The sequence below is a fragment of the Pseudomonas sp. MWU12-2319 genome, from assembly GCF_023242525.1.
Taxonomy (GTDB): Bacteria; Pseudomonadota; Gammaproteobacteria; order Pseudomonadales; family Pseudomonadaceae; genus Aquipseudomonas; species Aquipseudomonas gingeri_D.
The window spans coordinates 56611-113008 of record NZ_JALJES010000020.1 but is presented as its reverse complement, the minus strand read 5'-3'; the positions used below and the strand labels follow the sequence as shown (position 1 = coordinate 113008).

Here is a 56398-nt window from a genome sequence, read left to right as displayed (position 1 = left end):
CCTCCTCATGATCCTTGACGCTCAAGCCACGACCGTCGACCACCAACTGCGCGCCCGACGCCACGCCATCGGCAATATAGCCACTGACCTTGTCGCGGTGCTGACCGGTGACCAATGGCCCCATATCCAGACCACACGAAGTACCCGCACCGATCTTCAGCGCCTTGATCTGTGGCACCAGCTTGGCCACCAGCGCGTCCGCCACCTGGTCGCCCACGCAAACAGCCACGGAGATCGCCATGCAACGCTCACCGCAGGAACCATAGGCCGCGCCCATCAAGGCACTGACCGCGTTGTCCAGATCGGCATCCGGCATCAATACCGCATGATTCTTCGCTCCGCCCAGCGCCTGGACACGTTTGCCGCGCTTGGTGCCTTCGGCATAGATGTACTCGGCAATCGGAGTCGAGCCGACAAAGCTCAAGGCCTTGACCTCAGGCGCCTCGATCAACGCGTCCACCGCGGTCTTGTCACCATGCACCACGTTCAGCACACCCTTGGGCAAACCGGCCTCCAGCAACAGCTGGGCGATCAGCAAGGTCGAGCTCGGATCACGCTCGGACGGCTTGAGGATAAAGCAGTTACCGCAAACGATCGCCAGCGGATACATCCACAGGGGCACCATCGCCGGGAAGTTGAATGGCGTGATCCCCGCCACCACGCCCAGCGGCTGGAAATCGGACCAGGCGTCGATGTTCGGACCGACGTTACGGCTGTATTCACCCTTCAGTACTTCCGGCGCGGCGCAGGCGTACTCGACGTTCTCGATACCACGCTTCAATTCACCGGCGGCATCTTCCAGGGTCTTGCCGTGTTCTTCGCTGATCAGTTGGGCGATACGCGCCTCATTCTGTTCCAGCAGTTGCTTGAAGCGGAACATCACCTGGGCACGCTTGGCCGGTGGTGTATTGCGCCAGGCCGGAAAAGCCGCCTTGGCCGAATCGATGGCCTGCTGAATGGTCTCGCGATCCGCCAACGGCACCTGATGGATAACCTGGCCGGTGGACGGGTTGTATACGGCGGCCGTGCGACCGGAATCGCTGACCAGTTGGCCGTCGATCAAATGTTGAATTGCGCTCATTGCGGGGCTCCAGAACATGGACGTACAGAAGCGAGTCGCCTCGCTCCTGCCAGGAAATAGTGTTGGTCTTCTATATAGAAGGATCAGTCCAGCTTGTTCAGCACTTCGCCGACCGCATCGAACAGACGATCCAGGTCCTGCGGCTTGCTGTTGAACGTTGGGCCGAACTGCAGGGTGTCGCCACCGAAGCGCACGTAGAAACCGGCCTTCCACAAGGCCATGCCGGCTTCGAACGGACGCACGATGGCGTCGCCGTCACGGCCAGCGATCTGGATCGCCCCGGCCAGACCGTAGTTACGAATGTCGATCACGTTCTTGCTGCCTTTCAAACCGTGCAAGGCATTTTCAAAGTGCGGCGCGACTTCGGCCACGCTCTGTACCAGGTTTTCCTTTTGCAGCAGGTCGAGTGCCGCCAGGCCCGCGGCGCACGCCACCGGGTGTGCCGAGTAGGTGTAGCCGTGGGGGAATTCCACGGCGTACTCGGGGGTCGGCTGATTCATGAAGGTCTGGTAGATCTCGCTGCTGGCAATCACCGCCCCCATAGGAATGGCGCCGTTGGTGACTTGCTTGGCGATGCACATCAGGTCCGGGGTGACGCCAAAGCTGTCCGCGCCGAACATCGCGCCGGTACGCCCGAAGCCGGTGATCACTTCGTCGAACACCAGCAGGATATTGTGCTGGTCGCAGATTTCCCGCAGGCGCTTGAGGTAGCCCTGTGGCGGTACCAGCACACCGGCGGAACCGGCCATGGGCTCGACGAACACCGCCGCGATATTGGACGCATCATGCAGTTCGATCAGCTTGAGCAGCTCATCGGCCAGGGCGATACCGCCCTGCTCCGGCATGCCACGGGAGAAGGCATTGCTCGCCAGCAGGGTGTGGGGCAGATGGTCGACATCCATCATCGCCTGGCCAAACAGTTTACGGTTGCCGTTGACACCGCCCAGGCTGGTACCGGCGATGTTCACCCCGTGATAACCACGGGCCCGACCGATCATCTTGGTCTTGGTCGCCTGGCCTTTCAGACGCCAGTAGGCCCGCACCATCTTCACCGCGGTATCGGCGCACTCGGAGCCGGAGTCGGTGAAGAACACATGGTTCAGGTTGCCCGGCGTCAGCGCGGTGATTTTCTCCGCCAGCTGGAACGACAGCGGGTGACCGTATTGAAAGCCCGGCGAGTAGTCGAGGGTCCCCAGTTGCTTGGCCACCGCTTCCTGGATTTCCTTGCGGGTGTGCCCGGCGCCGCAGGTCCACAGGCCGGACAGCGAGTCGTAGACCCGGCGGCCCTTGTCATCGATCAGCCAGCTGCCTTCGGCGGCAACGATCAGGCGCGGATCGCGCTGGAAGTTGCGATTGGCCGTGTAGGGCATCCAGTGGGCATCGAGTTTGAGCTGGCTGGCCAGGGAGCCGGGGGCGTGTTCAGGCATGTTCATGGGCGAAACCTCACAGGGCAATAAGCGGCGCAGGAGTTGAAAGCGTTCTTGCAGCTAAATTGCCATGGCGATAAAGTCGGTGAAATGCAACTTTTCTAATGTTCAGTCAGCAGGCTACTAAACAATATGACCCAGCCATGAGCAGCCGCCGCCCCGATCCCCTGGCGCAAGTCAGCGACTTTGATATCCGCTTGCTGCGTATCTTTCGCAGCGTGGTGGAGTGCGGCGGTTTTTCCGCCGCGGAAAGCGTGCTCGGTATCGGCCGCTCGGCCATCAGCCAGCAGATGAGCGATCTGGAGCAACGTCTCGGGCTACGCCTGTGCCAACGTGGACGGGCCGGTTTCTCACTGACCGAGGAAGGTCGCGAGGTCTATCACTCGGCGTTGCAGCTATTGGGCGCACTGGAAAGTTTTCGCACCGAAGTCAACGGCCTGCACCAGCACCTGCGTGGAGAGCTGACCATCGGCCTGACCGACAACCTGGTCACCCTGCCCCATATGCGCATCACCCATGCACTGGCCCAATTGAAGGAACGCGGGCCGGATGTGCAGATCCAGATTCGCATGATCGCCCCCAACGAAGTGGAACAAGGCGTGCTCGACGGCCGCCTGCATGTCGGGGTGGTGCCCCAAGCCAGCGCCTTGTCGGGCCTGGAGTATCAACCGCTGTACAGCGAACGTTCGCTGCTCTACTGCGCGGTGGGGCATCCGCTGTTCTATGTGGACGACAAGCAACTGGACGATGAACGGCTCAATGCCCAGGACGCCATCGCTCCGACCTTCCGTCTGCCGGCCGAGATCCAGGCGCATTACCAGGCGCTCAATTGCACCGCGAGTGCTTCGGACCGCGAAGGCATGGCGTTCCTGATCCTGACCGGGCGCTATATCGGCTACCTGCCTGATCACTATGCCAATCTCTGGGTCCAGCAAGGTCGGTTGCGCGCCCTCAAGGCCGGCAGCCGTTTCTATGACCTGAGCCTGGCTTCGGTGACACGTAAAGGGCGGCGCCCACACCTGGTGCTGGAAAGTTTCCTGGAAAGCCTGGCGGCAACCCGCTGAGATATCCACAGCCTTGCGCAATCTTGAACTGGCTTGCGGGCCTCTTCGCCAACAAGCCGGCGCCAGCAAAATATCGTGCCCAAGCCACTGCCGCGAATAGTTGCCCCGAAAGCGACAGAATCGGCCCGGATCCAGGCTTTATATGATGACAGGACTTGTCTCAACCCCCTGGGTACGCTATCTGTGCACGGGTTGCACCCACAGACCCGTTCGGAACTGCCTATGACCGTTGAAGCCCCTGCCCACGCCGGAAAGCCCGCCAGCCGAATTCGCCAGAAAAACCAGGAAGCGATAATCAAGGCCGCCGAAGACGAGTTCGCCCGCCATGGCTTCAAAGGCACCAGCATGAACACCATCGCCCAGAACGCCGGACTGCCCAAGGCCAACCTGCATTATTACTTCACCCACAAGCTGGGCCTGTATATCGCGGTATTGAGCAATATCCTCGAACAGTGGGACGACACCTTCAACCACCTCAGTGTCGATGACGATCCGGCGCTGGCGCTGGCCCGCTACATCCGCGCCAAGATGGAGTTTTCCCGGCGCCAGCCACAGGCCTCGCGGATCTTCGCCATGGAGATCATCAGCGGCGGCGAATGCCTGACCGAGCACTTCAACCAGGACTACCGCGCCTGGTTCCAGGGCCGAGCGAATGTGTTCCAGGCCTGGATCGATGCGGGCAAGATGGACCCGGTCGATCCGGTGCACCTGATCTTCCTGCTCTGGGGCAGCACCCAGCATTACGCCGACTTCGCCACCCAGATCTGTCGCGTCACCGGCCGCCCGCGGCTGACCAAGCAGGATATGGAAGACGCCGGCAACAATCTGATCCGCATTATCCTCAAGGGCTGCGGCCTGACGCCGCCGCTCTGATCCTCTTGAACTGAAGCCGAATCCCGTATGCCTTTTACCCTTGCCGGCCTTTGCGAATACCGCGAGGAAATTCGCAAAAGCCGCTTTATCACCCTCGCCGCCCCGATCACCAGCGTCGCCGAAGCCCAGGCCTTTATCGAGCAACACAGCGACCTGGATGCCACCCACAACTGCTGGGCCTGGAAGCTCGCCGACCAGTACCGCAGCAGTGACGACGGCGAACCCGGCGGTACCGCGGGCCGGCCGATCCTGGCGGCCATCGAGGCCCAGGACTGCGACCAGGTCGCGGTACTGGTCATTCGCTGGTACGGCGGCATCCAACTGGGCACCGGCGGCCTGGCCCGTGCCTATGGCGGCGGCGCCAACAAGTGCCTGCAAAATGCCGAACGACTGCCGCTGATCAGCCGGGTCGCGCTGAGCTGCGCCTGCGGCTTCAGCGAACTGGCGCTGGTCAAGCTACGGGTGGCCGAACTCGGCGGCCTGATCCTGGAAGAGCAGTTCACCGCCAATGGCGTGGAACTCCAGTTGGCGGTGGGCGCAGCGCAGATCGATACCCTGCAACGGCAATTGGCCGATCTCAGCCGCGGCCGCATTCTCCTGCAGCGAGAGGCGTAACCGGCCTCTGTTCACCGCCCCGCCGGTTGCCCACAGTCACTGTGCACCCGACTGTGGATAACCTGAGCACATCCCGCTGTAACCCTTCTGCAACGTGGCTTTGCGGCCGCTGATCAGTTTTTGTCCAATCACCCGCCAACGGCACAAAATCGTCCAGTAAACAGCGAGTTACCCGGGTTTATCGCGTTTTGAAAATAGCCCAATGGCCTTTATACCCATGCTGCAAGCTTGCGCACAGATACTGTGGAGCAACCTGTGGATAAGCCGTGCAAGGGTGGCCGGGTAGCCGATCCAGCCACGCCTGCGCGAAATTGATCGTTTTTTGATCAACCCGCACGGACCAATATGGCTTCATCGGACGCTCCGCGCACCGGCAACAACTGCGCGATCCCCCAGGCCAGCTCAAGGAACAGGAACACGGCAATGATCATGCTCGCTCCCTGGCTCAGGGCGTAGGCCTGCCAGGTCGCGAACAGCATCCGGCCCGCCGCGTCATAGCGGCCGAATGTCTGTTGCGGATCGCGGATACGCAATACCGCCCAGACGCAGACGATCGAGCCCAACAAGTTCGCCATCAGCAGGTGCACAGGCGCAAACGGCGGAAAGCTTCCCGGCAGGTTCAGCGCGGCGGCCAGCGCCAGCAGGGCAGCATGCAAGGCGAGAAAACTCCAGGGGGTGACAAAGGCCGCCGTCACGATCAAGTCATACCAACCGCTGGCCCGGACCAGTCGACGGTACTGCGCTGTGCTCCACATAAGGCATCTCCATAGCGATTCAAGGAACACAGAGGCTAAAGCCTGGAGTATGCTCCAAGGTCAAGCCTTTCCAGAGAACAGACAGCATGCGTATCGGTGAACTGGCCCGGGCCTGTACCGTCAGTTGCGACACCCTGCGTTTCTACGAGCAGCGCGGCTTGATCGTGGCCCAACGTAGCGCCAACGGTTATCGCGACTATCCTCCCGAGATGGTGCAACTGGTGCAGTACATCAAGACCGCCCAGCGCCTGGGTTTCAGCCTGGGGGAAATCGGCAGCAGCGTCGCCGGCGTGTGGCATGCGCCGGATGCCGACAGCGCCGTCACGCAACTGCTGCAAGACAAGCTCACGCTGATCGAAGCACGCATCGCCGACCTGGGTGAGTTGCGTTTGGAACTGCAGCATCGCCTGCAGCAAAGTTGTCCTCTGAGAACCGGACTTTCATCTGACAAGGAGTTTGCTCATGAGCAGTAAGAATGCATTGATCATCGGTGCTTCCCGAGGCCTTGGACTCGGGCTGGCCAAACAACTGCTGGCCGACGGCTGGGACGTGACCGCCACCGTGCGCGATGTCCACAAGGCCGATGCCCTGAAGGCCGTCGGACCGGTCCGTATCGAAGCCCTGGACATGGACGATCACGCGGCGGTGGCCGCGCTGGCGCAACGTCTGGAAGGCCAGGTCTTCGACCTGCTGTTCGTCAATGCCGGCGTCAAGGGGCCTGACGATCAACGACCGGGCAATGCCTCGCTGAGCGAGATCGGCCAGTTGTTCATGACCAATGCCGTCGCCCCCGTGGCCCTGGCCCAGCGCTTCGTCGGGCAGATCCGCCCGGGCAATGGCGTAGTCGCCTTCATGAGTTCGGGCCTGGGCAGCGTGACCACCCCCGACGCACCGAACCTGGCCTTCTACAAGGCGAGCAAGGCCGCACTGAATTCCATGGCCAGCACCTTCCTCAGCGAAATCGAAGCGCCGACCTTCACCGTCCTGTCGATGCACCCGGGCTGGGTGAAAACCGACATGGGCGGCGAAGACGCGGATATCGACGTGGCCACCAGCGTTCGCGGCCTGATCGATCAGGTCAATGCCTATTCCGGCCGGGGCGGGCATCACTTCATCAACTACAAGGGCGAGACCATTCCCTGGTAAGCAACAACCCTGCAGGAGCGCCGACGGGCTGCTCCTGCTGCGGATTTAGCCAGTGTTTCGACAGACATCTGTAGAATGTCCACCCACTGCACCTGATGAGAAAAAAGACCATGTACGACTGGCTCAATGCCCTGCCCAAGGCGGAACTGCACCTGCACCTGGAAGGCTCGCTGGAGCCGGAGCTGCTGTTTGCCCTGGCCGAACGCAACAAGATCGCCCTGCCGTGGAACGATGTGGACACCTTGCGCAAGGCCTATGCCTTCAACAACCTGCAGGAATTCCTCGACCTCTACTACCAGGGCGCCGACGTGCTGCGCACCTCCCAGGACTTCTACGACCTGACCTGGGCCTACCTGTTGCGCTGCAAGGCGCAGAACGTGATCCACACCGAACCCTTCTTCGATCCGCAGACCCACACCGACCGGGGCATCCCCTTCGAAGTGGTGCTCAACGGGATTGCCGCGGCCCTCAAGGACGGCGAACAGCAACTGGGCATCAGCAGCGGCCTGATCCTCAGCTTCCTGCGTCATCTCAGTGAAGACGAAGCGCAGAAGACCCTGGACCAGGCGCTACCGTTTCGCGATGCGTTTGTCGCGGTCGGCCTCGACAGTTCGGAAATAGGCCACCCGCCGAGCAAGTTCCAGCGGGTCTTCGATCGTGCCCGTGGCGAAGGTTTCCTGACCGTCGCCCATGCCGGCGAGGAAGGTCCGCCGGAGTACATCTGGGAAGCCCTCGACCTGCTGAAGATCCAGCGTATCGACCATGGTGTCCGTGCCATCGAGGACGAGCGGCTGATGCAGCGGATCATCGATGAGCAGATCCCGCTGACCGTCTGCCCGTTGTCGAACACCAAGCTCTGCGTGTTCGACCACATGTCGCAGCACAACATCCTCGACATGCTCGAACGCGGCGTGAAGGTCACGGTGAACTCAGATGACCCGGCCTACTTCGGCGGTTATGTGACCGAGAACTTCCACGCCCTGTACACCGACCTGGGCATGACCAAGGAACAGGCCCAACGCCTGGCGCAGAACAGCCTGGATGCGCGGTTGGTCAAGCCTTGATAAACCCGGTCTGAGCAACAGCACCGGACTGTAGGAGCCGGCTTGCTGGCGATGAGGCCCGCAAGACTTGCATCGATTAGTCGGCCGCCATCGCCAGCAAGCCGGCTCCTACAGGGGTTGTGTTGAGCGCAATTGCGAGTCAACGCGAGACGGTGTCTATACCTGCGCCGCCTCGCTCAACTCCTCCAGCGCCTTGCCCTTGGTTTCCATGCCGAAGCGCCAGACCAGCGCCGCCGCAATCGCGAAGCACAGCGCCCCCAGGGCAAACACCCCACCCTGCCCCGTCACCGGGAACACCAACCCGGTCACCAGCGGCCCGAGCAACGAGCCAATCCGTCCCACCGCCGAAGCAAAACCGGAACCCGTGGCCCGCGCCGACGTCGGGTACAACTCCGGCGTGTAGGTGTACAACACCGCCCACATGCCGAACAGGAAGAACTGCATCAACAACCCCGAGCCCACCAGCAAGCCGACATTGCCGCCGAACACCGCGCTCTGCCCGTAGAAAAACGCCATGACCCCGCCACCGAGCAAGGTCACGATACACACCGGCTTGCGCCCCCAGCGCTCCACCAGCCAGGCCGCCATCAGGAACCCCGGAATCCCGCCCAGGGAAATCAGCACCGTGTAATACACCGACTGCGTTACCGCGAACCCCGACTGCTGCAGCAAGGCGCTGAGCCAGGAGGTCAGGCCGTAGAAACCGAGCAAGGCAAAGAACCAGACGCTCCAGATCATCATCGTGCGCTGGCGGTACAGCGGCGACCACAACTGTTGAAAGGCCGAAAAGAAGCTCGGCGCGCGGTCCACGCCACGGGGCAGACGCAGCGGAATCGGCAGCGAGGTGCGCTTGAGCGAGGCCTGCACCCGCGCCTCGATATCCCCCAGCACCTTGTCCGCCGCCCCATGATGCCCGGCCTGTTCCAGCCAACGTGGCGACTCGGGGATAAAAAAGCGGATCGCCAGGACAAACACCGCCGGTATTGCCAGCACCAGGAAGATGTCCCGCCAGCCCACCAGCGGCAGGAGGAAATACGACAGCACCCCCGCCGCGACAAAACCAAGGGGCCAGAAGCCGTCCATCAGCGCGATATAACGCCCGCGGCGCTTGGCCGGAATCAGTTCCGAAAGCATCGACTGGGCAATCGGAAACTCCATGCCCATGCCGAACCCCAGCAGGATGCGAAACAGCGTCAGTGTCTCGACTGTCTGCGCGGTGGAACACAGGTAGCTGGCCACGCCCCAGAGCACGATGCTCCACTGGAAGACCGGTTTACGCCCGAAACGATCGGCGAGCATCCCCGACAACGAAGCCCCGACCACCATGCCGAAGAAACTCGAACTGGCCAGCAGACCGGCCTGGGCGCTACTGAGGGCGAATTCGGCTTTGATCGAGCCGAGCAGGAAAGTCATCATCGCCAGGTCCATGGAGTCGAAGAAAAACGCCAGGGCGATGATGATGAAAATCAGCCGGTGATAACCGCTGATGGGCAAGCGTTCCAGTCGTTCCGCCGCGCTGTAGCCTTGAACTTCCATGGGATATCCCTCGATTCGAATCTTCGATCGAGTGTGCGGTATCGTCAGGAGGGCTTGTTTCTGGATACGACCTGTTTGCAGTCTTGAGCGACGCCCGCCGCATCCGTGCGGCAGGCTACCGGGGCTCAGCCGGCCAATTCGAGCTCGATTTCACTGGCCAGCTTGTCGATCTGCCGCTGCCCGAGCGCGGACACCTGCAAGGCCCGGGAGTCTTCCCGCAAGGCCAGCCAACCGGATTGCAGGAACAGTTGCAGCAGCCCGGCGCCCAGCGCGCCACCCAGATGCGGGCGACGTTGCAGGTCGTGGCAGACACAGGCGATCTCACGCTGCCCATGGGCCAACGCCTGGATGTACAGGCCGCGCTCGGCCAGGCGCGCCGCGCCCTTGCTGGTGACCCGCAGCCGCAGTTCCTGCTGTTCGACCCAGCCCGCCCCCAGCAGGCGCTGGTACAGCTCGCAAGCCAACTCACCGCCCAGGTGATCGTGGCACACCCGGGCATGCCGCAAGGCGTCGGCATCGGGGGCCATGGCCTTGACCGCATGGGCCATCGCCAGCGGTGCACTGGCCAATGAAGCACTGGCCAGGGCCTGCACCGCCGTGCCGACTTCCGGGGCGGCGAGGCGGAAGAAGCGCTTGCGCCCGCGCTCCTCGATACGGACCAGGCCGCCTGAACTCAGGCGCGCCAGATGAGCGCTGGCCGAGGACAGCGACAGGCCCGTGCACAGGGCCAACTCATCGGCAGCCCGGGCGCTGCCATCCAACAACGCCCACATCATTGCACTGCGCTTGGGGTCTGCAAGCAACGTGGCAATCTGACTGACGCAAGGTGCATATTCCATGTCTTCACTCCCTGTTGAAACATTGATCGAACGCACACGGGGCATACTGAGGAGTAATCCCGCCCAAGCCAAGACGCGAAAATGCCAAAAAAGGGGCGATTTTTTCGTCGTTCGGCAATCAACGGTGGCGAATGAAACAAAATTCTTCATTCGCCGAAAGGATATTGGATCCAATGTCTTCAGCCTAAACCACAATGTGCGCGGAGCCGACCTTTATTCCTGAACGGGTTGTAACAGAACCTCTTCGGGATCCGCGTGTCTCATGACCGGGAAACCGGCGCCAGTCGCCCCAGCTGCGCGCACCGCCGGCTCAACATCTCGCGCAGCAGATTCACCGGCTTACTCAATTGAGCGCGATGGGCGCACAACAAATTCAGCGGAGCACGCTCACAGCGCAACTCCGGCAACAGCACCTGCAAGCGTCCCGCGAGGACATCGGCCGACACATCCAGCCAGGATTTGTAGGCGATACCGACCCCGGCCACAGCCCAGCGCCGCACCACATCGGCATCGTCGCTGAAGCGATCGCCACTGACGGTCAGGCCGACGTCGCGCTTGCCGTCGTGAAAACTCCAATGGTCATGCACCCGACTGCTCAACATGTAGAGCAGGCAGTTGTGCTGCGCCAGTTGCGCCAGGGTGCGGGGTTCGCCGTGCCGCGCCAGATAGCTGGGTGCCGCGCACAGCACCCGGCGGTTGTCCGGCGCCACGGGCAGCGCCACCAGGCTGGAGTCCTCCGGCTCGCCATAACGCAAGGCAATGTCCACCGGCTGGCGGAACAGATCGGCGATACGGTCGCCCAGCAGCAGGCGCACGGTCAGTTGCGGGTGCTCGCGCTGGAACTCGTCCAGCCAGGGCAGCAGCAGGTTGCGCCCGAAGTCCGAGGGCGCCGACAACTGCAAGACGCCGCTGACCTGGTCCTGGCCGCGAGCCAGCAGACGGCGGCCCTCATCGAGTTGGCTCAACGCGCCCCGGGCATATTCAAGGAAGCCCTCGCCTTCGGCGGTCAACCTCAGACTGCGGGTCGAGCGCGCCAGCAGGCGCGCGCCCAGTTGCTGCTCGATCCGCTTCAAGGCCGCGCTGGCCACCGCCGCCGACATATCCATGACCCGCGCCGCCGCTGACAGGCTGCCCAGGTCGGCAGCACGGACAAACAACTGCAAGTCATCGAAACGCAACATACGTGACCTCGGCATTATCAAAAAAATATTGAAAGAGACTGCTGTTTTAGCCGGTTTTATCTTCAAGTGAAATAGCCAATCATGACCCCATCGAAATCACTGCCCTCTGGAGTTTTCCCATGAAAGCCATTGCCTTCTACGCGTCCCTGCCCGTCAACGACCCGTTGTCCTTGCAAGACATCGAACTGCCCGCCCCGGTCGCCGGTCCCCGTGACCTGCTGGTGGAGGTCAAGGCGATCTCCGTCAATCCGGTGGACACCAAGGTCCGTCAATTCATGCCGCCTGAAAACGGCGAAGCCAAGGTGCTCGGTTGGGATGTGGCCGGTGTGGTCAAGGCGGTGGGCAACGACGTCAGCCTGTTCAAGGTCGGCGACCCGGTCTTCTATGCCGGCTCCCTGACCCGTCCCGGCGGCAACAGCGAGCTGCACGTAGTGGATGAGCGCATCGTCGGGCACAAACCGAAAAGCCTGGGTTTTGCCGAAGCCGCCGCCTTGCCGCTGACCGCCATCACCGCCTGGGAGCTGCTGTTCGAGCGTCTGCAAATCGCCGAGAACAAAACCGATCAGGGCCAGAGCCTGCTGATCGTCGGCGCGGCCGGGGGTGTCGGTTCGATCCTGACCCAGCTCGCCAGCCAGTTGACCGGCCTGAAAGTCATCGGCACCGCTTCACGAGCCGAAACCAAGGATTGGGTCACGGCGTTGGGTGCCGACCTGGTAATCGATCACAGCCGGCCGCTGAGCGAAGAACTCAAGGCCCATGGCCAGGCGCACGTGACCCACGTCGCCAGCCTGACCCAGACCGACAGCCACCTCGACCAGCTGGTCGAAGCCCTCAAGCCCCAGGGCAAGCTGGCGCTGATCGACGACCCGAAAAGCCTCGATATCAGCAAGCTCAAGCGCAAGAGCCTGTCGTTGCACTGGGAGTTCATGTACACCCGTTCGATGTTCGAGACCGACGACATGATCGAACAGCACAACCTGCTCAACCGCGTCGCCGAACTGATCGATGCCGGTGTGTTGAAAACCACGGTGGGCGAGCACTTCGGCCAGATCAATGCCGCCAACCTGCGCCGTGCCCATGGGTTTCTGGAAAGCGGCAAGGCCAAGGGCAAGATCGTGCTGGAAGGATTCTGAGCAACCACCAGTCAGATGATTGAGCCTGGTCATCTAAAAGCAGGAAATCAGCGCTACACTCGTACCCTCACTGCTGTTTTGGTTTTATCGCAGTCATTTTCAAGCAACAGAGAATGAGCCGTTACCAACAGGAGGAAGTGCGCAATGAATATACTGCTTAAAGAACTGACCAGGCCCCACGGCAATCAATGGCAGGTCCGCCTGGACCAGCACGTGGTGACCTTCCGTAGCGAAGCTGAAGCCCGTGCCTTTGTCACCACCCTGCAAATCAGGCTGCAGGCCCCCCACGTTTTCCCCGAACACCGGCAACGCGCCGTCGGCTAATCCCGCGTCGGGAACCTAGCCCTGGATGACTCGCGCGTTATGTACGCGGCGAGTCGACATCGCCAGCGTGACCACCAGTACACCGCACAAGCTGATGACCAGGGCCATCGGCACGGCGCTGCCATCGTGCAACACGCCGACCAATGAGGCGGCGGCGGCCGCCACGCCGAACTGCAGGCAACCCAGGGTTGCCGATGCGCTGCCGGCGCGCGCGCCCTGGCCGTTCATGGCACAGGCCGAAGCATTGGGCAAAATACAGCCCAGGCTGGAAATACAGATGAACAGCGGCACCAGCAACGGCCACAGCTGTTGCGGGTGCAGGCTGCTGATCGCCAGCAGCGTCAGGCCGGCCACCAGGTAGACCCACACCGCGCGGACCAGCAGAAAGGCCGGGCCACGCTTGGCCAGCAGGCGCGCATTGACCTGCGCGGTCAGGATGAAGCCCGCGGCGTTGGTGCCGAACAACCAGCCGTAGTGCTCGGCCGGTACGCCATAAAGCTTGATGAACACGAACGGCGAGCCGGCGATATAGGCAAACATCCCGGCAATCGCGATGCCGCCGGTCAGGGCGTGACCGAGGAACAGGCGGTCGCCCAGCAAGCGGCCGTATTGGCGCAGCGCCCCCGACAACGGCGGACGTGGCTGATTGGCCGGCAGGCTCTCGGGCAGGCCGAGAATCACGGCGATGGCCGCCAGGGCACTGAAGATCGTCAGGGCGACAAAAATCGAATGCCAGCCATAGAGGTTGACCAGCACGCCGCCGAGCATCGGCGCCAGGATCGGTGCCAGTCCCACCACCAGCATCAGCTGTGAGAAGACCTTGGCCGAACCCACCGCGTCGCATTTGTCGCTGACCACCGCCCGGGAAATCACCATCCCGGCGCAGCCGCCCAGGGCCTGGACGAAACGCGCGGCAATCAACCAGTCCAGGCTCGGGGCAAAGGAACAGGCCAGGGACGCGACGGTGAACAGCGCCACCCCCACCAGCAATGGCACCCGCCGACCGAAACGATCGGCTACTGGCCCGTAGGCCAACTGGCCGATGGAAAGGCCGAGGAAATACACCGCCAGGGTCAGCTGGATATGTTTTTCATCGGTCCCGAAAGCAGTGGCCATGGCCGGAAAGCCCGGCAGGTAGAAGTCGATGGCCAGGGGCGCGAAGGCGCTCAGGGCGCCAAGAATCAGGATGGTTCGCAGGTTCATCAGGTGTCCAGGGAAGATCGGCGCGGGTCGCTAGTCTAGCGGCGCGAGGAGGCCTAGAACAATCTGATAGGTCGCTAACTATTAAAAAAAACGAATCCGCGTCAACCGGCCAGCTTCGCCTCATAACCTTCTTCGCTGATGGCGCTGAGCACTTCCTCCGCCGACAGCCGGCTGCTGACACCGACTTCCTTCGTCGCCAGGTCGACCCGCACCTCGGCCGCCGGATCGCGGGCCTGGACCGCCTGGGTAATGGCCCGTACACAGTGACCGCAGGACATACCCTGGACATTGAAGACTTGCATGACACAGCTCCTTTCATGGGGAATATGGGCAGTCTCAAGCTTGCCACCGTGGCAAGGTCAAGTTCCTGATGACACTGCCGGGCTGGCATTTAACGCAAGCCTGCGCCAAGCTTCGGCATCGACGATCAAACCGTAGGAGATTCAGCCATGCGCTGGTCAGCATTCAGCCTGTTCGGCCTTCTCAGCATTTTCGGTGCGAGCCCTTTCGCCACTGCGGCCGGAGAGAACTATGCCGTCCTGATCATTTCGCGCGAGCGCCTGGAAGTCTCCACTTCCTGCGAGATCGGCATCTATCTGCAGGATCAACTGTCCGGCCGTCTCTTCCAGGAACAGTCCAGTTCCTTCAACCTGCCACCGGGCAATGTCTCGATCCGCTTGAAATTCCTGCCCGGACAGACCCCAGGCTGCGAAGCCGGCATGCTGACCACCCCCGAGCAGGTGATCAAGCTCAACGGCGGCGATGTGCGCAAGTTCTCCATCGTCGGCGGCCCGGAAGGCCTGCGCCTGAAACAGGCACCGCTGGGTTATCAATAAGGGCTTGACCTTGCCAAGGGGGCAAGGTTGATCCTTGGGGCAACTTCTCCAGGAGTATTGCCCATGCTCGCCTCCACCTTCTTCGACCTGCCGATCGCCGGCATGACCTGCGCCAGTTGCGCCGGCCGTGTCGAACGCGCCCTGAGCAAGGTCGCCGGCGCCAGTGCCGTCAGCGTCAACCTCGCCACCGAACAGGCCCGCGTCCAGGCCCCCGCCGATAGCCTGCCGGCGCTGCTGCGCGCCGTCGAGCAGGCCGGTTACAGCGTGCCCACCCACAGCCTGGAACTGGAGATCGGCGGTATGACCTGCGCTTCCTGCGCCGGCCGGGTCGAGCGGGCCTTGAGCAAGGTGTCCGGCGTGCAGAACGTGAGTGTCAACCTGGCCAGCGAACGGGCCCATCTGGATCTGCTGGGCCAAGTCGACTCCAGCGTGCTGATCGCTGCGGTCACCGGCGCCGGCTACCGCGCCAGCCTGCGGCAAAGCGAGGCCGCCGTCGCCCAGGACCAGCAACGGCGCCTGCACCGTGAACGCCTGTCCCTGCTGCTGGCGATCGCCCTGGCCCTGCCGCTGGTGGTGCCGATGCTGGCCCAACCGCTGGGTTACCACTGGATGCTTCCGGCCTGGCTGCAATGGGCCCTGGCCACGCCGGTACAGTTCATCTTCGGCGCGCGCTTCTATGTCGCCGCCTGGAAAGCCGTCAAGGCCGGGGCCGGCAATATGGACCTGCTGGTCGCCCTCGGCACCAGCGCCGGTTATGGCCTGAGCCTGTATCAGTGGGCCAACGCCGCGCCCGGCAGCATGCCCCATCTGTACTTCGAAGCCTCGGCGGTGGTGATCGCCCTGGTGCTGCTCGGCAAATACCTGGAAAGCCGCGCCAAGCGCCAGACCGCCAGCGCCATCCGCGCCCTGGAAGCCTTGCGTCCGGAGCGGGCGATCCAGGTGATCGACGGCCGCGAGCAGGACGTGGCCATCAGTGCCCTGCGTCTCGATGACCTGGTACTGGTCAAACCCGGCGAACGCTTTCCGGTGGACGGCGAAGTGGTCGAGGGCCGCAGCCACGCCGATGAAGCCCTGATCAGCGGCGAAAGCCTGCCGGTGCCCAAGCAGCCCGGCGACCCGGTCACTGGCGGGGCCATCAACGGCGAAGGGCGGTTGCTGGTGAAAACCCGGGCGCTGGGTGCCGAGACCGTACTGGCGCGGATCATCCGCCTGGTGGAAGACGCCCAGGCCGGCAAGGCGCCGATCCAGAAACTGGTGGACAAGGTCAGCCAGGTGTTTGTCCCGACCGTTCTGTTGCTGGCCCTGGCGACGCTGATCGGCTGGTGGCTGCACGGCGCGCCGCTGGAGACCGCGCTGATCAATGCGGTGGCGGTGCTGGTGATTGCCTGCCCCTGCGCCCTGGGCCTGGCGACGCCGACGGCGATCATGGCCGGCACCGGCGTGGCCGCGCGCCATGGCATCCTGATCAAGGACGCCGAGGCCCTGGAGCGCGCCCATGAAGTCAGCGCCGTGGTCTTCGACAAAACCGGCACCCTGACTTCCGGCGCACCGCGCATCGCCCACCTGATCACCACGGCCGGTGACGACGACAACGCGTTGCAACTGGCCGGCGCCCTCCAGCGCGGCAGCGAGCATCCCCTGGCCAAGGCGGTGCTGGACGCTTGCGCGGAACGCGGCCTGGTCCTGGCGGATGTCAGTGACAGCCGCGCGCTGAGTGGGCGCGGCATTGCCGGTCGCCTCGACGAACGCACCCTGGCCCTGGGCAATCAGCGTCTGCTGGATGAAAGCGGCCTGAACGCAGGCGCATTGGCCGAGTCCGCGAGCGCCTGGGAAGCCGAAGGTCGGACCTTGTCCTGGTTGATCGAACAAAGCCCGCAACCACGGGTGCTTGGCCTGTTCGCCTTCGGTGACACCCTCAAGCACGGCGCCCTGCAAGCCATCGCACAGCTCAAGGCCCGGCAGATCAGCTGCCACCTGCTGACCGGCGACAACCGTGGCAGCGCCAGGGTGGTCGCCGAGGCCCTGGGTATCGACGATGTTCACGCCCAGGTGCTGCCGGCGGACAAAGCCGCCATCGTCGCCGAGTTGAAACGCAACGGTGTGGTGGCAATGGTCGGCGACGGCATCAACGACGCCCCGGCACTGGCCGCCGCCGATATCGGCATTGCCATGGGTGGCGGCACCGATGTCGCCATGCACGCGGCGGGCATCACCCTGATGCGCGGCGATCCGCGGCTGGTGCCAGCGGCTCTGGAAATCAGCCGCAAGACCTATGGGAAGATCCGCCAGAATCTGTTCTGGGCCTTCGTCTATAACCTGATCGGCATTCCCCTGGCCGCCTTCGGCCTGCTCAATCCGGTACTGGCCGGTGCGGCCATGGCCTTGTCCAGCGTCAGCGTGGTAAGCAATGCCTTGCTGCTCAAGACCTGGAAACCCAAAGACCTCGACTGAAGGAGTTGTCATGAATATCGGCCAAGCAGCCCGCCAGAGCGGCCTGAGCGCGAAGATGATCCGTTATTACGAGTCCATCGGCCTGCTCAAGGCCGCCAACCGCACGGACAGCGGCTACCGTGTGTACAGTGCGCAGGACTTGCACACCCTGGCCTTTATCAAACGTTCCCGGGACCTGGGTTTCTCCCTGGAGGAAGTCGGCAAGCTGCTGACCCTATGGCAGGACCGCCAGCGCGCCAGTGCCGACGTCAAGGCCCTGGCCCGCCAGCATATCGAGGAATTGAGCCGCAAGATCGAGGAACTGGCCAGCCTGCGCGACACCTTGCAGGACCTGGTGGAGCACTGCCACGGCGACCAGCGGCCCGATTGCCCGATCCTCAAGGACCTGGCATCGGGCGGTTGCTGCCATTAAAAAATCCGGCCGAGGCCGGATTCTTCATTCAAGCGATCACTGCTGCATCCACGGTGGAGGCGGCTCTTCAGCCTTGCTCGGCGGTTTGTCATCCGCCGCGCGGATTGCCTGCCGGCGCTCCTCCTCGAAACGTGCCGCTTCGATCTCGCGCATCACGCTGCCGACATCCGCCAGTTCTTCCGGATCGTCGAACTCACCCGTCAGAATGCTGCCCGGATGCAAGGTGCCGGCTTCGAACAACGCCCACATTTCCTTGGCATAACGGGTGTCCCGCAGCTCCGGAGCGAAACGCCCGAAGTACGAGGCCATGTTGCCGACGTCCCGCTCCAGCATGCTGAAGGCGTGGTTGTTGCCCGCCGCATCCACCGCCTGGGGCAGGTCGATAATCACCGGGCCCTGTGGCGTCAACAGCACGTTGAACTCCGACAGGTCACCGTGCACCAGACCGGTACACAACATCAGCACAATCTGGGACATCAGGAACGCGTGATACTCGCGCGCCTGATCCGGCTCCAGCACCACATCGTTGAGGCGCGGTGCGGCATCGCCGTACTCGTCCGCCACCAACTCCATCAGCAGCACGCCTTCCAGGAAGTCGAACGGCTTGGGCACCCGTACGCCAGCGCTGGCCAGACGGAACAACGCCGCCACTTCCGCGTTCTGCCAAGCGTCCTCGGTCTCCTTGCGACCGAACTTGGAGCCCTTGGCCATGGCGCGGGCCTGCCGGCTGTTACGCACCTTGCGGCCTTCCTGATACTCGGCCGCCTGACGAAAACTTCGTTTATTCGCCTCCTTGTAGACTTTGGCGCAACGTAGCTCGTTGCCACAGCGCACCACATAAACCGCTGCCTCTTTACCACTCATGAGTGGGCGCAGCACCTCGTCGACCAGACCGTCCTCGATCAGGGGTTCAATGCGTTTTGGAGTCTTCATCAGCTTTTATTGTGGGTCCTTTATTGCCAAACACGCGAATGTCACTCGTTATACGGCAATCCTCTCACAGCGGGGAGAGGATGCCGACCTCGAATACTCTCCAATGCACTCAATGTGCCAGATTATTCCGACGAACCGGCCAGATGAAAGCCGCGACTCCAAAGAATAGCTGACGATTATCAAGCTATTGTTCACGCAGCACCTTGCCTTTTCTGACCGAGGCCGACAGCCTGATGCTCAGAAAAAATCAGAATATTCGCCCTGTACCTCAACTTTTTTCCGCGCCGGCCGAAGCGCTCTAGGACAAAGGCGTTTTTGTCGGACAATCAGGTACGCCATCAGCGAAACGGATTTTCAGTACAGACACCATTTTCACAGCTGCCCTATTACAGATCGCAGGCGATCAATCCGCCTGGGGTCTACAAGAAAAATCTGGAGCGCGGATGAACATCAAGCAAAAATTGACCTGGGCGTTTGCAATCGTCGCCTGTTTGCCGGTGGTGCTGGTTGCCACCCTGGTGGTACTGAACCTGCGCAGTGAAGCCCGCAGCAACTTTGTCGATGGCAGTGGCCGGGAGATCCGCCAGGTCAGCAACGCCATGCAGCTGTTTTTTGACGGCGTCAGCCAGAACGTCGAATACCTGACAACCCAGCCGCTGATAAAAAATTCCGATGGTGTGCTCAAGAGCTACATGAGCGCCGATGCAGCGCAAACGCCTCTCAACGAGCAGGACAAACAGATCTACGACCTGCTTGAGGGCATGAGACTGGCCCATCCGGCCTATTCCTATGTGTCCTACGGCGTTGGCAACGGCGGCTACGTCTCCACCCCAGCCGACCCGAAACTGGCCAGCTACGACCCACGTGTCCGTCCCTGGTACAAGACCGCGATCGCCAATCCCGGCAAGACCCTGCGGACCTCCGCCTACTACTGGGCTGCCGACGACGCCGTGATGATCGGCACCGTGCGCACCGTGGACAACAAGCTGGGCTCCCAGGGTGGTGTCATCGGTGTCGACGTGACCCTCAAGCAGCTCACCGAGATCGTCAAGCAGATCAAGCTCGGTGAAAGCGGCTACCTGATGTTGATGGAGAACAGCGGCAACCTGCTGGTGGACCCCAAGCAGCCTGAGCACAACTTCAAGGCCCTGGGCAGTCTCGGTGGCGGTTATGCGGACCTGGCCAAGGCCGGCAAGGGCCTGGTGGAAGTCGATATCAACGGCGAACACTACATGGCCAATGTCTGGCCATCGGAGCAGTTGGGTTGGACCTTTATCGGCCTGATCAAACAAAGCGAAGTGATGGCTTCGGCCAACCAACTGACCTGGCTGGTGGCAATCATCGCCGCCGTGCTCGCGGTGATCTTCGCCATTGTCGGCGCCAGCTTCGCCAGCCTTATCGTGCGGCCGATCCGCAGCGTGGCCAGCGGCCTGGAAGGCATCGCCCAGGGCGAAGGCGACCTGACCCAGAACCTGCAGATCCGTGGCAGCGACGAAACCGCGCAACTGGCGAACTGGTTCAACCAGTTCCTTGGCGCGATCCGCAGCCTGATCCAGCACATCGGTCAGTCGGCGAACAAGATTCTCGATTCGTCGCGTAATTCCACCCGGGTCTCCGGGGACATGGCCGACGCCGCCGGGCGCCAGCGCGAAGCGGTGGACATGGTGTCGACCGCCTTCCACGAGATGGTCGCCACCGCCAACGAAGTCGCCCGCTCCTGCAGCCAGGCCGCCGAATCGGCCGACAGCGGCCAGCGCCAGGCCCGCGAAGGCCAGCAACAGATCGATGCGGCAGTGAGCAGCGTCGACCAGTTGAGCCATGAAATTTCCCAGTCGGCCCAGTCGATGCAGCAATTGGAGACCGACAGCAACAATATCCAGTCGATTCTCGGCACCATCCGCTCGATCGCCGAACAGACCAACCTGCTGGCGCTCAACGCCGCCATCGAAGCGGCCCGGGCCGGCGAACAGGGCCGTGGTTTTGCGGTGGTCGCCGACGAGGTGCGGGCCCTGGCCAAGCGCACCGCCGACTCCACGGCGGAGATCGACGGCCTGCTGGGCAATCTGGCCAAGCGCACCAGTCAGGTCGCCCAACAGATGCACGCCAGCCTTGAGGTATCGCAGGAATCGGTGAACCGTATCGGCCTGGCACGCACCAGTTTCGGGCAGATCCGCGAGTCGGTGGACGTGATCCGCGACATGAACACCCAGATCGCCACCGCGGCGGAAGAACAGCACCACGTGGCCGAAGACATCAACCGGCATATCAGCCAGATCCATGGCGATGCGCAGTTGGTGGCGGAACTGGCGAACTCGGCGCGGCTCGATTCCCAGGGTCTGGCGGGGCTGTCCAGTGAGCTGGATGCGTTGGTCAAGCGCTTCCGGACCTGATCAGATCTTGAGCACGCCGCATAACCTGTAGGAGCCTGGCTTGCCAGCGAAGAGGCCCTTGAGGCCGCCAAAAGCTTCGCGGGCAAGCCCTGCTCCTACAGGTGGGTGGTGTTCTTGAGTCTGTTGCGGTACTCAGTGGCGGAACAGTTCTCCCGGCGTATAACCGAACAAGCCCTTGAACGCGGCGATAAACGCCGACGTCGAGTCATAACCACAGGACAGCGCGGCCCGGGTCACGCTGTCCCCCGCCTCCAACGTCCCCAGCGACGAGAGCAATCGCGCACGCTGGCGCCAGCCCCGAAAACTCAAGCCGGTCTCACGCTGAAACAACCGCATCAAGGTTTTTTCCGACATGCCCAGGCGCTCGGCCCACTGCCCCAGGGTCACCCCCAGCTCGGGGTTCTCAATCAGTTCGTTGCACAAGTCGAGCAAGCGCGAATGACGCGGCAGCGGTAGCGAAAACCCCACCTCCGGCAGCCCCGCCAACTGATCCAGCAACACCTGCACCAAACGCCCCTCGCTGCCGCCCTGCTCGGGATAATCGGCCGGCAACAGGCAGAAACTCTTGATCAGCTCCCGGGCCAGCGGCGTGACCTCCAGCACCCGGCAACGCGACGGTGCCCACTGACAATCCTCGCGGCGCACATACAGGCTGCGCATTTCCGCACGCATCGAGGTCACCACCTCATGCTCCAGCCCCGCCGGAATCCAGACACCCCATTGCGGCGGCGCAAAGAAGCTGCCCTCGGCGGTATGCACCCCCAGCACCCCGCTGATGGCATAGGAAAACTGCACCCAGTCATGCCGGTGACGCGGCGTCCACGACCCGGCACTCAGGCTCTCGGCCCGGGCATACAACGGGCGCGGCAGGGACGCCAGCTGCGGAATCTGTCGTTGGGGACCACGTTGTCCGTTAGTCGGCATGAATAGACCTTGTATCGCAAGACAGCTTTCAGGCTGCGACCTTAGGCCAAGCCATCGTTTCTGACAATGCCGCGGGCCATCAGCGCCCGACAGCGGTTCGCTTCTAGCACCAAAGCAACACGGCGCAACGAATAAACCCTATCCTGTGCGAGATACAGCCTATAAACATGAAAGTTTTTTCCCACAAACAAAGCGACTGCTCATGCCCGTGAACTGGCAATACCTGACCGCCGCGCCGAGCTTGCCCGCGCTGTACCTGCGCGCCGCGACACGACGCATCATCGCGGGCCAACACTTGCCTGACCAGGGGCTACGCAGTTGGGTGACCGTCGATGAACGGCGCCTGGCCGCTTATCGCCGGGTCTGCGGCTTTGCCGAGGGCAGCCCGATGCCGGCGACCTATCCCCATGTGCTGGCCTTGCCCCTGCAACTGCAGTTGCTGACGGCCAAGGAGTTTCCCTTTCCGCTGCCGGGCCTGGTTCACCTGAACAACCGTATCCGCCTGCTGCGGCCCCTGGGCGGCATGGGCAATCTGCGGATCGGTGTGCAGGTGCGTAACCTGCAGCCTCATGTCCAGGGCGCGACCTTCGATCTGCTCACCGAGATCGACGATGCCCTCGGGCCGCTTTGGGAGGCCGAAAGCCGGCTGCTCTGCCGGGGCGTCACCCTGGACGCCAAGCCACCACGGAAAACCAAGGCCCCGGTCCCGCCCTTGACCGAGCTGACGCACTGGCAGGTTCCGGTGGATATCGGTCGGCGCTACGCCAGGGTTTCCGGCGACTACAACCCGATCCACCTGACGGCCCTGAGCGCCCGCCTGTTCGGTTTCCCCCGGCCCATTGCCCATGGCCTGTGGAACAAGGCCCGGATCCTCGCGGCCCTGCGCGAGCACCTGCCGAGCGCCAATATCGAGATCGAGGTGGCGTTCAGAAGACCGGTACGCCTGCCCGGCGAAGTCGGCCTGTGGGTCAGTGCACCGGGCTCGAACGGCGCGTTCAAATTGTCCGGTGCCAAGGGACTGGAACATCTGAGCGGTCGTTGGCGACCTATCACCTGACAGACCGCTCTCATCGGAACGTCGCATCCCCTACCCTCGTTTTTTTCTTCGTATCTCTATTCTTCCTGATCTGCCCCCCTTACTGACCGACGGACATCTGAAGATACAACCCCCTGCTTGAGGGGCGGTTGCGCTTTGCCCGCCCTGACGTCTATGATCGGATCGTCGTTGCCAATTCAACGACTAGACCTTGGCCGGTCGATGAGAAAAGGCGCACAGGCGCCCACCATCCGAATTGCAGGCGCCTTTTTTGTGCCCGCACATTCGTGTAATGGCGGCTGTGCGTGGGACACCTTCGGGTGTGCCGGGTCCTTTTCCCCGGTCGGCCAACCCGCGTACAGCTGCCACCCGTCTTCGCTTGGCCGCGAAAGGTGTCAGCGCCACCGAGAAGGAATTTCAGATGGGCTACCTACCGCTAACTCCGACCTGCACTAACCGTCATATTCTCTTCATCAACACCCACGCTTCGATCGTGGATTTGCATGCCTATGGCAGCGAGCGCATGCGCGCCGGCAAGGACATGATCGATAGTCTGTCCTGCATGTCCCTCAGAAAAATCGACGACGAAGACTTGAGCCATTTCATTCAGGGCGCTGCCTTGCTGCTGCGTGATGGATATGACATTTGGAAAGTGGTCGAGACGAGGACAATGGAGGCTGTGCGCAATGGTAGATTGACCTCTATCGCTCCAGGTGGAGACTCTAATACCGGAGTAGAGACCGTTGTCTAAATGACTGTAAAGTCAATTCAGCACGGTAACCTGAGTCAGGTTGCCGTGCTGAAACTGTTGAGTTGTAGGTAGAGCTATGTGAGAAGTCAGGCCCATCCACTGCATCTGAAAATGAGATCGGTGATCAGGAATTCGGCTCTCCCAAAGATGCCCTGCAACGTGGCCAACAGCTGTTAAATCTTTACGTTCTCACGAATATTCCAGCCGTACTTGATAGCGCCGCCGTCCTTGCCGCCATCGGCTTTTTGCGGCTGGTAGCTGACCTCGACCTTGGCGAAATTCAGCGAGACATCTTCCTGCAGAATGTCGCTGTCTTGAGTCCCGTCGGTTCCATAGGACGCCACCATCACTTCCTTCAGGGTGATCACTAGGTATTCCACCGGACTGGTGCCGCCGGCCTTGCGTATCGTGAGTGTCGCCTCGGAATAATGCTTGCCGCTGGAGCAGGCCGCCATCAAGTTGGGCGATGACTTGTCCATGGACTTGCCGAAGGACAGGTTATTGATACTGACCTTGCCGGCCCCTCCGCCGCTGCCGGTATGCATGGAGCCGGATTGGCTCATGCCCCATTGAATCGATTTTATTTCGATTTCGTCCCGATGCTGCTGATCCTTAGACTCGCCCTTGATATCACCCAGCTTCAAAAACATATCGGTTGCCATACACGCTCCTTGTCGTTGATTCACGCCGGATTGGCGTCGGAAGGCACTTTCTTCGCGGAGGCTTGCCTGAATCAAGGCGTTGAACAGCAAAAGAGAATAGGCCTGCATTATTAACTCGCGAGTCCTACATTTTCAGTTGATAGGGCTGCCTATGCTCCAAGACCGTGATAACAGGTTAGGGAGTGACCGGGATGATTTCCGAGTTATTGAAAAGCGGCGTGCCCAGTGCGCACAACAATGCTCGTCAACGTGTGGAGGGCAAGGTCGATCTACCGCGTCTGTTCCGTGCCATCGATGCGGATCCGGCGATAGCCGGTGCGGGGCTGGTTTATATCGAGAGTGACTTCACTGTGGTGACGCTGCGGGAGTTCCGGGTTATTTGTAGCATTGTGCCGAAAAAGGTCGTATTGCGTGAGGCGCCCAGGCACATGGCACCGTTGGAGTTTGTACGGATCGTGGAGACACAGCCGCGGGAATCGCGACTAGTCGCCGAGGCGGTGAGTGCGGGCTTGGCTTGTAGCAGCGCCATCTTGGGATGGATTGCTGCATTCAGTGGGACGGTATTCGTCCCATTCAGTGCCGGCACGAGCCTGATCGTCTCGAAAATTGGGCTAGCTGTTGTCGCGGCGAGTTCAGCGCAATGTATCGTGAGTGGCGTCAGGGCTTATAACGAAGCCAGCGATCCTGTTTTGAACGATGAGATGGATCGCGAGGACTGGTATCGATACATGATGCCCCTTCTGGACGCTATTTCGTTGCTCGGTGCAGGTATCTCGGGGGTAGCGACAGTCAGGTTGCTACAGGCTCGAAAAGCGGCGACGGGTAGAAATTGGTATGAGCTTTCGAGGGGGCTTTCCCGACAGCAGCAAAAGTCATTAACCCGCGAGCTACTGTCCATTCGGCATCCCAGTTTGACTGCAAAGCAGTTGAAACTTAAACAACGGTTGATGGAGCTTCCAAAGCGCTATACCAACGGTCAATTGCAACATGCGACGCTCACGCAAATAAAGGATGCTGTTGGCGCTGCTCTGAGTTTGGCTGGCAGTGCTCATTCGGGAAACATTAAAGCCATTGCAATGGGGGTACTTTATGAATCCAATGATGGATTTTGATTTTGAGCGCAAGAAATTCAAAGCATTTATGGCGCGCTATTTCAAAATCTTTTTATGCTCATTTTTTCTTAGCGTGTTCTCGGCGGCATGCACTATATCCCTGATGGCAAGCACTTACTTTAGAGGTTATCCCGAGCGCGGCAGGTATACGATCATTGTGGCGCTCTCTGCGTCGACGACACTGACGATACTCAACTATTTGGTGGTACGTGGCCGTCCCAGGGCGATATGGGGCATTGTCATGTTGAACGTGCTTTGCTTGTTTTTGGTACTATCGCTTACTGGCAATAAACCTCATTTCATTTCCTACATAACAGGGATAGTTTTTCCACTGCTGAGCTTGCTAGCCCTCAATAGCAAGCGCCACCGCGAAATGCGCGGTGTGCTCGTAACGATCCGTCAGCAACGAGAAGAACTTCATCGGCTCCACAAACGTCGTGGAAGGCACCGCTGATCGCGGCTAAGCAGCGCTCGCCTGGCCGACCTGACGAATATTTCATCGGCTCCAGGTGTTATCCCTACAGCAAGGCCCTTGCTTCCCGTTCTTATCCACCGGAAGCTAGACGCCTTGAAGGAGAACACCCGCATGAACCTCGACGAACTGACCCAACGCCTGCACGGCATCCGCGATCGCAACGACTGGAAAACTTTCCACAGCCCGAAAAACCTGGTCATGGCCGCCAGCGTGGAGATGGCCGAACTGGTGGAGATTTTCCAATGGCTCAGCGAGGATCAATCGCGCCAGTTGCCACCGGAAAAGCTCGCCCATGCCGGACAGGAAGTCGGCGATATCGTCCTCTACCTGCTCCTGCTGTGCAGCGAACTGGGGTTGGACATGAACGAAGTGGTCCGCGCCAAGCTGGCCGACAGCGAACGGCGCTTCGCCCAATGAGCGACCGTCATTTCGACCAGTTGGCGACCCGTTTCGCCGAAAAAATCTACGGCGGGGCCAAGGGCGCGATCCGCCTCGCCGTGCTCCAGGCCGACCTGACCGAGAGCCTGCCGCAGCGCCCGTTGCGGGTGCTGGATATCGGCGCGGGCCTGGGCCATATGTCATTGTGGCTGGCCGAACGCGGTCATCAGGTGACCCTCGCCGAACCCGCCGAACCGATGCTCGAGGGCGCACGCCTACGCTTTGCCGAGGCCGGACAAAACGCGACCTTTATCCAGGCACCGTGGCAGGAACTGCTCGGCCAGCTCACCGAACCCTATGACCTGGTGCTCTGCCACGCCGTGCTTGAATGGCTGGCCGAACCCCATGCAATCCTGCCGGTGCTGCACCAGCTGTGCAAGCCCGATGGCTGGCTGTCCCTGGCCTTCTACAACCGCGATGCACTGATCTATCGCAACTTGCTCAAGGGCCATTTCCGCAAGATGCGCAAGAACGACATGGCCGGCGAAAAGCAGAGCCTGACCCCGCAACAACCCCTTGATCCACGGGAATTGGCGGCGCAACTTGAAGGTCTGTGGCGGATCGAAACCCAGAGCGGCGTGCGGGTTTTCCACGACTACATGCCGGTTGAATTCCAGGCCCGCGCCACCCTGGCGGACCTGCTGGAAATGGAACTGGCCCACCGTCGCCATCCCGGTTTTGCCGGACTGGGACGTTACCTGCACTGGATCTGCCGTCCGGTCTGAATACGGAGGATGCAATGAGTCGCCGTTTTTGTCTGCTAGCGCTGTGCCTGGGGATGGCTGCCTGCCAGAGCAACAACCCCTACACCAGCAGTTCCATGCCCCTGCCGCCGGCCCCGGCGCAGGTCGCCCATGGCCCGGACCTGAGCGCCTACCCGGCGCCACCACGGGACTATGGACGCTACCGAACCTGGGCCTGGAGCAATGACCGGCTGCCCGCCGGCACCACCTGGGCCGATCCGGCGCAGTTGGCCGAAGTGGTCGGCAATGCCCTCGAACAGCAGGGCTTGCGGCCACGCCGCGATACGGCACCGCCGGACCTGCGGGTCAGCGCCGACCTGCATGTGGAGAAACGCCTGCGCCAGGTCCAGGAAGACTACGGTTATGCCGGCGGCCCTTATGGCTACCGCTATGGCATGTACCCCAGCGCCCCGATCGTGCGCACCTACGAGGTGCAAGTGCTCGTGGTGCGTATCAGCCTGTTCGACGCCGGCACCGGCCAACCGGTCTGGAGCGCCAGCGCCGAAACCGGCACCCAGGGCAATCAGCTCGAACGCGCGGATGCCTTGCGCGAGGCCGTGAGCAAAGCCCTGGCCAGCTATCCACCCAGCTAGACCCCCTCCGGAGAAAAATCATGTTCCGCCGTCTCGCTTTAGTGGTTTTTGCCGTGCTGCTCAGCGCCTGCGAAACCACCCAGGTCAACCATGACTTCGACGCCAGTCGCGACTTCGCCGGCTACCGCAGCTGGAGCTGGAAAGAACCCGCGTTGCAGTACCGACCCGACGATCCGCGAATCAAGAGCGACCTCACCGAACAGCGGATTCGCCAGGCGGTCGGCGAGCAGTTGGACCAGCGCGGCTTGCGCCCGGTCATGGCCGGCGGCAAGGCCGATGTGAAGGTCCAGGCGTACCTGATCGTCGACAACCGCCAGCAGCAGGTGAGCACCAGCTACGGCGGCGGTTGGGGTGGCCCTTGGCAAGGCGGTTTCTGGGGCGGCCCGGGCTACACCGAAACCCGTAGCGTCGACTATCAGGTCGCGACGATCCAGATCGACCTGCTCGATGGCAAGGACGGCAAGCTGGTCTGGCGTGGAAGCGCCGAACAGATGGTCAACAACGGTTCGACACCCGCCGAGCGCAGCGCGGCGATCAACCAGGCGGTGGCCAAGTTGATGAGCGCGTATCCGCCGAAGTAGTCGCAGTGGCCATGGCGACCTACTTCTGACTCTCGATATCACTGATATCAAGCATGAAGCCAATCATCCGCAGGCTGTCGCCGACACCCAGCACCTGTCCCTGAAGGCGATACCACTGTGGGGGCTGGAATGCATCCTCAACATGACGGCGCACGATTTGCAGCAGCGCCTTGCCCTGCTGCAAATCGTGCATGCGGCTGGAAAGTTCTTCGCGATCGGAGGCATGGAACAGCCTCAGCCAAGCCTGCAGCGATAACATCCCGTACGATGCCTCCACCCCCAGCTCCCGGGCCAATTGCGGAGCCAGTTGCAACTGGTCAATGGCCGGCGTCCATTCCCACCAACCGGTGCCCAACAAGCCTTGCAACACCTCCAGGCGCTCCAGTTGATGATGGTGCGCCTGCTGCCGCAGGCGGGCCAACAACGGCGCGGCCAAAGCCGCCGCCAGTTGCAGCCAGTCACGGTCCTCCAACCGCGCCGCCCGTTGTTGCGCCGGGTAAAAACCGCCGAGCAACCAGGCCGCCACCCCATGGTCATCGCAAAAAGGAATGAGCAAGCCATCGGCATCGCCCATCACCCCTTGCAGGCGCATATGCTCACTGAGACCTTGTTGTGCGCTAAAGTACAGCGGCACCATGCCGTTTAGGCTGTCCAGGCCACGACCCAGGACTTGACCGGTCTGCCACAGGGCCGGAGCGTCGTGGGCCCGATACTCGCTGTGCACCATCCACTGCTGCTGATGTTCGTCCAGCAGCGCCAGGGCGACACAGGGAATCCGCCAGTGTCGGGACAACCCCTGCAACTGCTCGTTCAGCACCTGGGGTAAGCGCGCCAGGCTGCACAAGCGCAATTGTTCGCTCATTTGCCCGGCGAAATACTGCAACTGCTCACGTAACGACGAGCGCAGATTGTGTTCGAGCAGGTCGCCGATATCCACGGCCTGCAGCCACCAGCCCGTATTGCCGGGCTGGACCCAGGCCCGGGTATGCAGGACTTGCCCGGCCGGGCCGGTGAAATCCAGGTCCAGGCCCTGCCCGAGCCAATCCGCCGGCACGCCCTCGGCACACAGGCGGCTGGAGAGCAGCAGCAAGTCGCGCAACTCGCATACTGCATCCCACGGCGCCAAGTCATGGCGCAAGGGACCGTCGACACTCAATATCCGACCGTCATCGTCGAGCCGGATCTGCAAGCCGAACGCCGGGGCGGACAGATCGTGCACAGGCTCGGGCGCCGACTCGCGGCTCCGTCTCAGCAGGAGACCGAGGAGTTTGTCTCCCGCGCTCAAAATTGCCGACCCAAGGTAACGATGATCGTCAGCACGCACACAAGGTCGAACTCAACGGCTGCGGCATCCTTGGTTTTTTTAGGGAAGCTGGGGTTCATGACAACGTCTACCCTGACAACTGCACATTGCTATCAGCATAGAATCATTCGCCGGAAAGGGTGTTTTTTAGCCGATGCATAGTCTTGCCCTATCAGCCTGGTTCGTGCGCTGTGCCCCAGAATCCGTGCCGTCGACATCTGGTCGCCTCCGACCTCATCCGAGCAAAGAGGCGCTACACTAAGAAGCGAACTCAGCGACAGGTATGGTCCCATGAACGCCTCTTCCCCCCCACGGCAACAGCTCCTTCTAGTGGACGACGAAGAGGACGCCCTGCTCGAACTGGCCGAATTGCTGGAGGGCGAAGGCTTTTGCTGCTTCACCGCCACCTCCGTCAAGCTGGCGCTCTCGCACCTGACCCATCATCCGGATATCGCCCTGGTGATCACCGACCTGCGCATGCCGGAAGAAAGCGGCATGTCGCTGATCAAACGTCTGCGTGAACACACCTCGCGCCAGCACCTGCCCGTCATCGTCACGTCCGGCCATGCCGACATGGACGATGTCAGCGATATGCTCAGGCTCCAGGTGCTGGACCTGTTCCGTAAACCCATCTATCACGTGCGCTTGCTGGAAACCCTCAACAACCTGTTTCCACAGCCCAGGATGCATCTGGTCAACCCCTCTTGATGCACCGTCTGGACAACCTCAGGCGGGGCCTGTAAAACCTGCTCCCTGCGAGTGCGGCGCATCAGTCGGCATATTCATCAGGGGTAGCTATGCAGGTAGAAAGTTTTTTTGAATGGCTGGGCCAGGCGCTAGGCTCGGTGATTCGTTTTATCATTGATGGCCTCAGCGGCTTCTTCCACGCGTTGACCCATGCCGGCGGCAACTTTATCGACGGCTTCGCCCGCTCCCTGGGCATGAGCCCCTCGTTCTTCAGCATCCTGATCCTGATCCTCGGCCTGATGCTGCTCTACTCGGCGGTCCGCGCCTTTATGCGGGCCTCGATCATCCTCGGCATCATCTGGCTGGTGCTCGGGCTCTGGCTGTTGAGCTGGGTGGTCCACTAATCGCTACAATGCCCGCTCTTTCAAGGAGCCCGCATGTCCCCCCTGATCGCTGACTGGCGAGACCGCCCGACACACCGCCGGGTCTGGGCACTCGCCGCACCCATGATCCTGTCGAATATTTCCGTGCCCCTGGTGGCGCTGGTCGACAGCAGCGTGATCGGCCACCTGCCCCACGCCCACCAGCTCGGTGCGGTGGCGGTCGGCGCCAGCCTGTATATCTTTCTCGCCTGGGCCATGGGCTTCCTGCGTATGGGCTCCACCGGTTTTGCCGCCCAGGCCGCCGGACGAGGAGACGGCGCGGCCTTGCGCCAGGTGCTCGTCCAAGGTTTGCTGCTGAGCCTGGTGCTGGCGCTGTTCCTGGGGGCGATCGCCGTGCCGTTCAGCCAACTGGCGCTGACCTTCATGCAACCCTCGCCCGAATTGCACGAATTGACCCTGGACTTCTTCCACATCCGGCTCTTCGGGCTGCCGGCGGCGCTGGCCAGCTATGCCCTGGTCGGCTGGTTCCTCGGCACCCAGAACGCCCGCGCACCGCTGGCCATTTTGCTGACCACCAACCTGGTGAATATTGCCCTGAACCTGTGGTTCGTCCTCGGGCTGGACTGGGGCGTGGTCGGTTCGGCCCGGGCCTCGGTGATCGCCGAATGGACCGGCGCCCTGCTCGGCCTGAGCCTGACCGGCAAGGCCCTGCGCGCCTACCCCGGGCAGATCGCCTGGGCGGCACTGCGGCGCTGGCAGAGCTGGCGCCCGTTGCTGACGGTGAACCGCGATATCTTCATTCGCAGCATGGCGCTGCAATCGGTGTTTTTCCTGATCACCGTCCAGGGCGCACGCCTGGGCGATGCCACCGTCGCGGCCAACGCACTGCTGCTCAACGGCTTGCTGCTCACCGCCCACGCCCTGGACGGCCTCGCCCACGCCGTGGAGGCGCTCTGTGGTCATGCCATCGGTGCCCGTGATCGCGATACCCTGCGGCGTTCCCTGGTGGTCGCGGCCGGTTGGTCGCTGCTGGCGAGCCTGGGCTTCGCACTGCTGTTCCTGCTCGGCGGGCACCTGTTCGTCAGCCTGCAGACCGATATCCCCAGCGTGCGCGAGATTGCCTTCGGCTACCTGCCTTACCTGGCGCTGTTGCCACTGATCGCGGTGTGGAGCTACCTGCTCGACGGCTTGTTCATCGGCGCCACCCGCGCCCGGGAAATGCGCGACAGCATGCTGCTCAGCGTGCTCCTCAGTCTGCCCTGTGCCTGGTTCCTGAGCCGCTTTGGCAATCACGGCCTGTGGATAAGTTTCCTGCTGTTCATGGCCCTGCGCAGCATGACCCTGGGGCTCTACGCCGTGAAACTGCGGCGCAACGACGGCTGGTTCGGCCAGGCCGCGCACTGAGCGACACCCTAGGCTCAATCAGGGCTATTGCTCCAGGCCTGGCGCAGGTTTTCCAGGCGCTCGCCGGGAGAGTCTCCCGCCAGGCAGGCCGGAATGGACGCCGCCGGATACTCCGCACGCAGATGCAGCCAGCCATCGAGCAGGCCGTACTCGCGAAAGCCCTGGGCGATGCCCTCCTGCACATGGCACCAGGTCCGGTCGTATTCATGTCCGCTACAGCGGCTCCACTGGTAGGCGTGGCGCTCCAGCAGGCAGGTCTGCAGGCGGCGCTGCTGGTGGCTGCTCAGGACCGGTGGCGCACCGAGACCGGCCACCTCGAGCCCGGGGTTGAACAGTTGCTGCCAGCCGACGCCGCCAATGGCCCGGTCCGCCCAGGTCCCACCATACCAGTACAGACAGCGGATGGGGCCGAGCCAGCCGCTCAGTTCGCGCGAGTCCGATGAGTCGAAGAAATAGCTGGCGGTCTGCGGGTTGTAGTAGCTGAGCAAGCCCCGATGCTGTTCGTCGAAACCCACCACCAGTATCTGTCGCAGGTGGGTCAGCAACGCCTGCACCGGCGCCCGGGTGTGCAGGAACAAACCGGGCCAGAGACTCGGGTTGGCCTGGCTGAGGCGGCTCAACGGGCAACCTTCGGCCAGTTGCAGCAGGCGCGGAGCGACTTCGCCCAGGCCCTGAAACGGCGAGCCCTCAAACAGGTTGTAAGCCAGATAGTGCGCGTAACCTTCCTTCAGCGCCTCGAGCACCCCCGGGGCACCGGGCACATCCAGCAGCAACCACTGGCTGCAATCGTCCGTCGCCTTCATGGCAGGCCCCTTCGCGGGAGTGCGCCCCGACAGACGCAATCCCGCACCGCGCAGTGACGCTCGCCGCCGCCCATGGGTTGCCCGCACAACAGCACCAGCGGATAACCGGCGTGCAGAGATTCGAGAATCGGGTCCCGGTGCAGACGTTGCGCGCCAGCGGGCAGCGGCCTCGGCAACTGGACATCGCCACGCATGACAATTCGCGGCGCTTGCGCATCGCCGTCCTGAAAACGCACCCACACCGCCGTCCCCACGGTCAGCTCTTCGCACTCATATTGCAGAGAGCGAGCCAACGGCAGCCAGCAAGGAACCGCCGGCGAAGCGCTGCCCTGGGCAAAGGCGTCGATGCGCACCGCCACCCGTCCTGCTTGGTCGCGAAAGGTCCCCTGCTCGTCGGCGTCGACCACCTGAGCCCGGAACAGCCCCGATAACACCGGGCTGGGCCAGCGCCGCCGGGAACGAAACGCCACCTCCCAGGAAGTCGCCGCAAAGGCATTGCCATAACGCAGCCGAGGCCCGCCGTCCGCGGCCCCACCGGGCAGGCTGTCGCCACGGTGGCGAAGCCGGGTGACCAGCCACAACCGGTTCCACGCCGCGCAAGGGTGGCCGGAAACGGGCAGATACGCGCCACTGGCCAGACCGGGCAGATCGCTTTCGCCCTCCGCCACCTGGGCCCCACGGCCGCCACGCCGACGACTGCCATCGGCCAGCGTGACGAAAAAATCCAGCACGCCCGGACCCGTCTCATGGGCGAAGCGCGCCCGCGGGGTACGCCGAAACGCCCCCTGGTGATCGGCAAAGACCAGCAAGTGCAGGTCCCGGCTGTGCTGGAAATGATAGTGGATGCCCTCTTCCGCGCAGAGCCGCTGCACAAATGCCAGGTTCGACTCTTCGTACTGCACGCAATAGGCACGCCGGGCATAGTGGCCCTTGAGCGAGAAACGCACGACATCGTCGCCCAGGCCATGCTCCTCAAGCACCCGGGCGATGATCGCCGGAACCGAGCAGTGCTGGAACAGACGCCGGCTCACACGCTGCGCCAGGCAACCCAGGCGCGGCCCCAGGGACAGGCGACAATGGCCCCGCGGCAACCCCCGGAGCGTCAGGTTGACGCCCTGTATCTGCCCGTGAAACCCGGCGTTTTCAGTCCCCAGCGCCAGGTAGCAACTGCGGTACATCAACCCGGCCAGGTCCAGTTCGCCTTCCTCGTCGAGAACATCCAGCTCGAAGGCAAACAGTTCGTCGATCGCCTCCACGCCGCTAAAGGCCGTGACAATCAGGGGATGGGACAAGCCCGCTACATCCAGCCGAAAAAACGGCTCGCTGACTGGATCGAACATTGGCTTTCCTCATACGTGGCACCGACCTGGGATTCTCGCCGAGAGACAAGGCCGAGTAGAGGGCTGAAGCAGTGTTAGAGAAAAGACCTACGCAAAACACGGAACAGAGGAAGCCATCATCTTGACTTCAGCGCATAAAAAACCCACCGCGAAGGGTGGGTTTTTCATAAAAGGACATTGCCTACAAGATCACAGGAAAAAACCAATCTCAAACAAGGCAATTTCCTGGGAACTATTGGCGTCGCCTTATGAGGACAGGTACGAAGAGCGGGTCAACCCCAGACGCAGGGCATCCAGGTACTGGGTACGCTCCTTGACACTGATGTTCGCGCTGGCGACTTTGTCGCGGTAGTGCGTCATCAGTTCTTCCGGCGACAAGTGCACATAACGCAGCATGTCCTCGATGGTGTCATGGGTTTCGATACCGGCGTGGTAGACGCTGCCATCCGGGTTCTGGTAGATGTTCACCGAGTCGGTGTCACCGAACAGGTTGTGCATGTCACCGAGAATTTCCTGATAGGCGCCCACCAGGAAGATCCCCAGCAGGTAGTCCTCGCCCTCGTTCAGGGCGTGCACCGGCAGGCTGGTTTCGATGCTCTGCTCGTCGACGTATTGCTTGATCTTGCCGTCGGAGTCGCAGGTCAGGTCTTGCAGCACGGCGCGGCGCAGCGGTTCTTCGTCGAGACGGTGCAGCGGCAGGATCGGCAGGACCTGGCCGATGGCCCAGGTGTCCGGCAGGCTCTGGAACACCGAGAAGTTGCAGATGTACTTGTCGGCCAGCTTGTCGTTGAGTTCGTCGAGCACCTGGCGGTGCGAACGCTGGCGGGCCTTCAACGAGTTGTGCAGGCGCCGGCACACAGCGAAATAGCATTGCTCGGCCAGGGCTTTCTCGGCCAGGGTCAGCTTGCCGTCGGCGTACTGGGTGGCCACGTCGCTCATGTAGTGGGTGGCGCGCCAGTAGGTTTCGGTGACCATCTCGATATCGGTCGGCCCCAGCAGTTCCACCAGCCACTGCACGGTTTCCGGCAGGTTCTCGGGGTTGTCGATGTGTGGCACGTCGTCGTTGTGTTTCTCGACGTCGGTCACCTGCACCACCAGCATGGCGTGGTGGGCGGTCAGCGAACGGCCGCTTTCGGAGAAGATGTTCGGATGCGGCAGGTTCTGCGCATCGCAGAATTCCTTGAGCATGCCGACCACGACACCGGCGTAGTCATCCATGTCGTAGTTGATCGAGCTGGCGTTGCGCGAGTGGGTACCGTCGTAGTCCACCCCCAGGCCGCCGCCGACGTCGATATGGTCCACCGGCAGGCCGAGGTTGCGCAGCTCGCCGTAGTAGCGGATCGCTTCCTTGAAACCATACTGGTAGTCCGCCAGGTTGGCGATCTGCGAGCCCATGTGGAAGTGCAGCAGGCGAATGCCCTGGTCCAGGCCCGCGTCGCGGAAGCGCTCGACCACCGACAGCAACTGCGCCGCCGAGAGACCGAACTTGGACTTCTCGCCGCCGGTATCGGCCCACTTGCTCGAGGCCAGGGATGACAGGCGCACCCGCAGGCCGATCCGTGGCTTGACCTTGAGGGCCGCGGCCTCTTCGATCACCAGTTCAACCTCGGACTCTTTCTCGATCACGATAAAGACCGTGTGACCGAGCTTCTGGCCCATCAGCGCCAGGCGGATGAACTCACGGTCCTTGTAGCCGTTGCAGACGATGGTGCCGCCCTTCGGCGCCAGGGCCAGCACCGCCAGCAGCTCCGGCTTGGAGCCGGCTTCCAGGCCGATGGAGACGTTCTGGGTGGCGATGATGTTCTCGATCACCGCTTCCTGCTGGTTGACCTTGATCGGGTACAGCGCGGTGTACTTGCTCTGGTATTCCAGGCGCTCGATGTTGGCGTCAAAGGCCCCGGTCAGTTGACGGACGCGGTCCTGCAGGATATCCGGGAAGCGCACCAGCAACGGCAAGGACAAACCGCTCTTGCGCAGTTCGTCGACCTGCTCGAAGAGGTCGATGGGCGAACTGCTCGGGCCGTTCGGACGAACCTCGACGCGACCGGCGTCATTGATCGCGAAATACCCGGCCCCCCAATGGCGAATCCCATAAACACTGCGGCTGTCCGCAACTGTCCATTGGCTGCCATCGTCTTTGCGTGTGCGTCGTACGGACATCGAAGTCCCCTATAAAGAAGTCAAATAGCGCCACCTGGGTCCAGGCTGCGCGCAGTCTAAAGAATGAAAATGACGATTCGCCTGCATACAAGGGGGTAAGACCCTGGATCCAGCACCGAGTTTAGAAACTGTTCGGGAACAGGCTCTGTGAAAACCATGGGGACGACAGCCCGGCTTCGTTTATCCGGGCCGGCGGGTCAACTTCACGGTGGTTTTCACAGAGGCTGCTAACCGCCGGACTTCTTCGCCTTGAAACCGTGTTTTTCCAGCTCGGCCAGCAGCAACTCGACGTGATCGCCCTGGATCTCGATGACGCCATCCTTCAAGGCGCCACCGGTTCCACAGCGTTTCTTCAACGCGGTCGCCAGGTCCTTGAGGGCGTCTTCGGCCAAGGGCACGCCGGTAACGGTGGTCACCGTCTTGCCGCCACGGCCCTTGCTTTCGCGACGCACGCGGGCAATGCCGTCACCGGCGGGGAGCACATTTTGTTTGCAGATACAGGACGCCACCGGCTGGCTACAGTCCGGGCAATGTCGACCTGCGTCGGTGGAAAACACCAGGCCACCGAGGGCGGCGAAGGATGCGGCTTTTTTGGCCACCGGCAATCCTCTTGGGAGGACTAAAGACTGGTCACACCCCCGGGAGGGGCCTGCGACCGCGAAGCCCCACTCAGGCAGGGGCAGCGCAACTGCGGCGGGCAACGCCGCCGCAGCTTTGAAAGTCGCGCAGTGTAACGGCAAAAAGCCCCCGGCCCAATAGCCAAACAGCGCCAATTGATGAAGCTTTTGCGACGTCGCTACGGTGTTATTGCAGATAACGCTTCAAGGCTGCCAGGGAGTCCGGGCAATAGGGCTTTTCAAGGGTTTCGCGCAGGGCCTGGTCCACCGGGACAAAACGCGCCTCGAGGACCTCTTCCGGCTGCAGCCGCAGCGGCCCGTCCCAGACCGCGCTGAACACCGCGCACCAGAGCCGGTTACCCGGCTGATCGAAGAAAAAGTGCTCGTGTTCGGTCAGCGGCACGCCACTGACCCCCAGCTCCTCTTCCAGCTCACGGGCGGCGGACTCGGCATAACTTTCGTCGGCCTGGACCATGCCGCCGGCGGCCACATCCCAGTAACCCGGGTAGATGGCCTTGCTCAAGGTACGCCGGTGCACACACAGCTCACCGGCGGAGTTGAACAGCAGGATATAGGTGCCGCGCCCGATCAGGCCGCGCTCGCGCAACTCGATTCGGGCCAGGGCGCCGAGCAATTGGTCATCGGCGTCGACCCAGGCGATCTGCTCGGCATCGGAGGCGGCGCGATGCAGGGCCTCCTTCGAAGCGTTATCCATGGTTCAACCCTGGTTCAGCAGTTGACGCAAATCGATCACCGCCGCGTTGGCCCGGGAAATATAGTTGGCCATCACCAGCGAGTGGTTCGCCAGAATGCCAAAGCCGCTGCCATTGAGGATCATCGGGCTCCAGACCGGCTGCTGGGAGGCCTCCAGTTCACGAATGATCTGACGCACGCTGACCGTGGCGTTCTTCTTCGCCAACACATCGGCGAAGTCGACTTCGATGGCCCGCAGCAGGTGCGACAGCGCCCAGGCCTGGCCACGGGCCTCATAGAACACGTCGTCGATCTGCAACCACGGGGTTTCGACGATTTCCTCGTCGACCTGCGGCACCTGCCCTGGGACCACGCTTTCGGTTTTCAGCGCGGTGTTGAGCTTGACCCGTCCGACACTGGCCGACAGGCGCTGGGACAACGAACCGAGGCGGGTAGCCACATCACCGAGCCAGTTGTTCAGGTTGTCGGCGCGGGCATAGAACAGCGCGTTGCTCTGGTTCGGATCGGACAAACGGGCCTGATAGCGGCTCAGGGAGTTGATCCCTTCCTGATATTCCGATTCGCTGGACGGCAGCATCCAGCTCTTGTTGTCGAAGTTGAAACGCGGCTCGGCCTTCGCCAGGTCGGCATCTTCAGCCGATTGCGACTGGGAGCGGGCGAAGTCCTTGCGCAGGGCGCGGGTCAGGTCGCGAACCTGGACCAGCACGCCGTATTCCCAGTGGGGAATATTGTCCAGCCAGATACCCGGCGGAAAGCGGTCGTTGGACAGGTAGCCACCGGGCTTGTGGAGCAAGGTGCCGGCCACGGTCTTGAGGGTTTCCACCGTGGTGTAGCCCACCACCATCTTGCGGCCTTCCTTCTCGGCGGCCAGCTGTGCGTTCTGCTGCACCGGAAACAGCGCCGGCTCCTGGCTCCAGTACCAACCGATCAGGATCGTGGTCAGCAGGTACAAGCCCAGCAGGGTCGCCAGTGCTCGACTGAACAGCATCCCGCGAAAATAACCGCGGGTCGCCGACTTGGGTTCGGCGGCGCGCTCCGGCGCGCTGTCTTGGCGTTTTTTCCAGTCCAGCATGGCTCTATCCTTTTCCTGAATTCATCGGTTCGACCACAACCCTGCTCCATCGTGCCTTTCCTGTCATTGCGCAAGGTCAAGGGCACGGCAGCGTTGCCATCCGTGCGAGCACTATAAATCAAGCCCCGGCAGGACGCCTCCTCGATACGACCTCTCCGGTCTTGTTGTGGGATCCGAAACAGCGAAACCCATGGGTCACCAAATGAATCAGCTTAATTGACAGATGACACCGCTATTGACGAAAAGAGCTGCTAGCATAGAGCCATCAGTCGACCCCAGCCGTTCCCCTCACTAAGTAGTCAGGACATGACCGAGCCAGAAGACCCCAGCCGCGAGCGCCTCAAGCAGCACTTTGCCCAGCGGGTCATCCACCAGGCCCGGCAAATCCTTGAGATCTGGCAACGCCTGCAACGCAGCGAATGGTCGAGCATCGACATGTCCGAACTGAGCGAAGCCAACCTGCGCCTGCTGCGCTTCGCCGAACGCTTCGAACAACCCGAACATACCCAGTTGGCCCGCCATATCAGCGAATCCCTGGTCGCCGTCGAGGCCAACCGCGGACGTCTGAGCAGCGGCCTGATCAGCGAACTCAATCGTCTGATGCAGCGCCTGTCGCGCACCGGCCTGCGCCATGGCGACCAGCTCGAACAGACCTTCCTGCCGCCACTGCGCAAACCGGTCTACGTGATGCTGCAGGACCACGACCGCGGCGAGCGCCTGGCCAAGCAGCTGGAATTCTTCGGTCTCAGCGCCCAGTCGCTGGACAGTGTCGCGGCGTTCCGTTCGTCGATGGCCGAGCGCCTGCCTTCGGCCATTGTCATGGACGTCGACTTCAGCGGCGCCGGCATGGGCCTGCACCTGGCCGCCGAAGCGCAGCTGGGTCTGGAGCAGAAACTGCCGTTGCTGTTCTTCAGCCTCCACGAAACCGACACCCCGACCCGCCTGGCCGCCGTGCGCGCCGGCGGCCAGGAGTTCCTCACCGGAACCCTGGAAGCCTCCAGCCTGCTGGAGAAAATCGAGGTCCTCACCTGCGTCGCCCAATACGATCCGTACAAGGTGTTGATCATCGACGACTCGCGGGCCCAGGCGCTGCACACCGAACGCCTGCTCAACAGCGCCGGGATCGTCACCCGCACGCTGATCGATCCGATCCAGGCCATGGCCGAACTGGCGGACTTCCAGCCCGACCTGATCATCCTCGACATGTACATGCCGGCCTGCACCGGCACGGAACTGGCCAAGGTGATCCGCCACAACGACCGTTATGTCAGCGTGCCGATCATCTACCTGTCGGCCGAGGACGACCTGGACAAGCAGCTCGACGCCATGAGCGAGGGCGGCGACGACTTCCTGACCAAGCCGATCAAGCCGCGTCACCTGATCACCACCGTGCGCAACCGCGCCGCCCGCGCCCGCAACCTCAAGGCGCGGATGGTCCGTGACAGCCTCACCGGCCTGTACAACCACACCCATATCCTGCAACTGCTCGAAGACTGCAGCTTCCGCGCCCGCCGCGAATGCAAGCCGCTGAGCTTCGCAATGCTCGATATCGACCACTTCAAGCGGGTCAATGACAGCCACGGTCACCCCATGGGCGACCGGGTGATCAAGAGCCTGGCGCTGTTTCTCAAACAACGCCTGCGCAAGACCGACTTTATCGGCCGTTATGGTGGCGAAGAGTTCGCCATCGTCATGCCCGACACCGATATCGAGTCGGCCTATAAAGTGCTGGATGAAATTCGCCAGCGCTTCGCCGAAATCCACTACCCGGCGCAACCGCAGGATCTGTGGTGCACCTTCAGCGCCGGGGTGGTGGAACTGCAGGCCGACTCCGACAGCCTGATGATGGCCGGCCAGGCCGACGAAGCGCTCTACCGCGCCAAACATGCCGGCCGCAATCGCGTGCAAGCGGCAAGGCAAAGTGCCAGCTTTTCATCGGACTCCACCGACTCAGTCATGACCCTGTAACAAAACAGCAATAACTTCAGGTACTTACCACTTTTTGTCGTGGATAGAATCCTGAATGCGCCTGAAACTGCTGACCAACCTCAACACCCTGCTGCTCGTCGCCGTCTGCCTGGCGCTCGGAGCCACGCTCTGGTGGTCGCAACAGGCGCTGGAACGTCCCTACCAACTGATGGAGCGTTACCTCAGCCTGTCGCAACAGTTCCAGAACCAGGCGGCGCGCAATATCGAAGATTACCTGGGCAGCGGCGACGCCTTGCGCCTGAGCAGCGCGGGCCAGGCCATCGAGCAGCTGGGAAAGCAGCTCGATGCCCTGCCAACGGACCTGACCGCGACCCTGCGCCCGAGCCTGGCCGCCCTGAACGACTTCAGCAAGACCGACCTGCTCGCCGCCGGCAAGCTGGCTGGCGACCCCCAGGCCCTGCTGCTCCAGGCCGAACGCGAGCTGGGCGGCAACCTCGATCAACTGAGCCAATACGCCACCCAGGCCAAGACGCCGGAAGCCGCCGCCTACCTGCCCCTGTTGCTGACCGCTTCATCGCACCTGGCCAAATTGAGCCTGGCGCGGGACAAGCTGGTCAGCAGCGGACGCAGCGAACTGGCCGCCGATGTCGAACGCGAACTGGCGAGCATCCGCGGCCAGGCCGAGCAGCTCGAAGCCCTGCCCTTGCTCGGCGTGACCGCCAGCAGTGAGTCCAGCACCGACGATTTCAGCGCCATGATGGGCCTGGAAAACACCGAAAAGGCCGTGATCCAGGACACCGGCGTCGACCTCAAGCGCGAACTGCACAGCCTGCTGACCCGTTACCCAGCGGAATTGAACCGCACCCGCGAGCAGATCCAGAAACGCTCGGACCTGGCGGCGGCGACCCACCTCAAGATCAGCGCCGTACAGCAGGCGATTGCCGGGCTGGAGCCGGAAGTCCGCGCCCAGCATGGCAAGATCCAGGGCGACGTGCGGATGATGCAGGGCCTGATGATCGGTCTGATCCTGCTGATCGCCCTGTTGATCGACACCCTGCAACGCAAGCTGTCGCGGGTATTGACCAACCTCGCGCCGGCGCTCTCGACCTGGGCCGAAGGCGATTTCAGCCGGGATATCCAGTTGGGCAAGACCAACCGCGAACTGCACGATATCGAAGCCTCGTTGAACCGCCTGCGCGCCTACCTGGTGGATCTGGTGGGCACTATCCGGCAGAACGCCGAGGAAGTCGCCGGCAGCAGTCGCGCCCTCGCCGACCTCAGCGGCGGCCTGCACAGCGGCGCCGAACGCCAGGCCGGCGATACCGCGCAGATCCGCGACGCCCTGGGCGAACTGGAAGCCACCATCCAGCAAGTCGCCGGCGACGCCAGCCAGGCCGCCGATGCCAGCCGCAGCGCCGGCAGTGCGGTCGAACATGGGCAAAAAGTCATCGGCCTGAGCCTCACCGGTTTGCACGCACTGGTGGGGGAAGTCCAGGGCAATGCGCAGATGATCGAGAAACTCGCCGAGGAGTCGGCAACCATCGGCGGCGTGCTCACGGTGATTCGCTCGATTGCCGACCAGACCAACCTGCTGGCCCTCAACGCCGCCATCGAAGCCGCTCGTGCCGGGGAAATGGGCCGTGGTTTCGCCGTGGTCGCCGAAGAGGTGCGCAGCCTGGCGCAACGCACGGCAGGGGCCACGGGCGAGATCCAGACCCTGATCGCCGGCCTGCAGAACGCCGCGCGGCAATCGGTGGAAGGCATGCGTGCCCAGGTCGAACATGCCGAGGCCACGGCCGGCCAGGCCCAGGCGGCGGACGGCGCACTGGACAAGATCGTCGGCGCGATCCAGACCATCGCCGAGACCGCGGTGCGCATCGCCGATGTCACCGCCCAGCAAAGCGGCGCCGTCAGCGAAATCCGCGATCACAGCGAACGTATTCACCAGTTGGGCGGCGACAACCTGCTGCGCATCGGCGAAGGCCGCAGCCAGGGCGAACACCTGCTGGTGCTGGGCGGACAGCTGCGTACCGCCGTGCAGGCCTTCCGCGTCTGACCGGGCGCCACACACCGCGCCTCCTCCCTGTGCCCTCACCCGCGACAGCGGCAAAATCGCCACTGCGGGGGGCATCGGCGAAACCGCTGCGGCGAACTTCGTCGAACCTGTTGCCGCGACGAATGACCAGATCCGACAAATCAGTCATAAACTTCGCGCGAACATCGGACATCGTGCTGGCTATTGCAGGTAACTGGACAGTCGCCAAAGCTTTCCGGCATAGTCGGCCCGCACCGACAACTGCACGTGAATAACAAGGAACAACCGATGGCGACCCTACTGGTTCTGCACGGACCCAACCTGAACCTGCTCGGCACCCGCGAGCCGGGTGTCTACGGCGCGGTGACACTGGCCGAGATCAACCAGGACCTGGAACGCCGGGCCCGCGAGGCCGGGCACCATCTGCTGTACCTGCAAAGCAACGCCGAGTACGAACTGATCGACCGGATCCACGCGGCCCGTGGCGAAGGCGTGGACTTCATACTGATCAATCCAGCGGCTTTTACACACACAAGTGTCGCATTACGTGACGCGTTGCTGGCGGTGAGCATCCCATTCATCGAAGTGCATTTGTCGAACGTGCACAAACGCGAACCTTTCCGCCATCACTCCTACTTTTCAGATGTTGCTGTGGGAGTGATCTGCGGCCTTGGCGCCAGCGGTTACCGACTGGCCCTGGAGGCCGCCCTGGAACAGCTTGAATCACAGGCTAAACACCCCTGACCGACCCTTGGGAGTTGACGATTAATGGATATCCGTAAAGTTAAGAAACTGATCGAATTGCTGGAAGAATCCGGTATCGACGAGCTCGAGATCAAGGAAGGCGAAGAGTCCGTACGCATCAGCCGCCACAGCAAGACCCCGGCGCAGCAGTACTACGCTCCGGCACCGATGCCCGCACCGGTCGCCGCCGCTCCGGCTGCCGCCCCAGTGGCAGCGGCCCCGGTTGCTGCAGCCGCCCCGGCGCTGAACGGCACCGTAGCCCGTTCGCCGATGGTCGGTACCTTCTATCGCAAATCCTCGCCTGCCGCCCCGTCGTTTGTCGAAGTCGGCCAGAGCGTGAAGAAAGGCGACACCCTGTGCATCGTCGAAGCCATGAAGATGATGAACCACATCGAAGCTGAAACCAGCGGTGTGATCGAGTCCATCCTCGTCGAAGACGGCCAGCCGGTTGAGTACGACCAACCGCTGTTCACCATCGTTTGAAGCGCGGAGAGCCAACGATGTCGAATCCTGCGAAGTTGGAAAAAGTCCTGATCGCCAACCGCGGTGAAATTGCACTGCGGATCCTGCGCGCGTGCAAGGAGCTGGGGATCAAGACCGTCGCCGTCTACTCCAAGGCCGACAAGGAGCTGATGCACCTGGGCCTGGCGGACGAATCCGTGTGCATCGGCCCGGCGCCTGCCGCCCAGTCCTACCTGCACATCCCGGCCATCATCGCGGCCGCGGAAGTCACCGGTGCCACGGCGATCCACCCGGGCTACGGCTTCCTCGCGGAAAACGCCGACTTCGCCGAACAGGTCGAGAAATCCGGTTTCGCCTTCATCGGCCCGCAAGCCGACACCATTCGCCTGATGGGTGACAAGGTTTCGGCCAAGCACGCCATGATCAAGGCCGGCGTCCCCACCGTTCCCGGTTCCGACGGCCCGCTGCCGGAAGACGAGGAAGAAGCCCTGCGCATCGGCCGTGAAGTCGGCTACCCGGTGATCATCAAGGCCGCCGGTGGCGGTGGTGGTCGCGGCATGCGCGTGGTGCACAAGGAAGAAGACCTGATCTCCTCGGCCAAACTGACCCGCACCGAAGCCGGTGCAGCGTTCGGCAACCCGATGGTGTATCTGGAAAAATTCCTCACCAACCCGCGTCACGTGGAAGTCCAGGTACTGTCCGACGGCCAGGGCCACGCCATTCACCTGGGTGACCGCGACTGCTCGCTGCAGCGTCGCCACCAGAAGGTACTGGAAGAAGCACCGGCCCCGGGCATCGATGAGAAATCCCGTCAGGAAGTCTTCGCCCGCTGCGTCAAGGCGTGCATCGACATCAACTACCGTGGCGCCGGCACCTTCGAGTTCCTCTACGAGAACGGCAACTTCTACTTCATCGAGATGAACACTCGCGTGCAAGTGGAACACCCGGTATCGGAAATGGTCACGGGCATCGACATCGTCAAGGAGATGCTCAGCATCGCCGCCGGCAACCCGCTGTCCTACACCCAGGACGACGTGGTGATCCGCGGTCACGCCCTGGAGTGCCGGATCAACGCCGAGGACCCGAAGAAGTTCATTCCGAGCCCGGGCACCGTCAAGCACTTCCACGCACCGGGCGGCAACGGCGTTCGCGTCGATTCGCACCTGTACAGTGGTTATGCGGTACCGCCGAACTATGACTCGTTGATCGGCAAGCTGATCACCTACGGCAAGGACCGTGACGAAGCCCTGGCGCGCATGCGCAACGCCCTGGACGAAATCGTGGTGGACGGGATCAAGACCAATATCCCGCTGCACCGCGACCTGGTTCGCGACGAAGGCTTCTGCAAGGGTGGTGTGAACATTCACTACCTGGAACATAAACTCGCCAACCAGTGAGTGCGTGATCCCATCGACAAGGCCGCTTGATTGCGGCCTTGTTGTTTCTGGCATAAGCCACCGTGCCGGGCGACCTTGAGGGCCTTTTCGCGGGCAAGCCACGCTCCTACAGGGGATTGCGCCAGACTCAGGTTCGCTTTTTTTGAATACCGCCCAAGGCGCTGCTCAAGTAGACTTGCGCGTTTCTCGCAGCCCCCAGCGGTTGCACACTCCATTTTTGCAAAGGTGCCCCGCCATGCCTTGGCTGCAAGTACGCCTGGCCATCAGCCCGGAACAAGCCGAAACCTACGAAGACGCCTTCCTCGAAGTCGGCGCCGTTTCGGTCACCTTCATGGATGCCGAAGATCAACCGATCTTCGAACCGGAACTCAACACCACCCCGCTGTGGTCCCACACCCACCTGCTGGCGCTGTTCGAAGGCGGCACCGAGGCGGCCAGCGTGCTCGCGCACCTGGAACTGCTGACCGGCGCACCACTGCCCGAGCACCACAGCGAAGTGATCGAGGACCAGGACTGGGAACGCAGCTGGATGGACAACTTCGAGCCGATGCGCTTCGGCCGCCGCCTGTGGATCGTCCCGAGCTGGCACGCCGCGCCGGAACCGGAAGCGGTCAACCTGCTGCTCGACCCGGGCCTGGCCTTCGGCACCGGCACCCACCCGACCACCGCGCTGTGCCTGGAATGGCTCGACGGCCAGGACCTCAAGGACTGCAACGTCCTGGACTTCGGCTGCGGCTCGGGGATCCTGGCGATTGCCGCCCTGCTGCTGGGCGCCAGGGAAGCGGTCGGTACCGATATCGACGTCCAGGCCCTGGAAGCCTCCCGCGATAACGCCGGGCGCAACCATATCGACGAGGCGCTGTTCCCGCTGTACCTGCCGCAAGACCTGCCCCAGGTCCCGGCCGACGTGCTGGTGGCCAATATCCTCGCCGGCCCGCTGGTGTCCCTGGCGCCGCAACTGTCCACCCTGGTCAAGCCCGGCGGTCGCCTGGCGCTCTCGGGGATCCTCGCCGAACAGGGCGCGCAAGTCGCTGCTGCTTATGCCCAGGACTTCGATCTCGACCCGATTGCCGATCGCGATGGCTGGGTGCGCATCAGTGGTCGTCGGCGCTAGAATGGGCGCCTGCATGAACCGGATCGCCGCATGACCGACAGCTTCGTCACCCAGTGCCCGCATTGCCAGACCAGTTTCCGCGTCAGCCACGCTCAATTGAGCGTGGCCCGTGGTGTGGTTCGTTGCGGCTCCTGCCTGCAGGTGTTCAACGCTGCGCGACAACTGCTCGAACAACGCGCAGCCCGGGAAGCGGCGAGCGCCGCCGGTGTTGCCGCGCCAGCGCCGAAGCCGGTGCCGGCGCCAGTACCACCCGCACCGCCGCCACCGCCTCCAGAACCGCCGCAACAGCCACGGGCCATCAGCCAGCGACAATGGTCGGCCGAAGAGCTGGACCTGGACAACCTCGACCTGGACGAAGAACTGGCGCGCCTGGAACAGCGGGAAATCCAGCCGACCAAGGCGTTCGGCCAGGACCGCGGCGGCAAGGGCGAGTCCCTCAGCGCCCGCCGCGACGGCCCGGACACGGAAGAAGAGCAATGGCCCGACAGCCTGTTCAGCGAACCGCCGGGCAAGCCTGTCGACGCCACCCTGGCCGACGAGGGCGAAACAGCCCCGGCCAAGGCACCGGAAAAGAAGCCAGAACAACCCAAGTCGGCACGCACCGAGCCTTCGCTGTCCTTCGATCTCGCCGATCTGGACGACGAACCACCGGTCCCGCGCCTGCAGCTTGAGCACGACGAGCTGGAAGACGACACCTTCCATGCCCCACCGGCCCCTGAACCGGCCGACGATGCGCCCGCCGAAGAAGAACACAGGAAACCCAAGGCCAAGCGCGAGCGCAACGAGCCCGGCCTGCACGACGACGTGCTGCTGGACCTGGTCGACGACCCGATCCAGCTCGACTGGCAACGCCGCCGCTCGCCCTGGGGCCGGCGCCTGCTCTGGCTGCTGCTGGTGCTGCTGGCCGCCGGCGCCCTGGTCGGCCAATACGTCGGTTATCACTTCGACGAACTGGCGCGCCAGGACCAGTACCGCCCCTGGTTCCAGCAACTGTGCCCGGAAATCGGCTGCAAGGTGCCGTCAAAAGTCGATATCGCCCGAATCAAGAGCAGCAACCTGGTGGTCCGTAGCCACCCGGACTTCGCCGGCGCCCTGGTGGTGGATGCGATCATCTACAACCGCGCGCCGTTCTCCCAGCCCTTTCCGCTGCTGGAGCTGCGCTTCGCCGATCTCAACGGCCATCTGATCGCCAGCCGCCGCTTCAAACCCGCCGAGTACCTCAGTGGCGACCTGGCCGGCCAGGGTGAAATGCCACCACAGACACCGATCCATATCGCCCTGGACATCCTCGACCCGGGTGCCAAGGCCGTGAACTACAGCTTGAGCTTCCACTCGCCCGAGTAACCCGGCACGCATTGCCCGGCGGGGCGGCAGTTTTCTGGCGGCAACCAACCCGCCAGCGATAAGCGAATAACTGTTCAGATTTTATCCAATTTTGCCTTTATCCAGTCATCGAGAGCGGGTATCATGCCAACCCTTTTTCGAACTCTCATGATCCGGCCCCACACCAGGGAAGTCCTATGTCGGCGGTACGCATCGGCCCATATACATTGCAGAACGGCTTGATTCTCGCCCCCATGGCGGGCGTCACCGACCAGCCCTTTCGTCAGTTGTGCCGACGCCTGGGCGCGGGTCTTGTAGTCTCGGAAATGGTCACCAGCGACATGAGCTTGTGGAACAGCCGCAAATCGCGTCTGCGCATGATCCACGAAGGCGATCCCGAGCCCCGCTCGGTACAGATCGCCGGTGGCGACGCACAGATGCTGGCGGAGGCGGCCCGGGCCAATGTCGAGCTGGGGGCACAGATTATCGATATCAACATGGGCTGCCCGGCCAAGAAGGTCTGCAACAAGGCCGCCGGCTCCGCGTTACTGAAAGACGAAGCACTGGTGAGCGAGATCCTCCACGCCGTGGTCGCGGCGGTGGACGTCCCGGTCACCCTGAAGATCCGCACCGGTTGGGACCGGGCGAACAAGAACGGCCTGACGGTGGCAAAAATTGCCGAACAGGCGGGAATCACGGCACTGGCGGTGCACGGGCGAACCCGTGCCGACCTGTATACCGGTGAAGCCGAGTACGACACCATTGCCGCGATCAAGCAGGCGGTGTCGATCCCGGTCTTCGCCAACGGCGACATCGATTCGGCCGAGAAAGCCCGGCACGTGCTGCACGCGACCGGTGCCGATGGCCTGTTGATCGGCCGGGCCGCCCAGGGGCGGCCATGGATTTTTCGTGAAATCGAGCATTTTCTGCGTACCGGCGAAACCCTCCCGGCACCGGAGCTGTTCGAGGTGGAACGTATTCTGCTAGAGCATCTGGCCGCGTTGCATGCCTTCTATGGGGAGGTGATGGGTGTACGTATCGCCCGCAAGCACGTCGGCTGGTATCTCGCAACCTTGCCGGGCGCCAAGGAGTTTCGCGCCCACTTCAATCGTGTGGAAGAAACGGAAGCACAGTGCGCCAACGTTCGTCAGTTTTTCGCCGAGCGTTACAAGAGCCTGGTAACAGGGGAAGGGAGAGGGGTGGCCGCATGACGATGATGACCGAGACTTTAGTGAGTGGAACAACGCCCGTGAGCGACAACGTCAATTTGAAACAGCACCTCAACACGCCGAGCGAAGAAGGCCAGACCCTTCGCGGGAGTGTCGAGAAGGCGCTGCACAATTATTTCGCCCACCTTGAGGGCGCGGCCGTCACGGACGTGTACAACCTGGTGCTCTCGGAAGTCGAAGCGCCCTTGCTCGAAAGCGTGATGAACTACGTCAAGGGCAACCAGACCAAGGCCAGCGAGCTGCTCGGGCTGAACCGCGGCACCCTGCGCAAGAAACTCAAACAGTACGATTTGCTGTAAGCATTCAATCAAACCAGAAAGGCGCCCGCGTAGAACCGGTCGCCTTTTTTGCTGACTCCTTTGCTTTTGATGGAAATTGAGATGACCGACCAGACCACCCGCCTGCCGATCCGCCGTGCCTTGATCAGTGTTTCCGACAAGACCGGGATCCTCGAATTCGCCAAGGAACTGGAAGCCCTGGGCGTGGAGATCCTCTCCACCGGCGGGACCTTCAAGCTGCTGCGGGACAACGGCGTAGCCGCAGTGGAAGTCGCGGATTACACCGGTTTCGCGGAAATGATGGACGGCCGGGTGAAAACCCTGCACCCGAAAATCCACGGCGGTATCCTCGGTCGTCGCGGCATCGACGACGCCATCATGAACGAGCACGGCATCAAGCCGATCGACCTGGTGGCCGTCAACCTCTACCCGTTCGAAGCCACCATCAACAAACCTGGCTGTGACCTGCCGACCGCCATCGAAAACATCGATATCGGCGGCCCGACCATGGTCCGCTCGGCGGCCAAGAACCACAAGGACGTGGCCATCGTGGTCAACGCCAGCGACTACTCCCAGGTCCTGGAAAGCCTCAAGGCCGGTGGACTGACCTACGCCCAGCGTTTCGACCTGATGCTCAAGGCGTTCGAACACACCGCCGCCTACGACGGCATGATCGCCAACTACATGGGCACCGTGAACCAGGCCGCCGAGACCCTGAGCACAGAAGGCCGCAGCGAATTCCCGCGGACCTTCAACAGCCAGTTCATCAAGGCCCAGGAAATGCGCTACGGCGAGAACCCGCACCAGAGCGCGGCGTTCTACGTGGAAGCCAAGCCCGCCGAAGTCGGCATCGCCACCGCCACCCAGCTGCAAGGCAAGGAACTCTCCTACAACAACGTGGCCGATACCGATGCCGCGCTGGAGTGCGTGAAGAGCTTCGTCAAGCCGGCCTGCGTTATCGTCAAGCACGCCAACCCGTGCGGCGTGGCGGTCAGCCCGGACGCCGAAGGCGGTATTCGCCAGGCCTACGAACTGGCCTACGCCACCGACACTGAATCGGCCTTCGGCGGCATCATCGCCTTCAACCGCGAACTGGATGCCGAAACCGCCAAGGCCATCGTCGAGCGTCAGTTCGTCGAAGTGATCATCGCCCCCTCCGTGAGCGAAGAAGCCCGCGCCATTGTGGCCGCCAAGGTCAATGTGCGCCTGCTGGTCTGCGGCCAGTGGGACGCCAACCGCGCCCCGGCCTGGGACTACAAGCGCGTCAACGGTGGCCTGCTGGTGCAGAGCCGCGATATCGGCATGATCGGCAGCGACGACCTGAAAGTCGTGACCCAGCGCGCACCGACCGAGCAAGAGATCCACGACCTGATCTTCGCCTGGAAAGTCGCCAAGTACGTCAAGTCCAACGCTATCGTCTACGCCAAGAACCGCCAGACCATCGGTGTCGGCGCCGGCCAGATGAGCCGCGTCAACTCCGCTCGTATTGCTGCAATCAAGGCCGAGCATGCTGGCCTGCAGGTACAGGGCTCGGTCATGGCTTCGGACGCGTTCTTCCCGTTCCGCGACGGTCTCGACAATGCGGCCAAGGCCGGTGTCACCGCGGTGATCCAGCCGGGCGGCTCGATGCGTGACAATGAAGTGATTGCTGCCGCTGATGAAGCCGGTATCGCGATGGTGTTCACCGGCATGCGCCACTTCCGTCACTAAAGACAAGTGTGTAAACGCCGCTCACCTGTAGGAGCAGGGCTTGCCCGCGAAGCCTTTGGCGACCTCAAGGTCCCCTTCGCGAGCAAGCTCTGCTCCTACAGAACGGCGGCGTCGCAGTTCTCCCAGAATTCAGCGTCATCGAGGTTTTTGAAATGAATGTTTTGATCATCGGCAGCGGTGGCCGTGAACACGCCCTGGCCTGGAAAGTGGCGCAGGACCCGCGTGTCGAGAAAGTCTTCGTTGCCCCGGGCAACGCCGGCACCGCCATCGAGGCCAAGTGCGAGAACGTCGCCATCGACGTCCTGGCCCTTGAGCAGTTGGCGGACTTTGCCGAGAAAAACGTTTCCCTGACCATCGTCGGTCCGGAAGTGCCGCTGGTGGCCGGCGTGGTCGACCTGTTCCGTGCCCGTGGCCTGGACTGCTTCGGCCCGACCGCCGGTGCCGCCCAGCTCGAAGGTTCCAAGGCTTTCACCAAGGACTTCCTGGCGCGCCACAAGATCCCTACCGCCGACTACCAGAACTTCACCGAGATCGAGCCGGCCCTGGCCTATCTGCGTGAAAAAGGCGCACCGATCGTGATCAAGGCCGACGGCCTGGCCGCCGGCAAAGGCGTGATCGTCGCCATGACCCTGGGTGAAGCCGAAGATGCCGTACGCGACATGCTCGCCGGCAATGCTTTCGGTGAAGCCGGTTCGCGGGTGGTCATCGAGGAGTTCCTCGACGGCGAAGAAGCCAGCTTCATTGTCATGGTCGACGGCAAGAACGTCCTGCCCATGGCCACCAGCCAGGACCACAAGCGCGTCGGCGACGGCGACAGCGGCCCGAACACCGGCGGTATGGGCGCTTACTCGCCGGCGCCAGTGGTCACCGCCGAAGTGCACCAGCGGGTCATGGACCAGGTGATCTGGCCCACCGTGCGCGGCATGGCGGCCGAAGGCAACGTCTACACTGGCTTCCTGTATGCAGGGCTGATGATCGACCAGGCCGGCAACCCGAAAGTCATCGAGTTCAACTGCCGCTTCGGCGACCCGGAAACCCAACCGGTGATGCTGCGCCTGCAATCGAGCCTGATCCTGCTGATCGAAGCCGCACTGGCCCAGGCCCTGGACAAGATCGAAGCACAATGGGACCCGCGTCCGAGCCTGGGCATCGTCCTCGCGGCCGGCGGTTACCCTGGCGATTACGCCAAGGGCGCAGTGATCAACGGCCTGGATGCGGCCGCGGGCCTGGAAGGCAAAGTCTTTCACGCCGGTACCGCACTGAAGGACGGCCAGGTAGTAACCTCCGGCGGTCGGGTGCTCTGCGCCACCGCCCTGGGCAACAGCGTTGACGCCGCACAGCAGCAAGCTTACAAGCTCGCAGCTAAGATTGATTGGGACGGCTGCTTCTACCGTAGCGACATCGGCTATCGTGCAATTGCACGCGAACGCGCAGACTCAAAGGAATAAGCTATCCGAAGGGATAGGCAAGGGCCGTCAGCCCTTGCCGAACTATTCCAGCCCTGCGCATAGTTATCACCGGGCATCAACCTACGAAGGGATTTCGCCGTGCGCTGGCTCAGGATCGCCATAGGTTTCACTGTCAGCTTGCTGACCCTGCTCTGCCTTGCTCCGGCCCAGGCCTCGCAAGGCATTGGCTGGGCGTCATTGCTTGACGACCAGGCCGACCTGCAATTGAGCGATATCCGCTCTTCACGCTTCACCAACCAATTCAGTCCGGTCGAGCTCGAACGCTTGACCGCCGCCCAGCCCGAGGGTGCCTTGTGGCTGCGCTTTCGCCTGCAACCGGGCAGTCATGAACAAGTCCTGCGGGTCTTCGCCCCCGACCTGGCGCGCCTCGACCTCTATACCCTCGACGGCGACAACCTGATCGCCCAGGTGCGCACCGGCAACGACCTGCCCCAGGCCGAACGCCCGCTACCCAGCAGTGACTTCATGCTGCCACTGGTGCAAAGCACCCGACCGCTGGATATCTATCTCCGGCTGGTCTCCAAGCACGAGCTTCGCCCGCACATCACCCTGGAGCCGGCTATCGCGGTCGCCGCCGACCAGAACCAGTCACTGCTCTATGGCCTGCTGTTCGGCTGCCTGACGATGCTGATCCTGCACAACCTGATCCGCTTCGCCTATACCCGTTCGCGCAGCAGCCTGTGGCTGGCGGCCTGCGAAGGCTTCCTGCTGCTCAGCGCGCTGTTCCTGCTGAACCTGATCGGTCCCTGGATGCCTGACTGGCATGGCGCGCAGACCCCCGCCTCCTATGTGGCGCTGCTGCTGACCGCGCCCTGCGGGCTGATGTTCACCTACTCGTTCTTTTCCCAGCTGGGCCCGCACCCACTGAACAAGCTGCTGCTGGGCGATATCCTGGTCATCAGCCTCGGCGGCCTGCTGCTGTTGTTCGTCGACACCCTGCCCCTGAACATCATGACCTACGGCCTGGTGGGCCTGGCGAGCCTGAGCATCCTGCTGGTGTCCGCCTATCACTGGCAGAAGGGCTACCGTCCGGCGCGGCTGTTCGTGGTGGCCATGGTGATCTTCAACATCGGCACGCTGGTGATCCTGCCCGCGCTGCTGGGGCTGACCCTGGTGGCACCGCAAGGCCTGATCATCGCGCTGCTGGTGTTTATCTGCATCAGCGGCCTGCTGATGAGCGTGGCCCTGGGCGAACGCCGTCGCAGCATCACCGAAAACCAGTTCAGCCTCAGTCGCGACCTGGCCGCGAGCAACGCGGAAATCGCCGCCAAGGCCGAGTTCCTGGCGAAGATCAGCCACGAGATCCGTACGCCGATGAACGGCGTGCTGGGCATGACCGAACTGCTCCTCGGCACGCCGTTGTCGGTCAAGCAGCGCGACTATGTGCAGACCATCCACAGCGCCGGCAACGAGCTGCTGACCCTGATCAACGAGATCCTCGACATCTCCAAGCTGGAGTCCGGGCAGATCGAACTGGATGATGTGCAGTTCGACCTCAATGCCCTGATCGATGACTGCCTGAGTATTTTCCGGGCCCGGGCCGAGCAGCAGAATGTCGAGCTGATCAGCTTTATCCAACCGCAAGTGCCGCGGGTGATCAGCGGTGACCCGACGCGCCTGCGCCAGACCCTGCTCAGCCTGCTGGAACACGCCCTGAAGAAAACCGACGAAGGCGAGATCCTGATTGTCGTCGCCCTCGACGAACGCAGCGGCCAGCCGCGCCTGCGCATCGCGGTCCAGGACAGCGGCGTGCCGATGGGCGACGAAGAACGCGACGCCCTGCTCCACGCCGAACTGCAGAGCAAGAACTTCCTCGCCGCCACCCGCCTGGGGGGCAACCTCGGATTGGTGATCGCCCGCCAGCTGGTGCAACTGATGCAAGGCGAATTCGGCATCAAGAGCGGCACCCACCAGGGCAGCACCCTGTGGCTGACCCTGCCGCTGGACCCGCTGCACCTGGAGAACCCGACCTCCGACCTCGACGGTCCGCTGCGCGGTGCGCGGGTCCTGGTGGTCGACGACAACGACACCTGCCGCAAGGTGCTGGTGCAGCAATGCAGCGCCTGGGGCCTGAATGTCAGTGCCGTGCCGTCGGGCAAGGAAGCCCTGGCGCTGCTGCGGACCAAGGCCCACCTGCGCGACTACTTCGACGCGGTGCTGCTGGACCAGAACATGCCCGGCATGACCGGCATGCAGCTGGCGGCGAAGATCAAGGAAGACCCGAGCCTGAACCACGACATCCTGCTGATCATGCTCACCGGCATCAGCAACGCGCCGAGCAAGATCATCGCGCGCAATGCCGGGGTCAAGCGCATCCTCGCCAAACCGGTGGCCGGCTACACCCTCAAGACCACCCTGGCCGACGAACTGGCCCAACGCGACAAAGGGCCAGGACACGGGCACGGGCCGGCACCGACGCCAACAGCAAGTCCCGAGCCGGTGGAACCGATCACCGTACCGAGCGACTTCCGTATCCTGGTGGCCGAGGACAACAGCATTTCCACCAAAGTGATCCGCGGCATGCTCGGCAAGCTCAACCTCAAGCCCGACACCGCGAGCAACGGCGAAGAGGCCCTGCGGGCGATGAAAGCCCAGCGCTATGACCTGGTGCTGATGGACTGCGAGATGCCGATCCTCGACGGTTTTTCCGCCACCCAGCAGCTACGTGCCTGGGAAGTCGGCAACCAGCGGGTACGCACCCCGGTGGTGGCACTGACCGCGCACATTCTCACCGAACACAAGGAACGCGCGCGCCAGGCCGGGATGGACGGGCATATGGCCAAGCCGGTGGAACTGTCGCAGTTGCGTGAGCTGGTGGAGCACTGGGTGGCCGAACGCGCGCAGCAGCAGGCCCAGGTTCCGACGCCCTGACATCGGGACAGAAAACCGCCCCGTGAGAATCCGCCCGGCCCGTTCCCGGACAAAGCCGACAGCGTACGCAACCCCTGATAGACTGCCGTCGCCCTCCTCCGTTGCGAGCCCACGCCATGCTCCACGTGTTATTCAGCGTTTACCTGAAGATGCTGGTGCTCTACAGCCCGTTCTTCGTCCTGTCCTGCTTTATCAGCCTGACCCGTGGTTATTCCAGCAGGGAGCGGCGACGCCTGGCCTGGAAGGTCGCGTTGGCGACGCTGGTGTCCAGCGTGCTGTTGTATCTGTTCGGAAGGGTGATCTTCAGCGTGTTCGGCATCACCGTGGATGCCTTCCGCATCGGCGCGGGCAGCGTGCTGTTTATTTCGGCGCTGGGCATGGCCCAGGGTAAATCGGCGGTGCAGACCGATAACCTGCAGCAGGACGTGACTATCGTCCCGCTGACCATCCCCCTGACCGTCGGCCCCGGCACCATCGGTGCCCTGCTGGTCATGGGGGTCAGCCAGCCGCACTGGGACGACAAGCTCTCGGCCATCGTCAGCATTGCGCTGGCGAGCCTGACCGTCGGCGTGGTGCTGTACCTGTCCCACCGGATCGAACGTATCCTCGGCGACCAGGGCCTGCAGATCGTCAGCCGCCTGATGGGTCTGTTCGTCTGCGCCCTGGCGGCGCAGATCATCTTTACCGGGGTGCGTGGGTATCTGGTGCCTTGAAGTCAGCGCTCGGTGCGGTTGCTCTTGAGCCCCTGGAGCAATCCCTCGCTTTCCAGAGCAGCG

Annotated in this window: 55 protein-coding genes (2 of these 55 running past the window's edge); 36 read left to right on the top strand and 19 right to left on the bottom strand. The window is 62.6% G+C overall.

Features of this window, described 5'->3' with window-relative positions:
* Positions 1–1081 carry the 5' portion of a CoA-acylating methylmalonate-semialdehyde dehydrogenase gene (locus M5C01_RS27180; RefSeq protein ID WP_152741626.1) on the bottom strand. It extends 413 nt beyond the left edge of the window, so 1081 of the gene's 1494 nt are visible here — the first part of the coding sequence; the start codon lies at positions 1079–1081; its stop codon lies off the left edge, out of view.
* Between the two features lie 83 nt (positions 1082–1164).
* Positions 1165–2514: an aspartate aminotransferase family protein gene (locus tag M5C01_RS27175; protein ID WP_100944339.1), complete on the bottom strand. Its 1350-nt coding sequence runs from the start codon at positions 2512–2514 to the stop codon at positions 1165–1167.
* Between the two features lie 137 nt (positions 2515–2651).
* Between M5C01_RS27175 and M5C01_RS27170 the strand changes: the two genes are divergently transcribed.
* From M5C01_RS27170 to M5C01_RS27160, 3 genes are all read left to right on the top strand, one after another.
* Entirely contained in the window at positions 2652–3572 is a 921-nt protein-coding gene (locus M5C01_RS27170; protein WP_100944338.1) for a LysR family transcriptional regulator, read from the top strand.
* Between the two features lie 222 nt (positions 3573–3794).
* A complete protein-coding gene (locus M5C01_RS27165) occupies positions 3795–4445 on the top strand; it encodes a TetR/AcrR family transcriptional regulator (RefSeq protein ID WP_152741625.1) in 651 nt (216 codons plus the stop codon).
* 27 nt (positions 4446–4472) lie between these two features.
* Positions 4473–5060 (top strand): YigZ family protein, encoded by a 588-nt coding sequence (locus tag M5C01_RS27160; protein WP_103499823.1) that lies wholly within the window; start codon positions 4473–4475, stop codon positions 5058–5060.
* 326 nt (positions 5061–5386) lie between these two features.
* On the opposite strand, the gene M5C01_RS27155 is transcribed toward M5C01_RS27160, so the two are convergent.
* Entirely contained in the window at positions 5387–5815 is a 429-nt protein-coding gene (locus M5C01_RS27155; protein WP_152741624.1) for a hypothetical protein, read from the bottom strand.
* Between the two features lie 86 nt (positions 5816–5901).
* Here M5C01_RS27155 and M5C01_RS27150 point away from each other — a divergent pair, with 86 nt between their 5' ends.
* The 3 genes from M5C01_RS27150 (at position 5902) to M5C01_RS27140 (ending at position 8025) form a co-directional block, all read left to right on the top strand.
* Positions 5902–6288, top strand: a complete 387-nt coding sequence (locus M5C01_RS27150) for a MerR family transcriptional regulator (RefSeq protein WP_152741623.1) — start codon at positions 5902–5904, stop codon at positions 6286–6288.
* Entirely contained in the window at positions 6278–6961 is a 684-nt protein-coding gene (locus tag M5C01_RS27145) for an SDR family oxidoreductase (RefSeq protein WP_152741622.1), read from the top strand. Before M5C01_RS27150 ends, M5C01_RS27145 begins: the two co-directional genes overlap by 11 nt.
* A 110-nt stretch (positions 6962–7071) precedes the next feature.
* Positions 7072–8025, top strand: a complete 954-nt coding sequence (locus tag M5C01_RS27140) for an adenosine deaminase (RefSeq protein ID WP_152741621.1) — start codon at positions 7072–7074, stop codon at positions 8023–8025.
* Positions 8026–8181: 156 nt separating this feature from the next.
* Here the strand turns inward: M5C01_RS27140 and M5C01_RS27135 are convergent, their stop codons facing one another.
* The 3 genes from M5C01_RS27135 to M5C01_RS27125 all read right to left on the bottom strand — a co-directional run bounded on the left by M5C01_RS27135 (position 8182) and on the right by M5C01_RS27125 (position 11581).
* Positions 8182–9561 carry an MFS transporter gene (locus tag M5C01_RS27135; protein ID WP_152741620.1) on the bottom strand — a complete coding sequence of 460 codons (1380 nt, stop codon included), beginning with the start codon at positions 9559–9561 and terminating at the stop codon, positions 8182–8184.
* Positions 9562–9686: 125 nt separating this feature from the next.
* Positions 9687–10400, bottom strand: a complete 714-nt coding sequence (locus M5C01_RS27130) for a helix-turn-helix transcriptional regulator (RefSeq protein ID WP_152741619.1) — start codon at positions 10398–10400, stop codon at positions 9687–9689.
* A gap of 260 nt (positions 10401–10660) precedes the next feature.
* Positions 10661–11581 carry a LysR family transcriptional regulator gene (locus tag M5C01_RS27125; RefSeq protein WP_103496992.1) on the bottom strand — a complete coding sequence of 307 codons (921 nt, stop codon included), beginning with the start codon at positions 11579–11581 and terminating at the stop codon, positions 10661–10663.
* Positions 11582–11700: 119 nt separating this feature from the next.
* Between M5C01_RS27125 and M5C01_RS27120 the strand changes: the two genes are divergently transcribed.
* Together M5C01_RS27120 and M5C01_RS27115 are read left to right on the top strand one after the other, a co-directional pair.
* Positions 11701–12714: a zinc-binding alcohol dehydrogenase family protein gene (locus tag M5C01_RS27120; protein WP_152741618.1), complete on the top strand. Its 1014-nt coding sequence runs from the start codon at positions 11701–11703 to the stop codon at positions 12712–12714.
* A gap of 144 nt (positions 12715–12858) precedes the next feature.
* Positions 12859–13038 carry a hypothetical protein gene (locus M5C01_RS27115; RefSeq protein WP_103496994.1) on the top strand — a complete coding sequence of 60 codons (180 nt, stop codon included), beginning with the start codon at positions 12859–12861 and terminating at the stop codon, positions 13036–13038.
* Positions 13039–13053: 15 nt separating this feature from the next.
* Here the strand turns inward: M5C01_RS27115 and M5C01_RS27110 are convergent, their stop codons facing one another.
* Together M5C01_RS27110 and M5C01_RS27105 are read right to left on the bottom strand one after the other, a co-directional pair.
* On the bottom strand, positions 13054–14241 hold the full coding sequence (locus M5C01_RS27110; protein WP_152741617.1) for a multidrug effflux MFS transporter: 1188 nt from the start codon (positions 14239–14241) through the stop codon (positions 13054–13056).
* Positions 14242–14342: 101 nt separating this feature from the next.
* A complete protein-coding gene (locus M5C01_RS27105) occupies positions 14343–14543 on the bottom strand; it encodes a cation transporter (RefSeq protein ID WP_103496996.1) in 201 nt (66 codons plus the stop codon).
* 147 nt (positions 14544–14690) lie between these two features.
* Between M5C01_RS27105 and M5C01_RS27100 the strand changes: the two genes are divergently transcribed.
* The 3 genes from M5C01_RS27100 to cueR all read left to right on the top strand — a co-directional run bounded on the left by M5C01_RS27100 (position 14691) and on the right by cueR (position 17940).
* Positions 14691–15077: a hypothetical protein gene (locus tag M5C01_RS27100; protein ID WP_152741616.1), complete on the top strand. Its 387-nt coding sequence runs from the start codon at positions 14691–14693 to the stop codon at positions 15075–15077.
* A gap of 63 nt (positions 15078–15140) precedes the next feature.
* Positions 15141–17528, top strand: coding sequence for a heavy metal translocating P-type ATPase (locus tag M5C01_RS27095; RefSeq protein ID WP_152741615.1), 2388 nt, complete (start codon positions 15141–15143; stop codon positions 17526–17528).
* Between the two features lie 10 nt (positions 17529–17538).
* Positions 17539–17940 (top strand): Cu(I)-responsive transcriptional regulator, encoded by a 402-nt coding sequence (cueR, locus tag M5C01_RS27090; protein ID WP_103496999.1) that lies wholly within the window; start codon positions 17539–17541, stop codon positions 17938–17940.
* 36 nt (positions 17941–17976) lie between these two features.
* Here cueR and M5C01_RS27085 read toward each other — a convergent pair whose 3' ends face one another.
* Positions 17977–18873, bottom strand: coding sequence for a PA4780 family RIO1-like protein kinase (locus tag M5C01_RS27085; RefSeq protein WP_152741614.1), 897 nt, complete (start codon positions 18871–18873; stop codon positions 17977–17979).
* A 443-nt stretch (positions 18874–19316) separates the two neighbouring features.
* Between M5C01_RS27085 and M5C01_RS27080 the strand changes: the two genes are divergently transcribed.
* Entirely contained in the window at positions 19317–21263 is a 1947-nt protein-coding gene (locus tag M5C01_RS27080; protein ID WP_152741613.1) for a methyl-accepting chemotaxis protein, read from the top strand.
* A gap of 132 nt (positions 21264–21395) precedes the next feature.
* On the opposite strand, the gene M5C01_RS27075 is transcribed toward M5C01_RS27080, so the two are convergent.
* Positions 21396–22187, bottom strand: a complete 792-nt coding sequence (locus tag M5C01_RS27075; RefSeq protein WP_103497744.1) for a helix-turn-helix transcriptional regulator — start codon at positions 22185–22187, stop codon at positions 21396–21398.
* A 202-nt stretch (positions 22188–22389) separates the two neighbouring features.
* On the opposite strand from M5C01_RS27075, the gene M5C01_RS27070 reads away from it, so the two are divergent.
* Both M5C01_RS27070 and M5C01_RS27065 read left to right on the top strand, forming a co-directional pair.
* On the top strand, positions 22390–23244 hold the full coding sequence (locus M5C01_RS27070) for a MaoC/PaaZ C-terminal domain-containing protein (RefSeq protein ID WP_152741612.1): 855 nt from the start codon (positions 22390–22392) through the stop codon (positions 23242–23244).
* A 400-nt stretch (positions 23245–23644) separates the two neighbouring features.
* A complete protein-coding gene (locus M5C01_RS27065) occupies positions 23645–23974 on the top strand; it encodes a hypothetical protein (protein ID WP_152741611.1) in 330 nt (109 codons plus the stop codon).
* Between the two features lie 173 nt (positions 23975–24147).
* Here the strand turns inward: M5C01_RS27065 and M5C01_RS27060 are convergent, their stop codons facing one another.
* The gene (locus M5C01_RS27060; protein WP_100944317.1) at positions 24148–24636 is read right to left on the bottom strand and encodes a type VI secretion system tube protein Hcp; all 489 of its coding nucleotides are present in this window, start codon (positions 24634–24636) and stop codon (positions 24148–24150) included.
* A 191-nt stretch (positions 24637–24827) separates the two neighbouring features.
* On the opposite strand from M5C01_RS27060, the gene M5C01_RS27055 reads away from it, so the two are divergent.
* From M5C01_RS27055 to M5C01_RS27030, 6 genes are all read left to right on the top strand, one after another.
* On the top strand, positions 24828–25748 hold the full coding sequence (locus M5C01_RS27055; protein WP_152741610.1) for an NAD synthetase: 921 nt from the start codon (positions 24828–24830) through the stop codon (positions 25746–25748).
* Entirely contained in the window at positions 25726–26202 is a 477-nt protein-coding gene (locus M5C01_RS27050; protein ID WP_152741609.1) for a hypothetical protein, read from the top strand. Before M5C01_RS27055 ends, M5C01_RS27050 begins: the two co-directional genes overlap by 23 nt.
* Before the next feature lie 132 nt (positions 26203–26334).
* On the top strand, positions 26335–26640 hold the full coding sequence (locus M5C01_RS27045) for a MazG-like family protein (RefSeq protein WP_152741608.1): 306 nt from the start codon (positions 26335–26337) through the stop codon (positions 26638–26640).
* Entirely contained in the window at positions 26637–27386 is a 750-nt protein-coding gene (locus tag M5C01_RS27040) for a methyltransferase domain-containing protein (protein WP_152741607.1), read from the top strand. The genes M5C01_RS27045 and M5C01_RS27040 overlap by 4 nt, the downstream gene beginning before the upstream one ends.
* Before the next feature lie 14 nt (positions 27387–27400).
* Entirely contained in the window at positions 27401–27997 is a 597-nt protein-coding gene (locus M5C01_RS27035) for a DUF4136 domain-containing protein (RefSeq protein ID WP_103497749.1), read from the top strand.
* Positions 27998–28017: 20 nt separating this feature from the next.
* Entirely contained in the window at positions 28018–28578 is a 561-nt protein-coding gene (locus tag M5C01_RS27030) for a DUF4136 domain-containing protein (protein WP_152741606.1), read from the top strand.
* 19 nt (positions 28579–28597) lie between these two features.
* Here M5C01_RS27030 and M5C01_RS27025 read toward each other — a convergent pair whose 3' ends face one another.
* Positions 28598–29797: a hypothetical protein gene (locus M5C01_RS27025; RefSeq protein ID WP_152741605.1), complete on the bottom strand. Its 1200-nt coding sequence runs from the start codon at positions 29795–29797 to the stop codon at positions 28598–28600.
* Between the two features lie 375 nt (positions 29798–30172).
* Between M5C01_RS27025 and M5C01_RS27020 the strand changes: the two genes are divergently transcribed.
* The 3 genes from M5C01_RS27020 to M5C01_RS27010 all read left to right on the top strand — a co-directional run bounded on the left by M5C01_RS27020 (position 30173) and on the right by M5C01_RS27010 (position 32355).
* The gene (locus M5C01_RS27020; RefSeq protein ID WP_100944299.1) at positions 30173–30589 is read left to right on the top strand and encodes a response regulator; all 417 of its coding nucleotides are present in this window, start codon (positions 30173–30175) and stop codon (positions 30587–30589) included.
* 89 nt (positions 30590–30678) lie between these two features.
* Positions 30679–30972: a hypothetical protein gene (locus M5C01_RS27015; RefSeq protein ID WP_103497772.1), complete on the top strand. Its 294-nt coding sequence runs from the start codon at positions 30679–30681 to the stop codon at positions 30970–30972.
* 33 nt (positions 30973–31005) lie between these two features.
* On the top strand, positions 31006–32355 hold the full coding sequence (locus M5C01_RS27010) for an MATE family efflux transporter (RefSeq protein WP_152741604.1): 1350 nt from the start codon (positions 31006–31008) through the stop codon (positions 32353–32355).
* Positions 32356–32369: 14 nt separating this feature from the next.
* Here the strand turns inward: M5C01_RS27010 and M5C01_RS27005 are convergent, their stop codons facing one another.
* The 6 genes from M5C01_RS27005 to M5C01_RS26980 all read right to left on the bottom strand — a co-directional run bounded on the left by M5C01_RS27005 (position 32370) and on the right by M5C01_RS26980 (position 39061).
* Positions 32370–33158 carry a DUF4123 domain-containing protein gene (locus M5C01_RS27005; RefSeq protein ID WP_152741602.1) on the bottom strand — a complete coding sequence of 263 codons (789 nt, stop codon included), beginning with the start codon at positions 33156–33158 and terminating at the stop codon, positions 32370–32372.
* Positions 33155–34498: a contractile injection system protein, VgrG/Pvc8 family gene (locus M5C01_RS27000; RefSeq protein ID WP_152741600.1), complete on the bottom strand. Its 1344-nt coding sequence runs from the start codon at positions 34496–34498 to the stop codon at positions 33155–33157. The genes M5C01_RS27005 and M5C01_RS27000 overlap by 4 nt, the downstream gene beginning before the upstream one ends.
* A gap of 246 nt (positions 34499–34744) precedes the next feature.
* A complete protein-coding gene (gene speA / locus M5C01_RS26995) occupies positions 34745–36658 on the bottom strand; it encodes an arginine decarboxylase (RefSeq protein ID WP_100944292.1) in 1914 nt (637 codons plus the stop codon).
* Positions 36659–36885: 227 nt separating this feature from the next.
* Entirely contained in the window at positions 36886–37257 is a 372-nt protein-coding gene (locus M5C01_RS26990) for a translation initiation factor Sui1 (RefSeq protein ID WP_103497777.1), read from the bottom strand.
* Between the two features lie 205 nt (positions 37258–37462).
* Complete coding sequence (locus tag M5C01_RS26985) at positions 37463–37990, bottom strand: NUDIX hydrolase (RefSeq protein WP_103497778.1); 528 nt, start codon at positions 37988–37990, stop codon at positions 37463–37465.
* Between the two features lie 3 nt (positions 37991–37993).
* Positions 37994–39061, bottom strand: coding sequence for a DUF2333 family protein (locus M5C01_RS26980; RefSeq protein ID WP_152741596.1), 1068 nt, complete (start codon positions 39059–39061; stop codon positions 37994–37996).
* Positions 39062–39367: 306 nt separating this feature from the next.
* Here M5C01_RS26980 and M5C01_RS26975 point away from each other — a divergent pair, with 306 nt between their 5' ends.
* The 13 genes from M5C01_RS26975 to M5C01_RS26915 all read left to right on the top strand — a co-directional run bounded on the left by M5C01_RS26975 (position 39368) and on the right by M5C01_RS26915 (position 56335).
* The gene (locus M5C01_RS26975; protein ID WP_103497781.1) at positions 39368–41029 is read left to right on the top strand and encodes a PleD family two-component system response regulator; all 1662 of its coding nucleotides are present in this window, start codon (positions 39368–39370) and stop codon (positions 41027–41029) included.
* 55 nt (positions 41030–41084) lie between these two features.
* A complete protein-coding gene (locus M5C01_RS26970; RefSeq protein ID WP_152741595.1) occupies positions 41085–43046 on the top strand; it encodes a methyl-accepting chemotaxis protein in 1962 nt (653 codons plus the stop codon).
* 267 nt (positions 43047–43313) lie between these two features.
* Positions 43314–43769 carry a type II 3-dehydroquinate dehydratase gene (aroQ, locus tag M5C01_RS26965; protein ID WP_103497785.1) on the top strand — a complete coding sequence of 152 codons (456 nt, stop codon included), beginning with the start codon at positions 43314–43316 and terminating at the stop codon, positions 43767–43769.
* A gap of 24 nt (positions 43770–43793) precedes the next feature.
* Positions 43794–44252 carry an acetyl-CoA carboxylase biotin carboxyl carrier protein gene (accB, locus tag M5C01_RS26960; protein WP_100944285.1) on the top strand — a complete coding sequence of 153 codons (459 nt, stop codon included), beginning with the start codon at positions 43794–43796 and terminating at the stop codon, positions 44250–44252.
* 17 nt (positions 44253–44269) lie between these two features.
* A complete protein-coding gene (gene accC / locus M5C01_RS26955) occupies positions 44270–45628 on the top strand; it encodes an acetyl-CoA carboxylase biotin carboxylase subunit (RefSeq protein ID WP_100944284.1) in 1359 nt (452 codons plus the stop codon).
* 235 nt (positions 45629–45863) lie between these two features.
* Positions 45864–46742 (top strand): 50S ribosomal protein L11 methyltransferase, encoded by an 879-nt coding sequence (gene prmA / locus M5C01_RS26950; protein ID WP_152741593.1) that lies wholly within the window; start codon positions 45864–45866, stop codon positions 46740–46742.
* 30 nt (positions 46743–46772) lie between these two features.
* Positions 46773–48086: a DUF3426 domain-containing protein gene (locus tag M5C01_RS26945; protein WP_103497789.1), complete on the top strand. Its 1314-nt coding sequence runs from the start codon at positions 46773–46775 to the stop codon at positions 48084–48086.
* Positions 48087–48262: 176 nt separating this feature from the next.
* Complete coding sequence (dusB, locus tag M5C01_RS26940) at positions 48263–49276, top strand: tRNA dihydrouridine synthase DusB (protein ID WP_103497791.1); 1014 nt, start codon at positions 48263–48265, stop codon at positions 49274–49276.
* Complete coding sequence (gene fis / locus M5C01_RS26935) at positions 49273–49593, top strand: DNA-binding transcriptional regulator Fis (RefSeq protein WP_003186237.1); 321 nt, start codon at positions 49273–49275, stop codon at positions 49591–49593. The genes dusB and fis overlap by 4 nt, the downstream gene beginning before the upstream one ends.
* An 81-nt stretch (positions 49594–49674) precedes the next feature.
* Positions 49675–51282: a bifunctional phosphoribosylaminoimidazolecarboxamide formyltransferase/IMP cyclohydrolase gene (purH, locus tag M5C01_RS26930; protein ID WP_103497792.1), complete on the top strand. Its 1608-nt coding sequence runs from the start codon at positions 49675–49677 to the stop codon at positions 51280–51282.
* 152 nt (positions 51283–51434) lie between these two features.
* Positions 51435–52730, top strand: coding sequence for a phosphoribosylamine--glycine ligase (gene purD / locus M5C01_RS26925; protein WP_103497794.1), 1296 nt, complete (start codon positions 51435–51437; stop codon positions 52728–52730).
* A 99-nt stretch (positions 52731–52829) separates the two neighbouring features.
* Positions 52830–55622, top strand: coding sequence for a hybrid sensor histidine kinase/response regulator (locus M5C01_RS26920; protein WP_178129980.1), 2793 nt, complete (start codon positions 52830–52832; stop codon positions 55620–55622).
* Between the two features lie 116 nt (positions 55623–55738).
* Complete coding sequence (locus M5C01_RS26915) at positions 55739–56335, top strand: MarC family protein (RefSeq protein WP_152741591.1); 597 nt, start codon at positions 55739–55741, stop codon at positions 56333–56335.
* Positions 56336–56337: 2 nt separating this feature from the next.
* On the opposite strand, the gene M5C01_RS26910 is transcribed toward M5C01_RS26915, so the two are convergent.
* Positions 56338–56398, bottom strand: the end of a protein-coding gene (locus M5C01_RS26910; protein ID WP_152741589.1) for an ATP-binding protein. It continues 1121 nt past the right edge of the window; only the last 61 of its 1182 coding nucleotides appear in the window; its start codon lies off the right edge, out of view — the gene reads right to left on this strand; its stop codon occupies positions 56338–56340.

Coding starts and splice junctions, on each gene's coding strand:
- M5C01_RS27115 (WP_103496994.1), top strand. CDS start 12,859: ATGAATATACTGCTTAAAGAACTGACCAGGCCCCACGGCAATCAATGG.
- accB (WP_100944285.1), top strand. CDS start 43,794: ATGGATATCCGTAAAGTTAAGAAACTGATCGAATTGCTGGAAGAATCC.
- M5C01_RS26945 (WP_103497789.1), top strand. CDS start 46,773: ATGACCGACAGCTTCGTCACCCAGTGCCCGCATTGCCAGACCAGTTTC.
- M5C01_RS27010 (WP_152741604.1), top strand. CDS start 31,006: ATGTCCCCCCTGATCGCTGACTGGCGAGACCGCCCGACACACCGCCGG.
- purD (WP_103497794.1), top strand. CDS start 51,435: ATGAATGTTTTGATCATCGGCAGCGGTGGCCGTGAACACGCCCTGGCC.
- M5C01_RS27120 (WP_152741618.1), top strand. CDS start 11,701: ATGAAAGCCATTGCCTTCTACGCGTCCCTGCCCGTCAACGACCCGTTG.
- M5C01_RS27160 (WP_103499823.1), top strand. CDS start 4,473: ATGCCTTTTACCCTTGCCGGCCTTTGCGAATACCGCGAGGAAATTCGC.
- M5C01_RS26970 (WP_152741595.1), top strand. CDS start 41,085: ATGCGCCTGAAACTGCTGACCAACCTCAACACCCTGCTGCTCGTCGCC.
- M5C01_RS27100 (WP_152741616.1), top strand. CDS start 14,691: ATGCGCTGGTCAGCATTCAGCCTGTTCGGCCTTCTCAGCATTTTCGGT.
- M5C01_RS27055 (WP_152741610.1), top strand. CDS start 24,828: ATGATTTCCGAGTTATTGAAAAGCGGCGTGCCCAGTGCGCACAACAAT.
- M5C01_RS27110 (WP_152741617.1), bottom strand. CDS start 14,241: ATGAACCTGCGAACCATCCTGATTCTTGGCGCCCTGAGCGCCTTCGCG.
- aroQ (WP_103497785.1), top strand. CDS start 43,314: ATGGCGACCCTACTGGTTCTGCACGGACCCAACCTGAACCTGCTCGGC.
- M5C01_RS27030 (WP_152741606.1), top strand. CDS start 28,018: ATGTTCCGCCGTCTCGCTTTAGTGGTTTTTGCCGTGCTGCTCAGCGCC.
- M5C01_RS27080 (WP_152741613.1), top strand. CDS start 19,317: ATGAACATCAAGCAAAAATTGACCTGGGCGTTTGCAATCGTCGCCTGT.
- M5C01_RS27085 (WP_152741614.1), bottom strand. CDS start 18,873: ATGAAGACTCCAAAACGCATTGAACCCCTGATCGAGGACGGTCTGGTC.
- fis (WP_003186237.1), top strand. CDS start 49,273: ATGACGATGATGACCGAGACTTTAGTGAGTGGAACAACGCCCGTGAGC.
- M5C01_RS26915 (WP_152741591.1), top strand. CDS start 55,739: ATGCTCCACGTGTTATTCAGCGTTTACCTGAAGATGCTGGTGCTCTAC.
- M5C01_RS27150 (WP_152741623.1), top strand. CDS start 5,902: ATGCGTATCGGTGAACTGGCCCGGGCCTGTACCGTCAGTTGCGACACC.
- M5C01_RS27140 (WP_152741621.1), top strand. CDS start 7,072: ATGTACGACTGGCTCAATGCCCTGCCCAAGGCGGAACTGCACCTGCAC.
- M5C01_RS27015 (WP_103497772.1), top strand. CDS start 30,679: ATGCAGGTAGAAAGTTTTTTTGAATGGCTGGGCCAGGCGCTAGGCTCG.
- purH (WP_103497792.1), top strand. CDS start 49,675: ATGACCGACCAGACCACCCGCCTGCCGATCCGCCGTGCCTTGATCAGT.
- prmA (WP_152741593.1), top strand. CDS start 45,864: ATGCCTTGGCTGCAAGTACGCCTGGCCATCAGCCCGGAACAAGCCGAA.
- M5C01_RS27075 (WP_103497744.1), bottom strand. CDS start 22,187: ATGCCGACTAACGGACAACGTGGTCCCCAACGACAGATTCCGCAGCTG.
- cueR (WP_103496999.1), top strand. CDS start 17,539: ATGAATATCGGCCAAGCAGCCCGCCAGAGCGGCCTGAGCGCGAAGATG.
- M5C01_RS27000 (WP_152741600.1), bottom strand. CDS start 34,498: ATGTTCGATCCAGTCAGCGAGCCGTTTTTTCGGCTGGATGTAGCGGGC.
- M5C01_RS27095 (WP_152741615.1), top strand. CDS start 15,141: ATGCTCGCCTCCACCTTCTTCGACCTGCCGATCGCCGGCATGACCTGC.
- accC (WP_100944284.1), top strand. CDS start 44,270: ATGTCGAATCCTGCGAAGTTGGAAAAAGTCCTGATCGCCAACCGCGGT.
- M5C01_RS27130 (WP_152741619.1), bottom strand. CDS start 10,400: ATGGAATATGCACCTTGCGTCAGTCAGATTGCCACGTTGCTTGCAGAC.
- M5C01_RS27060 (WP_100944317.1), bottom strand. CDS start 24,636: ATGGCAACCGATATGTTTTTGAAGCTGGGTGATATCAAGGGCGAGTCT.
- M5C01_RS27145 (WP_152741622.1), top strand. CDS start 6,278: ATGAGCAGTAAGAATGCATTGATCATCGGTGCTTCCCGAGGCCTTGGA.
- M5C01_RS27170 (WP_100944338.1), top strand. CDS start 2,652: ATGAGCAGCCGCCGCCCCGATCCCCTGGCGCAAGTCAGCGACTTTGAT.
- M5C01_RS27135 (WP_152741620.1), bottom strand. CDS start 9,561: ATGGAAGTTCAAGGCTACAGCGCGGCGGAACGACTGGAACGCTTGCCC.
- M5C01_RS27040 (WP_152741607.1), top strand. CDS start 26,637: ATGAGCGACCGTCATTTCGACCAGTTGGCGACCCGTTTCGCCGAAAAA.
- M5C01_RS27005 (WP_152741602.1), bottom strand. CDS start 33,158: ATGAAGGCGACGGACGATTGCAGCCAGTGGTTGCTGCTGGATGTGCCC.
- M5C01_RS27045 (WP_152741608.1), top strand. CDS start 26,335: ATGAACCTCGACGAACTGACCCAACGCCTGCACGGCATCCGCGATCGC.
- M5C01_RS26975 (WP_103497781.1), top strand. CDS start 39,368: ATGACCGAGCCAGAAGACCCCAGCCGCGAGCGCCTCAAGCAGCACTTT.
- M5C01_RS27035 (WP_103497749.1), top strand. CDS start 27,401: ATGAGTCGCCGTTTTTGTCTGCTAGCGCTGTGCCTGGGGATGGCTGCC.
- M5C01_RS27050 (WP_152741609.1), top strand. CDS start 25,726: ATGAATCCAATGATGGATTTTGATTTTGAGCGCAAGAAATTCAAAGCA.
- M5C01_RS27070 (WP_152741612.1), top strand. CDS start 22,390: ATGCCCGTGAACTGGCAATACCTGACCGCCGCGCCGAGCTTGCCCGCG.
- M5C01_RS27065 (WP_152741611.1), top strand. CDS start 23,645: ATGGGCTACCTACCGCTAACTCCGACCTGCACTAACCGTCATATTCTC.
- M5C01_RS26985 (WP_103497778.1), bottom strand. CDS start 37,990: ATGGATAACGCTTCGAAGGAGGCCCTGCATCGCGCCGCCTCCGATGCC.
- M5C01_RS27175 (WP_100944339.1), bottom strand. CDS start 2,514: ATGAACATGCCTGAACACGCCCCCGGCTCCCTGGCCAGCCAGCTCAAA.
- M5C01_RS27165 (WP_152741625.1), top strand. CDS start 3,795: ATGACCGTTGAAGCCCCTGCCCACGCCGGAAAGCCCGCCAGCCGAATT.
- M5C01_RS27020 (WP_100944299.1), top strand. CDS start 30,173: ATGAACGCCTCTTCCCCCCCACGGCAACAGCTCCTTCTAGTGGACGAC.
- M5C01_RS27155 (WP_152741624.1), bottom strand. CDS start 5,815: ATGTGGAGCACAGCGCAGTACCGTCGACTGGTCCGGGCCAGCGGTTGG.
- speA (WP_100944292.1), bottom strand. CDS start 36,658: ATGTCCGTACGACGCACACGCAAAGACGATGGCAGCCAATGGACAGTT.
- dusB (WP_103497791.1), top strand. CDS start 48,263: ATGTCGGCGGTACGCATCGGCCCATATACATTGCAGAACGGCTTGATT.
- M5C01_RS27125 (WP_103496992.1), bottom strand. CDS start 11,581: ATGTTGCGTTTCGATGACTTGCAGTTGTTTGTCCGTGCTGCCGACCTG.
- M5C01_RS26980 (WP_152741596.1), bottom strand. CDS start 39,061: ATGCTGGACTGGAAAAAACGCCAAGACAGCGCGCCGGAGCGCGCCGCC.
- M5C01_RS27105 (WP_103496996.1), bottom strand. CDS start 14,543: ATGCAAGTCTTCAATGTCCAGGGTATGTCCTGCGGTCACTGTGTACGG.